Origin of the sequence: Comamonas piscis (genome assembly GCF_014109725.1) — a bacterium.
Lineage (GTDB): Bacteria > Pseudomonadota > Gammaproteobacteria > Burkholderiales > Burkholderiaceae_C > Comamonas > Comamonas piscis.
On record NZ_CP058554.1, the window covers coordinates 679,193 to 735,234 of the forward strand.

Sequence of the window (56,042 nt, forward strand, 5' to 3'; positions counted from 1 at the left end):
CGCATACGCTTGATCGATGGCAGGAAGGATCTGCCGATTCACTTCATACTGGAGCATCCAGGGATGCCTGTTGCAGATGAGCAAAGTCTGTCAACACCGTCGTTCGCAGAAAACAAGTCGCACACCGCCCCTTCTTGTCGATATTTTCATCCGTCCGGAGCACTACTTCGATATTCTGGACCTGTCCTTCCATTGCCACAGGGTAGGCGAAGGTGTAACGCACCGTGCCATCTTTCATTCGTTCAGAAGTACGCGATGAGAAGCCTGCATTTTCGAAAGCGGTGCTCACCATTCTGCTGAAATTCTCAACAGGCATCCCTTTATAAGCAGCTATGGCGAAAGCCTCTGACGCTGTGCTCGGGTGAAGCAGGATCGGCGCGGCGACATCTTTTGCTGATGCATTTCCTATCAGAATTACCCCCAGTAAAAGGGAATGCATCAGTTTTCTTAAATACTCTATTTGCATTATTTATAATTGACCTGTATGGAACAGAAAAGAGGAACAGCATAACACTGCAATAAAATATTTGCCTAAGGCTGAAGAAGTGTTTGTATGAAGCAAAGACTGCGGATTTACTACACCGAAGCTCAGGAAACGGTGATGTGGGATCGCTGGAAAGCAGGCGATACCTTGCCCGAGATCGTCAAGCTTTTTCACCGGCCGCACACCAAGCATTGGCTGCTGGCGAATCGATTCGCTGCATCTCCAGGCGCTTGAGACGAGCTGCGCCACCATTGGCGTGAGCTGCTGCGCAATGACGGCAGGAGTTGCTACCGAGCGGCTAAGGCCGATGCAGTCTGGGAGTGTGCTCGTCGCCCCAAGGTATGAAAATTGGCACGCAACCCTGCACTGGCTCAGGTCGTAGCGGCTAAATTGCAAGGCCTATGGTCACCCGAACAAATAGCGGGATGGCTCATGCGGAGCTATTCGGACCAAGAGGAGTTGCAGGTGTCCCATGAAGCCATCTACCGCACGCTATTCGTCCAAACACGTGGTGCTTTGAAGAAGGAGCTGCCGGCGCACTTGCGCCGAACCAGAGGCATGCACCGCTCAAGGCGCTGAACCCAGAAAACTCCGATCCATGGCCTATCAGCGAACGCCCAGCGTGCATAGAAGTTCGTGCAGTTCCAGGCCATCGGGAAGGCGACCTGTTGTTCGGTGATGCTTACAGCCAGATTGCGACGCTGGGCGAGCGGCATACGCGCTATGTGATGTTGGTCAAACTCGTGGATAAAGATTCGTACACCGTGGGAGCCGCGTTAGCCCGGCATGCTCGGACATTGCCCAGGCAGCTGTATCTCTCCTTGACTTGGGACCGAGGAAGAGCAATGGCCGGGCACAAGCTGCCCAAAGGCATTGATCTGTCTGCATACTCACAGGACAGCTTGGACGCTATTGCCAGAGAGCTCAATCAACGACCACGCAAAACTCTGGGATATCGAACCCCCGCGGAAATGTTCGATGCGTGTGTTGCGTCGATCGGTTGAATCCACTGCCGATAGCCGCCACCCTACCTTCGAATTAACCAGGCGCAACAGCTCGGGTTGAGCTCAAAGCGCCCCGAGTTCAAACTTCAGTGCGAAAATTCAAAACTTACGGAGAATCGACATCGGTTCTCAATTTGCATGCAGTGATAAATTTGCAAGATCAATGAGAAACTACGGCCATAGAAAACGGTATATAAAAAGAGCCCGGAAAAATCCGGGCTTTTTTGTTGACTATGCCTAGGGATGCTCTGCAAAACCCTCGCCAAGCGGGATGGACGCGGATCGGGATGAGACGCAAGGCGTCTTTTGCAGTCAATAGCCGTAGCTATTGACAAGGAAGACAACGCGGCGGATCGCCCGAGACCGCGTTCAGACCACGGCAGGGAGTTTTGCAGAGGGTCCCTAGGGTCTTTATTTCACGGTTAATGGTCGGACTGTCGCTTGCTTGGTGGCATCCAGTCGCAAAATTATGTCGCTAGTCGCAAACAATACGGCGCCCTACGTCACCCGACACATCACACATCAATATTCCCCGCCCGCAGTGCATTGTTTTCAATGAAGTGGCGGCGTGGTTCCACCTCGTCGCCCATCAGCATCGTGAAGACGCGGTCGGCTTCGATGGCGTCGCCGACCTTGACTTGCAGCAGGCTGCGGACTTCGGGGTCCATCGTGGTTTCCCAGAGCTGGCCGGGGTTCATCTCGCCCAGGCCTTTGTAGCGCTGGCGGGCGGTGGTGCGTTCGGCTTCGCTGATAAGCCACTGCATGGCTTCGCGGAAGTCGCCCACTTTCTCCATCTTGGCTTTTTCGCCTTCACCGCGGGTGACCTTGGCGCCGTCGGCGAGCAGGCCGTGGAAGTGCTGGGCTTCGGCTGCGAGTGCAGCGTAGTCCTGGCCTTCGACAAACTCTTGCGTGAGGATGGAGCTTTTGATGTTGCCGTGGTGGTGGCGGCTGATGCGCAGGATCGGCTTTTCGGTGTGCGGATCGAGCTCACCGCTCACCTCGGCGGGCACGCCGGTGGTGGTCAGCTCGCGCAGCTTGGCTTCCAGCACCGGGGCGCAGACCATGGCGTCGTCCAGCGAATCGAGGCGGATTTGCACGCCATCGGCAATGGCGCGCAGCGCTTCGGCGTCCAGGTAGGACGAGAGGCGGTCGATGACGGTTTCAGCCGCCAAATGCATGCCTGCCAGGCGGCCCAGCTCTTCACCATCGATGGTGCGCGGGTTCGCGCCACCGGTGCTGACGCTGGCGCCTTGCAGGGCTACGCGCAGCAGAAACTGGTTCAGCGCAGGGCCGTCCTTCAGGTACAGCTCTTCCTTGCCGTTCTTGACCTTGTACAGCGGTGGCTGCGCAATATAGATGTGGCCGGCTTCGACCAGGTCAGGCATCTGGCGGTAGAAGAAGGTCAGCAGCAGGGTGCGGATGTGGGCGCCGTCGACGTCCGCATCGGTCATGATGATGATGCGGTGGTAGCGCAGCTTGGCGAGGCTGTAGTCGTCGTTGCTGCTCTTACCAGAATCCTCGCTCACCTTGCCGATGCCGGTGCCCAGCGCGGTGATCAGGGTGACAATTTCGCTGCTGGAGAGCAGCTTTTCGTAGCGGGCTTTTTCCACGTTCAAGATCTTGCCGCGCAGCGGCAGGATGGCCTGGAACTTGCGATCACGGCCTTGCTTGGCCGAGCCCCCTGCGGAGTCACCCTCGACAATGTAGATTTCAGACAACGCCGGGTCTTTTTCCTGGCAATCGGCCAGTTTGCCGGGCAGGCCCATGCCGTCGAGCACGCCTTTGCGGCGGGTCATTTCGCGGGCCTTGCGGGCCGCTTCACGGGCGCGGGCGGCATCCACAATCTTGTTGCAGATGATCTTGGCGTCGTTGGGCTTTTCTTCCAAAAACTCAGAGAGCAGCTTGCCGACGATATCCTCAACTGGGGCGCGCACTTCGCTGGAGACCAGCTTGTCCTTGGTCTGGCTGCTGAACTTGGGCTCCGGCACCTTGACGCTGAGCACCGCGCAGAGGCCTTCGCGCATGTCGTCGCCGGTCACTTCGACCTTGGCCTTCTTGGCCAGGTCATGGTCAGCGATGTACTTGCCGATGACGCGGGTCATCGCAGCGCGCAGGCCGGTCAGGTGGGTGCCACCATCCCGCTGCGGGATGTTGTTGGTGAAGCACAGCACCTGCTCGTTGTAGCCGTCGTTCCACTGCATGGCCACTTCGACACCGATCTCGGTGCCGGGGATGCCGCCATAGGTTTCTGCCGGGCGCGTGCCCTCGGCATGGAACACGGTGGGGTGCAGCACTTTCTTGGTGCCGTTGATGAACTCGACAAAGCCCTGCACGCCGCCGGCGCCGGAGAAGTCGTCTTCCTTGCCGTCACGCTCGTCCTTGAGGCGAATGCGCACGCCGTTGTTCAGGAAGGACAGTTCGCGCAGGCGCTTGGCCAGGATCTCGTAACGGAACTCGTAGTTTTCCTTGAAGATTTCCTGGTCGGGCAGGAAATGTACTTCGGTTCCGCGCTTCTCGGTCGCGCCGACGATGCGCATCGGCGAGACTTCCACGCCGCCGATGACCTCGATCAGGCGGTTTTGCACAAAGCCGCGCGAGAAGTCGATCTGGTGGACCTGGCCTTCGCGGCGCACGATGAGCTTGAGCTTGATAGACAGCGCGTTCACGCAGGACACGCCCACGCCGTGCAGACCGCCCGAGACCTTGTAGCTGTTCTGGTTGAACTTGCCGCCAGCGTGCAGCTCGGTCAGCGCGATTTCTGCGGCCGAGCGCTTGGGCTCGTGCTTGTCATCCATCTTCACGCCGGTGGGAATGCCTCGGCCGTTGTCCACTACCGACAGCGAGCCGTCGGCATGGATGGTGACGAGGATGTCGTCGCAGTAGCCGGCCAGCGCTTCGTCGATGGAGTTGTCCACCACTTCGAACACGAGGTGGTGCAGGCCGGTGCCGTCCGAGGTATCGCCGATGTACATGCCCGGGCGTTTGCGCACAGCCTCCAGGCCTTCCAGGATCTGGATGGCGCCTTCGCCATAGCCGCCGGCATCGGGGCCTGGCGTGCTGGGAGATTGTTCCGGCTGGTTTTCTGCGGTCATGAAGCTGCCTTGGTACTGCACTGGCAGGGCACGGGGCGCCTGCCATGTCTTTGAATCAAATAAATCTCAGTGGCGCGCTGGTCTGCGGCTGCAGCCAGCGTGCGGGTCGAATCGGTGGTTTACATGCGCATGGGCATGACCACATACTTGAAGCTGTCGTTTTCCGGGTTGGTGATCAGGGCCGAGTTGTTGTTGTCGGCAAAGTCGATGGCAACCATGTCCTGGTTCATGTTGGAGAGCACATCGATCAGGTAGGTGACGTTGAAGCCGACTTCAACAGCCGGGCCGCCGTAGTCGATGTCCAGCTCGTCCACGGCCTCTTCCTGCTCGGCGTTGTTGGCCGCAATGCGCAGGGTGCCGGGCTCGATGGTCAGACGCACGCCCTTGAACTTGTCGCTGGTCATGATGGCCGTGCGCTGCATGCTGGCCAGCAGCGGCGCGCGGCCCAAGGTGATGCTGTGGGGGTGGTTGCGCGGGATGACGCGGTTGTAGTCGGGGAATTTGCCCTCGACCAGCTTGGTGACGAACTCCATGCCGGCAAAGGTGAAGCGCGCCTGGTTGCTGGCGAACTGCATCTCGATGACGGGCTGGTTGTCGCCGCTCGCATCCGACAGCAGGCGCTGGAGTTCCAGCACCGTCTTGCGCGGCAGAATCACTTCCTGCTTGGGCACTTCCACATCCAGGGTGGCGCTGGCAAAGGCCAGGCGGTGGCCGTCAGTGGCCACCAGGCTCAAGGTGTTACCTTCGGCCACGAACAGGATGCCGTTCAGGTAGTAACGGATATCCTGCACGGCCATCGCAAAGGACACCTGGCTCATCAAATCCTTGAGCACCTTTTGCGGCACGCTGAACACGGGGCCGAAAGAGGGTGCCTCTTGCACCAGCGGGAAGTCTTCCGCCGGCAGGGTCTGCAAGGTAAAGCGGCTCTTGCCGCCTTTGAGGATCATCTTGGACTGCTGCGTCTCCAGGCTCACGGTCTGGTCGCTGGGCATGGTCTTCAAGATGTCGATCAGCTTGCGGGCGCCCACGGTGGTGGTGAAATCGCCCATGTCACCGCCCAGCTCGGCGGTGGTGCGGATCTGGATTTCCAGATCGCTGGTGGTCAGCTGCAGCGCATTGCCCGTCTTGCGGATCAGCACATTGGCCAAGATGGGCAAAGTGTGGCGCCGCTCGACAATACCGGCGACCGACTGCAGTACTGCGATGACTTTGTCTTGTGTGGCCTTCAGAACAATCATTTCAACCTCTTGTCAAATTGCGGTGTTGTTGTGGACGGCAGTTGTGCACGGAGCCCCCTCTGCACCTGTCCCATTTGCCATTGTGCCTGCGGCATGCAGGCAGTTGGCGAAATCAAATAATTCCATCGACTAGCCCTTGAGCGTCTGTTCCAGCACGTGCAATTGCTGGTTCAACTCGGTCAATTGCTGGCGCTCGCCACCGATTTTGCGCACCGCGTGCAGCACGGTGGTGTGGTCGCGGCCGCCAAACAGCTCGCCGATTTCCGGCAGGCTTTTTTGCGTCAGCTCCTTGGCCAGGTACATCGCAATCTGGCGCGGGCGGGCAATGCTGGCCGGGCGCTTCTTGCTGTACATGTCGGCGACCTTGATCTTGTAGTAGTCGGCGACAGTCTTCTGGATGTTCTCCACGCTGATCTGGCGGTTCTGGATCGACAGCAGATCGCGCAGCGCCTCGCGGGCCAGCTGGATGGAGATTTCCTTCTGGTTGAAGCGCGAGTAAGCGAGGATCTTGCGCAGCGCGCCTTCCAGCTCACGAACATTGGAGCGCACGTTCTTGGCGACGAAGAAGGCGACTTCCTCGGGCATCTCGGTGCCTTCAACGCGCGACTTGTTGATCAAAATCGCGACGCGCATTTCCAGCTCGGGCGGCTCGATAGCGACCGTCAGGCCGGAGTCAAAGCGCGACACCAAACGCTCGTGGATGTTGGCCAGCCCCTTGGGGTAGGTGTCGGACGTCATCACGATGTGGCTCTTTTTGGCCAGCAAGGCTTCAAAGGCGTTGAAGAATTCTTCCTGCGTGCGGTCTTTGTTGGCAAAAAACTGCACATCGTCGATCAGCAGCAGATCGAGCGAGTGGTAGCGCTCCTTGAACTCGTCAAAGGTGCGGCGCTGGTAGGACTTGACCACATCCGAGACGAACTGCTCGGCATGGATGTAGAGAACTTTGGCGTCGGGGTTGTCGGCCAGCAGCTTGTTGCCCACGGCATGGACCAAGTGGGTCTTACCCAGGCCGACGCCGCCATAGATGAACAAGGGGTTGTACAAATGGCCTGGCGATGCGGCCACATGCATGGCGGCAGAGCGGGCCATGCGGTTGGCGGTACCTTCGACCAAAGTATCAAAAGTGAGCACCGGGTTCAGGCGGCTGCGGAAGTTGCCGCTGGCATTGCCGGTATCGCCCGCCTCGGCTTGGCCATTGTTGGTGGGCGCAGTGCCGCCATCGCTGGTCTGAATGTTGTTGCGGTACTGATCGCCTCCCTGGGCGAAAGCTGGGGCAGCGGTGCGGCTGGCGGGCCCGTAGGAAGGGCCCAGGCCCATGCCGGACGAGGTGCCGCTGCCTTGGGATGAAGCGACCACCGGGCCGCCGCTGCGCACGGGCGGGCGCACAATGGTGCGCACGGCCGCGTCGCGCTGGGCAATGGCGAGTTCAATGGCTACGGGCTGGCCGTAGGTTTCTTCCAGCATGGCGGCCAGACGGCCGGTGTATTGCGCACGGATCCAGTCGAGCTTGAAGCGGTTGGCCACATAGAGCGTGACCTTGGACAAGTCATCTGACACGACGGCGGTCAGCGGCTTGATCCAGGTGTTGAACTGTTGCTCGGGCATTTCTTGGGCGAGTTGCTCTACAACTGCGCGCCACAAACCTTGGCCCAGGCTGGCTTCATCCATTGTTATCCCACGGAAATATTCGTCCCCCACGCTGTTGTTGTTGTGGATAAGGGGGAAGGTTGATCGGCTGTCTATTGTAGCTTGTGCAAAAGTTATCCACACAAAGGACTTGTCTGCAAAAAGGCAATCGACGGCTTGCGGCGCCGGATGACAGCCGACTTGGCAAAAAGTCTGCGCATATTACAGAAAAAACCGATGACAAAGCCAAGTAATTGCCAAGGACAGCAAACACTGCGATAATTTGCGGTTTCCCTGCATGTCAGGGCGAATTTTACGCGCGTATCCATCCAAATTGGCTGCAAGGCTTGGGCCTGCTTAGGCCTGTCAGTAGGGGTGGAGCGCACTATTTCACCGGTGTTGCGCTTGAGCAGGTCTTGAGCTTGGTCGCTTCTGTGTTCGTTTTTGGACGCACGCTGCCAACAAACCGGAACCAAGCCTCTCTAGGAATTGCATCATGAAACGTACTTACCAACCTTCCAAAGTCCGCCGCGCCCGTACCCACGGCTTCCTCGTCCGCATGAAGACCAAGGGTGGTCGCGCTGTGATCAACGCACGCCGCGCCAAGGGCCGCAAGCGTCTGGGCCTGTAAGGCTGGCAGGGTAGCAGGCACCTCTCGGGTGCCAGGTACTGCACCAGTGGGTGACACTTATGCATCGTCTTAAGACACGCCCCCAGTTCCAGGCCGCCATGGCAGGCGGAACCATCGCCCGTACGGCGCATTTTGCGCTGCACCGGCTGGTTTTGGCTGCCGAGGCCCCTGGCATTACCGCTGCGCCATCAGAGCCTGGTGACCAACCTTCCAAGGTTGCGTCGCAGGCTCTTTTTGCGTTTGAGGCGACCTGGCTGGGTGCCATGGTGCCCAAGCGCTGGGCGCGCCGGGCCGTGACGCGCAATGCCATCAAGCGGCAGATATTTGCGGTGGCTGCCTTGCATGAGGCGCAGCTACCCGCCGCCGCGCATGTGGTGCGCCTGCGCAGCACGTTCGACCGCAAGCAATTCATCAGCCCCAGCTCCGACGTGCTCAAGCAAGCGGTGCGGGCCGAGCTGATGCAGCTGTTTGCGCGCGCGCACAAAAACAGCCAACCGGCCAAAGCCGAGCGCACCGACGGCGCCAAGGCGCTTAGCGTATGATGCAACGCTTGCTCATGGGCTTGGTGCGCGGCTACCGGCTGCTGCTGAGTCCTTGGCTTGGTTCTGCCTGCCGGTTCGAGCCCACGTGCTCTGCCTATTCATTGCAGGCGCTGGAACAGCATGGTGCTGCCATGGGCAGCTATTTGACAGTGCGCCGCCTGGCGCGTTGCCATCCCTGGTGCGAGGGCGGCCTTGATCCGGTCCCCGCGCATCCCCGCTGGTTCAGTCGTCTGGTGACTCCCGCCGATTCATCCTCTTCCCCCTCTGAGAAGTCTTCATGAACGATATTCGCCGCACCATCTTGTGGGTGATATTTGGTTTCTCCCTGGTCCTGCTCTGGGACAAGTGGCAAATCCACAATGGTCGCAAACCCACATTCTTCCCCACACCTGAGGTGACGGCCCAGGCGCCCGCTGAAACGGTCGGTACCGATACCGGTCTGCCAGCAGCGAGCGCCAACCCGGCAGCTACCGCCAACGCCAGCAATGTGCCCGGCACGGCAGCTGCTGATACAGCAGCCCCCGCTGCTGCCCGCGAAAAGCTGACCGTGGCCTCCGACCTGCTGCGCCTGACCTTTGACAGCGAAGGCGCATCCCTGGTGGGTGCCGAGCTGCTCAAGTACGCCGATCAGGACGACAAGACCAAGGCCATCAAGCTGCTGGACGAAAGCGCCAACCGCGTGTACGTCGCCCAGACCGGCCTGATCGGTGGCAACTTCCCGACCCACAAGACGGCAATGACCCTCAAGCCCGGCCCGCGCGAGCTGGCCGATGGCCAGAACGAGCTGAACGTGGTGTTCGAGTCGCCTGACCTGGGCGGCGTGAAGCTGGTCAAGACCTGGACCCTCAAGCGCGGCGACTACGCCATTGGCTTGAAGCAAGAGGTGGTCAACACCGGCTCTGCCGCCGTCAACCCCCAGCTGTACCTGCAGCTGACGCGTGATGGCAACAAGCCGCCTGGCGAATCCTCGTTCTACTCGACCTTCACCGGCCCTGCTGTCTACACCGAAGCCAAGAAATACCACAAGGTGGATTTCAAGGACATCGAAAACGGCAAGACCGACAGCGTGGACAAGTCGGCTGACAATGGCTATGTGGCCATGGTGCAGCACTACTTTGCCAGCGCTTGGTTGCTGCCCCAAGGCACGCAGCGCGACATTTATGTGCGCAAGGCTGGCTCCAACCTGTACTCGGTCGGCGAGATCACCCACCTGGGCGAGATTGCACCGGGCCAAAGCAAGTCCATCGATGCGCGTCTGTTTGTGGGCCCGCAAATCGAAAAGACCCTGGAATCCATCGCCCCTGGCCTGGAGCTGGTCAAGGACTATGGCTGGGTGACGATTCTGGCCAAGCCGCTGTACTGGCTGCTCGACAAGCTGCACAGCTTTATCGGCAACTGGGGCTGGTCGATTGTGGCCCTGGTGCTGCTGCTGAAGATCGCGTTCTACTGGCTCAATGCCAAGGCCTACTCGTCGATGGCCAAGATGAAGGCGATCAACCCCCGCATCATGGAGATGCGTGAGCGCCTCAAGGACAAGCCTCAGCAGATGCAGCAGGAGATGATGCGCATCTACCGCGAAGAGAAGGTCAACCCCATGGGTGGTTGCTTCCCGATCGTGATCCAGATCCCCGTGTTCATCGCGCTGTACTGGGTGCTGCTGTCGTCGGTGGAAATCCGCAATGCGCCGTGGATCGGTTGGATCCATGACCTGTCGGTGCCCGATCCGTTCTTCATCCTGCCGGTGCTGATGACCCTGTCGTCGCTGCTGCAGACCGCGCTGAACCCCGCGCCACCCGATCCGATGCAAGCCAAGATGATGTGGATCATGCCGCTGATGTTCAGCGTGATGTTCTTCTTCTTCCCCGCTGGTCTGGTGCTGTACTGGCTCACCAACAACGTGCTGTCGATTGCGCAGCAGTGGATCATCAATACCCGCATGGGTGTGCCACCGCAGTTCAATCTGCCGAAATTCAAGTAGCCAGCATTTGTCAATGCAGGGATTGCCTAGGCGGGCATTCCCGGATACACCTCCCAAACGGTCGCATTTGCGACCGTTTTTTCGTTAGCATCATTTGTTTGGAAATGTGTTCAACAAACTAGGGGTTCAGGTATGGCGAAAGTTTCGGTATTTCAACGCAGCGCGCTGGCGCTGGCAGTGTTGGTCTGTGCAGGTGCAGCCCAGGCGGCCACCTTGCGCTGGGCAGGTGCCAATGACATCCTGACCCTGGACCCCCACGCACAGAACCACCAGACCACGCATGCCTTCCTGCAGCAGGTCTATGAGCCGCTGGTGCGTTACGGCAAGGACTTCCAGCTGGAGCCGGCACTGGCTACCAAGTGGACCGAGGTGAGCCCCACCCAGTGGCGCTTCGAGCTGCGCAAGGGCGTCAAATTCCACGACGGCGCGCCCTTCACCGCCGATGACGTGGTCTTCTCGCTGACCCGCATCATGACCCCGCCATCGAACATGATGAGCGCCACCCAGAGCATCAAGGAAGTCAAGAAGGTCGATGACTTCACCGTCGATCTGATCCTCAAGGGCCCCAACCCCATCCTGCTGCGCGAGCTGACCGAGGCGCGCATCATGAACAAGGCCTGGGCTGAGAAGAACAACGCCGTCAAAACCCAGGACTACGCCGGCAAGGAAGAAAGCTACTCCAGCCGCAACACCAATGGCACGGGCTCCTTCGTCGCTGTCAGCTGGCAGCCCGATGTGAAGCTGACCTTGAAGAAGAACGCCGCCTGGTGGGACAAGCCCACCGGCAACGTCGATGAGATCGTCTTCACCCCCATCAAATCGGCCGCCACCCGTACTGCAGCGCTGATCTCGAACCAGGTCGACTTCATGGTCGACCCACCGCCGCAAGACCAGGACCGCATCAAGAAGACCCCCGAGCTGAGCCTGCTCGAAGGCACCGAGAACCGCACCATCTACCTGGGTCTGGATATGTTCCGCGATGAACTGCCAGGTGGTGGAACCCCGGGCAAGAACCCGATGAAGGATGTACGCGTGCGCAAGGCCATGTATATGGCGATTGACACCGACGGCCTGCACAAGCGCACCATGCGCGGCATGTCGATCACGGCGGGCACCATGGTGGCGCCGATGGTGCATGGCTGGAGCAAGGAGCTGGAAACGCGTGCTGCCAAGTACGACGTGGAAGGCGCCAAGAAGCTGCTGGCCGAAGCCGGTTACCCCAATGGCTTCAACCTCAAGCTCGAATGCCCGAACGACCGCTATGTGAACGACGAGGCGATCTGCCAGGCCGTCACCGCGATGTGGACCCGTATCGGCATCAAGACCAGCCTGCAAGCCACGCCGATGGCCCAATACGTCACCCGCGTGATGAACTCCGAGCCCAATGCCTACCTGTTCGGCTGGGGCGTGGCCACCTTTGATGCGCTGTACTCGCTCGATGCACTGATCCACAGCAAGGGTACAGCCGGCGGCGGCGTCTACAACGGCGGCCGCATTGCCGACAAGGAACTGGACGCCAAGATCGACGCGATGAAGACCGAGACCGACACCGCCAAGCGCGATGCCTTGATCAACGATGCGCTGAAGATGACCAAGGACAACTTCTACACCATCCCCGTGCACCACCAGATCTTCCCCTGGGCCATGCGCAAGGGCATCGAGACGGTGTACCGCGCCGATGCACGTCCGATCCCCGCCTGGACCACGATCAAGTAAGCCCACGCCGCACACACTCCACCACCTCAAAGCCTGCGCAAGCAGGCTTTTTTCATGGCAGGTGCCGGCAGCCACGGCTTGGCCCAATAGCCTGCGGCGCCTGCCGCTGGCCCTGCCGCCCGATAATGTCGAGCTTGCCCACTCGCGCCAGAGACCTGCCCATGCTTGCCCGCCACCACGATCCGATTGTTGCCATTGCCACTGCCCCTGGGCGCGGAGCGGTGGGCATTGTGCGGGTATCGGGCAAGGCGATTGCGCCGCTGGTCGAGCGCCTCTGCGGCAAGGCGCTCAAGCCGCGCGAGGCCAGCTACCTGCCCTTCAAGGCGGCAGACGGGCAGGCGATTGACCAGGGGCTGGCGCTGTACTTTCCCGCGCCGCACAGCTACACCGGCGAGGACGTGCTGGAGCTGCAGGCCCACGGCGGCCCCGTGGTGCTGCAGCTGCTGCTGGCCCGCTGCCTGGAGGCCGCGCACACCGAGGCCGACAGCGGCAAGCCACTGCTGCCCGGCCTGCGCCTGGCCGAACCGGGGGAGTTCACCGAGCGCGCTTTTCTGAACGACAAGATCGACCTGGCCCAGGCCGAGGCGATTGCCGATTTGATCGACGCCAGCACCGAGGCGGCGGCGCGCAGTGCCAGCCGCTCGCTGACGGGTGTGTTCTCGCAAGAGGTCCACCGCCTGCGCGATGCGCTGGTACACCTGCGCATGCTGGTCGAGGCCACCCTGGATTTCCCCGAAGAGGAGATCGACTTTCTGCAAAAGGCCGATGCCTATGGCCAGCTGGACCAACTGCGCGCCACCGTGCAAGCCGTCATGCAGCGCACCCGCCAGGGCGCCTTGCTGCGCGAGGGCATCAAGGTGGTGATTGCCGGCCAGCCCAATGCCGGCAAAAGCTCCTTGCTCAACGCGTTGGCTGGCGCGGAGCTGGCCATCGTCACCCCCATCGCCGGCACCACCCGCGACAAGGTCACGCAAACCATCCAGATTGAAGGCGTGCCCCTGCATGTGATCGACACCGCCGGCCTGCGCGAGAGCAGCGATGAGGTGGAGCGCATCGGCATTGCCCGCGCCTGGGAAGAAATCGCCGCCGCCGATGCCGTGCTGTTTTTGCACGACCTGACCCGCATGGCCGAGCCCGACTATGCCGAGGCCGACCGCCAGATCGCTGCCACCTTGCTGCAGCAACTGCCAGCCAATGTGCCCGTGCTGCAGGTCTGGAACAAGGCCGATGCGCTGACTCCCGACGAGGCCCGCCGCCAAAGCGCCGAGGCCGCCACGCAGTTCAGTACCGCTGCTGCCGCCCCTGCAGGCGACCAGGCTCCGTTGGTACTGTCCGCCAAAACCGGCGATGGCCTCGACAGCCTGCGCCAACAGCTCCTCCGCATCGCCGGCTGGCAGCCCGCCGCCGAAGGCACCTACATCGCCCGCGCCCGCCATGTGCAGGCACTGCAACAGGTCGAAGAGCACCTGGACATCGCCCACGCCCAACTGCATGTGGACAGCCCCGCCCTCGACCTGCTGGCCGAAGAGCTGCGCCTGGCCCAGCATGCATTGAATGCGATCACGGGCGAGTTCACATCGGATGATTTGCTGGGGGTGATTTTTTCGAGCTTTTGCATTGGGAAGTGATGCGCGGTTCTGGCGCGTGCGCAGCGTCAACGAGCATCTAGAGACTCTTTAAGTCCGTTTAGAACTGTCCGGAAATTCCGGATAGTTCAGCATAAGCACCCGCGCACGACGTTTTCGGTACTGCGAAAGTTCTGGCAGACGGCCAATGGCTCATGTGTAAGAACCGCTGTCGTTCATAGGGGTAGTTGCCGAGGCAACACCAACACCGCCTCCAACCCGCCCCCAGCCGCCTCGCGCAACAACAGCTCCCCACCATGGGCCTGTGCCACTGTCTGCGCAATCGACAGCCCCAGCCCCACCCCGCCGGAATCGGCATTGCGGGAGTGCTCCATGCGGTAGAAGGGCTCCAGCACCCGTTCCCTTTGCGCGGCGGGGATGCCCGGGCCGTGGTCGCGCACGTGGATGCGCAGTTGTTGGCCATCGTCTTCGATGTGGAGCTGCGCATCGCCGGCATAGCGCAGCGCGTTTTCCACCAGGTTGTGCAGGCCCCGGCGCAGGCTTTGGGCGTAGCCGGTGTAGGGCTGCAGCGCCTGGCCGCTGACGGGGACCGGCAGGCCACTGGACTCGTGCATGTCTTGTGCCACGCCATGCACCAGCGCATTGATGTCCATGGTCTGGCGCGGGCCGCTGGCGTGGGCGCCGGTGAGCATGTCGAGGGTGGAGGCGACCATGTGCTCCATCTCTTCCAGGTCCTTGCGGAACTTGGCGCGCAGTGCATCGGGCTCGAGCATTTCAGCGCGCAGGCGCAGCCGGGTGATGGGGGAGCGCAGGTCATGCGATACGGCGGCCAGGAAGCGGGTGCGCTCGGCCAGGCCTTCGTTGATTTTTTGCTGCATGGCGTTAAAGGCCTGCGCTGCCTGCTGCACTTCGCGCGGGCCCCGCGCATCCATCGGCGGGCTTTGCAGGTTGCGGCCCAGGGCCTCGGCGGCGGCGGCCAGGCGCTGCAGGGGGCGCATGGCCAGGCGCACCGCAATCAGTGCCACCGCCACGATCACCAGGCTGCGCAGCAGGTAGACGCGCAGCACATAGTCGGCCAGTGCCTGCAGCGGCTGCACCGGCTGGCCAATTTCGCCCTCCTGCGCATCGATCTGCAGCCAGGGGCCGTCCTGCAGTTGCAGCAAGAGGCGGACATGGGCTTCGGGCTTGTCGGCCAGCAGCACCGGACTGCGGTGGCCTCCGCCGTGCGCTCGCCCAGCAACGCCAACTGCTGCAATTGCAGCGGCACAGGATGGCCCAGGCGCTCGCTGATGACCTGGTCCATCAAGGCCTGGGCTTCGGGGTAGGGCGAGGTCTGGGTGGCATCGGGTGCATCGACCCACTGCAGCTGGTAGCGGCTGCCTTGCCACTGCGCCAGCAGCGCGGCACGCTGCTCGGGCGGGCTGGCTTGCAGTAAGGCCAGCGTATCGGCGCTGCGTGCCGCCACCAGGCGCAAGGGCACATCCAGCAGCTGGCTGCGGCGCATCTCCCACCAGATGGTGCCGGTCATCGCCTGGGCGGCCAGCATGCCGATGACCAGGATGGCGGCGATGCGGCCAGACAAGGTTTGCGGCCACAGCCGCACCAGCCACGACAACCATGACAGCCAGTTGGGAAGCCAGCGGCCGGTGCGATGCGTGGCAGGGGTGTCGGGGGCGGTGTTCACGCCAGCGTCTCGACCTCGCAGGCGAGCACATAGCCGGCATTGCGCACGGTGCGCAGCAGCTGGGCTTGGCGCGGCTGGGGCTCCAGGTGCTGGCGCAGGCGGCTGATGCAGACATCGACGGCGCGGTCCAGCGCCTGGCGCTCGCGGCCAAAGGTGTATTCGGCCAGGTAGTCGCGGCTCAGGGTGCGCTGCGGGTTTTGCGCCAGCGCGCAGAGCACGCGGTAGTCCGACTGGGCCAGACTGATCAGCAGGCCATCGGGGTTATGCAGGCTGCGGCTTTGCATGTTCAAGGTCCAACCGGCAAAGCGCAGGGTGGCCAGGTGCTCGGGCTCGTGCATCGATGCCGGCACCTGGCGTGTGCGGCGCAGCACGCCAGTGATGCGGGCCAGCAACTCGCGCGGGTCAAAGGGCTTGGGCAGGTAGTCGTCGGCACCCATCTCCAGCCCCAGAATGCGGTCCATCAGCGCGCCGCGTGCCGTCAGCATCACCACAGCGATAGGGGTGCGCTCGCGCAGACTGCGGCACAGCGCCAGGCCATCGACGCCGGGCAGCATCAGGTCCAGCACCACCAGGTCGGCGCTGTGGCGCGCCAGCCAGTCCCACATGCCCTGGCCATCGGCCACGGCTGCCGCCTGCATGCCCTGGGCGCGCAGGTAGTCGCAGAGCAGCTCGCGGATCTCCGGGTCGTCATCGACCACCAGGATGCGGGCCTTGCCGGGCAGGCTGGCGGGGGGCGGGGAGGGCACGGTTTTCTCGGGATAAGTAATGGATTGTGTTGGAGCGGGGCGGGAAAACATGGCATTGCAAATCAGCCTGGCAGTGGCGGCTAGGCCGCTGCGGGGCTGATTAGAGTGGCGGCTCATTCATCAATAAGAACGATTTTCATTCTAGTTTGTTGTGACCATGACCGCATTGAAGCTCTCCCCGGCACCGCAAGGTGCAGGCGCATCCGTTCGCCGCATCCCGGCTCTTTTACGCTCCGCTGTACAAGCGGGTTTGCAGCTGCGCGCGCTGGGCTTGGCGCTGGGGATGTGCTTGGCCACGGATCTGGCCATGGCGGCCCCGGCACAATCTGCAGCGGATGCCGCAGCCGTGCAGCGCAGCACGGTGGTGGATATCGTCGGCCGCACGGTGCAGATCCCCGCCAAGGTGGACCATATCCTGCTGGGCGAGGGCCGCTTTCTGTATGCGCTGGCGCTGATGGAAGGTGCTGAGCCCTTGAAGCGCATTGTGGGCTGGCAAGGCGAGTTGGCCTTTGCCGACCCGAATGGCTGGGCGGCTTACCAGCAGCGTTTTCCGCAGATCACGCAGATTCCGCTGATCGGACGAACTTCGGAGGAAAGTGTCAGCGCTGAAAAATCGGTGTCGACCCAGCCCGACATCGCGATTTTCGGCCTGGGCGGCCATGGCCCTGGCCGCCAAAGTGGCTTGGTCAAGGCGCTGGAGAAGGCCGGCGTGCCAGTGGTGTTCATCGACTTTCGTGCCCAGCCGGTGCGCAACACCGCCAAGAGCATCCGCATCCTGGGCCAGGCGGTGCATCGCGAGGCGCAGGCCAATGCCTATGCCGATTTCTACGAGGCGCATCTGCTGCGGGTGCAGTCGCGGGTCAAGGACATCCCTGCAGAACAGCGCCCGCTGGTGTTTGCCGAGTTGCTGGCGGGTGTCTGGGATGGCTGCTGCCACACGGCCGGCAAGGGCAATGTGGGTGAGTTCATTGACGCGGCTGGTGGCATCAACATCGCGGCAGGCAAGATCCCCGGCGCGATTGGCGACCTGAACCAGGAGGCGCTGATCGCCCAGGACCCGGCCGTCTACATCGCCACCGGCAGCCGGCCCCAGGGCAGCCGCCCCATGGTGCGGGCGGGCGAGGGGGTGAGCGCCGCGCAACTGGGCAGCAGCCTGCGCGAGCTGACCCAGCGCCCGGGTTTTGAGATGCTGAGCGCCGTGCGCTCGGGCCGCGCCCATGGCCTGTGGCACAACTTCTACGATGCGCCCACCAATATCCTGGCGATCGAGGCCATGGCCAAGTGGTTCTACCCCGAGCGCTTTGCCGATGTGGACCCGCAGGCGACGATGGCCGAGATCAACCAGCGCTTCTTACCGGCGCTGCCGATGCAAGGTGCGTACTGGGGAGATATCGCCCCCTTGAAGGCCAAGCCATGAGCATGGCCCTGCCGCCACTGGCCGCCACTGCGGCTGCGCTGGGCGTGGATGGAGGGCAGGCAGGCCTGCACGCCCAGGCCTACCGCCGCTTGACCGGTTGGCGCCTGCTGGTGTTGGCGCTGCTGGCGGGCGCGATTGTGGCGGCCCTGCTGTTGGACTTCACCACCGGCCCATCGGGCCTGGCGCTGTCGCAGCTGCTGCAGACCTTGTACACGCCCGATGCCGCGCCGCCAGCGCTGCGTGTGATTGTCTGGGACATCCGCCTGCCCTATGCCTTGATGGCAGTGGCCGTCGGCCTGGCGCTGGGCCTGGCGGGCGCCGAGATGCAGACCGTGCTGGCCAACCCACTGGCCAGCCCTTTTACCTTGGGCCTGTCGTCGGCCGCCGCCTTTGGCGCAGCGCTGGCGATTGTGCTGGACTGGAGCCTGCCGGGCGTACCCGCATCCTGGGCGGTGCCCGCCAATGCTTTTGTGTTTGCAATGGCCTCGGCCTTGCTGCTCGATTTGGTGGCCCGCTGGGGTGGCATGAGCGCCACCGGCGTGGTGCTGTTTGGCATTGCGCTGGTGTTCAGCTTCAATGCGCTGGTGTCCTTGCTGCAGTTTGTGGCCACGGCCGAGGCCTTGCAGGGCCTGGTGTTCTGGACCATGGGCAGCCTCTCGCGCGCAACCTGGCCCAAGCTGGGTGCGCTGGCCTTGGCCTTGGCGGTGGTGCTGCCGCTGTCGATGCGCAATGCCTGGCGGCTGACCGCGCTGCGCCTGGGTGAGGACCGCGCGGCCAGCTTTGGCGTGGATGTGCGGCGCCTGCGCCTAGGCGCGCTGCTGCGCATCAGCCTGCTGGCGGCCTTGTCGGTAGCCTTTGTCGGCAGCATCGGCTTTATTGGCCTGGTCGCGCCCCATATTGCGCGCCGGCTGGTGGGCGATGACCACCGCTTTTACCTGCCCGCCTCGGCATTGGTGGGCGCGCTGGTGCTGTCGCTGGCCTCGGTGGCCTCCAAGGCGCTGGTGCCGGGCGTCATCGTGCCGGTGGGCATCGTCACCTCGCTCGTGGGCATTCCCTTCTTTCTGGCCATTGTGCTGCGCACGCGGGGGCGGGCATGAGCGGCGGCGGTTTGCAGATCAGCGGACTGCATGTGGCCTATGGCCGGCGGGTGGTGATTCCCTCCTTGTCGGTGGCCGATCTGCAGCCGGGCACCGTCACCGTCGTGCTAGGCCCCAATGGCAGCGGCAAATCAACTTTTTTGCGGGCGCTGGCGGGGCTGACCCGTGCCAGCGGCCAGGTGCGCTTGCAAGGCCAGTCGCTGGACCAGGCCAGCCTGGCCGAGCGCGCCCGGCGCGTGGTCTACCAGCCCCAGGCCTTGCCGGCGGCAGTGCATCTGCGCGTGATCGAATCGCTGATGGCGGCGCGCAAGGCCTCGCCCCACAGCCTGCATAAGGGCGCTGAACCGGCCCAGGATGCAGTCATGCAGTGCGCTGCTTTGCTGCAGCAACTGGGCATTGACCACCTGGCGATGCGCCACCTCGATGAACTCTCCGGCGGCCAGGTGCAGTTGGCCGGGCTGGCGCAGGCGCTGATCCGCCAACCGCAGGTGCTGATGCTCGACGAGCCGCTGTCGGCGCTGGATCTGAACCACCAGTTCCATGTGATGGAACTGGTCGGTGCGCAGACCCGGCGCAGCGGCATGGTCACGCTGGTGGTGCTGCATGACCTGGGCCTGGCGCTGCGCCATGCCGACCGCGTGCTGGTGCTGCAGAACGGCGAGCTGCAGGCCGATGGCCCGCCGCGCGACGCCATCCAGCCCGAGCTGCTTGCGCGCGTCTATGGCGTGCAGGCCCGTGTCGAGCCCTGCTCGCGCGGCATTCCGCAGGTGATGGTGGATGGCCTGCTTGCGTAAAGGCGCATGCACCGTCTCAGCGCCGATTCCCTCTTTCTCAACGACCCAAGCGACCAACCATGAAGATCTCTCTGCACCACCTCGCCCTTTGCGCTGCCACCCTGGGCGCCAGCAGCGCCGCCTTCGCGCAGCCCGCCGCGCCCGCATCGGCGCCGGTCTGTGAAGCCCATGTACAAGGCCAGCCCGGCAAAAAGTTTGACCTGACCGAGCTGCGCGTGAGCAAGCGCTGCGCGCAGTTCACGGTGCATCTGCTGCACACCGGCAAAAAGCCTTGGCAGGAAGCGGGCCACAACTGGGTGCTAACGCGCAGCCAGGACACCGAGGCCGTGATCCGCGAAGGCCAGCGTTCCGGCCCCGAGCGCGCCTGGCTCAGCCGTGGCGATGCCCGCGTGCTGGCTGCCACCCAGATGCTGTCGGGTGGTGAGCATGCCTCGGTGAGCTTCCCGGTCGAGCGCCTGAGCAAGGGTGAGGACTACACCTATTTCTGCTCCTTCCCCACCCATGCCGAGCCTATGCGCGGCAAGCTGGTCGTCATCGATTAAACCGATGAACCAGCGGCCCAGCCTCAGCTGGGCATGCGGTAGGCCAGCACCTTGAGCGCCCGGTCCGGCGAGACATCGGCAAAGATCGCCGGGTTGGCCACCTGCTCGATAAATTCCAGCTCCGGCACCAGCTCGGCCATCTGGTCTTGCAAAAAGGCCAGCGGCAGCTCGGGGGCGTTCAGGCAGAGCAGCGCAAAGCCGCCAGGCGCCAGCAGATCGGGCAGGCGCTTGATCAGGCGCGCGTAATCCTTGGTGGCGACAAAGCTGCCCTTTTGGTAGCTGGGCGGGTCCATGATCACCAGTTGGTAGGGCCCGGTGCGGGTGATCTTGCCCCAGCTGCTGAAAATGTCATGGCCCCAGAACTGGCCGCCCGCCAGCTGGTTGAGCCGGTGGTTCTGCTGGCCACTGGCCAGTGCGGCCTTGCTCATGTCGATATTGATCACCTGGCCGGCGCCCGCCTGCAGCGCCGCCACCGAGAAGGCGCAGGTGTAGGCGAACATATTGAGCACGGTACAGCGCTCGGGGTCCGGCTGGCGCGCGATGAACTGGCGCACCCAGCGCCGGCCTTCGGCCATGTCCAGAAACAGGCCGTGGTTTTGCCCGCGCAGCACATGCACCTGGTAGCGGGCATCGTCCTCTTGCACGGTATGGGGCTCGGGCAGGCTACCCTGCACCAGGCGGGTTTCGGCGGCGCCCAGCGCCCGGCACTGGTAGACCCAGGTCAGCGGCTCGCCCGGATACAACTGCTGCCAGCGCTGTTGCAGCGCATCCCCCACGCTTTGCAGGGCTTCATCGGCCAGCGGCGCAAAGCTGGTCAGCACGACGGCTGGCGGGTACAGATCGAGCGACAGATGCTCGCAACCCGGAAACAGGCCGCCTCGGCCATGAAAAAGGCGTTGTGCCTGCTGGCTCGCCGGCATGGTGGCGATGGCCTCTAGTAATGCGTGCATGGAATCAAAAAATACGTCTAAGGGAGGAGAAGGGGCGGCGTGCTTGCGCGGAAATGGTGGGCTGGGCGATACTTCTTACAAATTTTTGCCCGGCTGCCCGGCCATTGTGCAGCCACTCGGTTAGATTTCTTGGATTAGGAATTTCGATAGATCACTGGTGGATCCACCATCAGGATTGCGGAGGAGGATTTCATGTTCAATAGCGCGAACGACATCAAGGCCCTGGTGGCCGCCATCAACAACTGCCAGGACGAAGAAAGCATGATCAACCCACTGACGGCAGCGCAGTGGGAGATTCTGGCCCCCTACCTGACGCCGACCCAGCTGGCGGCATCCCAGGTGCTGTTTCAGCAAGGTACGCAGGAGCGCACCTTGTTTTTTGTCGAAAGTGGCAGCCTGAGCGTGCATTTCGAGGATGAAAAGCAGCGCATTCGCCTGGCCATCGTGGGCGCGGGTTCCATTGTCGGCGAAGGCGCGTTCTTCTCGCACCAGCCGCGCAATGCCACCGTACAGGCGGTGGCCGGTTGCCGCCTCTGGGGGCTGTCGAGCATCCGCTTTACCGAATTGTGTAACCGCCAGCCCACCGTGGCCGTGGCACTGGCCATGGCAGCTGGGTCGGTGCTGGCCAAGCGCCTGGGCAACCGCAAACGCCGCGTCGCCGCAACATAAATGCTTGGCATGGGTCAAATCGCACGCGCTTTTCTGACCAGGGTATGCAATACTCCTTCCTACAATTACAAACGCCTGTTGCGCGATGAAACGGGTGACCGTTGGTGAGTCGCTGACAAGGACCAGCAAACCGAGGGTTTGCGGTTGACCCCAAGCGTCCAGCCGCAGGCGCTACCCGCGTACGACGAGACTTGACAAAGTATCAAGCATCGCGCCTGCGGGTCAATTCTGATCAGGGTAGGGAGTGGCATGTCTATATTTGCCAAATGGTTCAGTCGACCAGAAAAAAAATCGGCCTTTGCGCCCCTGGGGCCGCAAACCATGTTTGCCGAGCCGCTGGGCATGGGTCAACACGATATGCTGGCCGCCCAGAGCCCCTTGGTGGCCGCCAAGCCCCTGGCTGCGGCACCCCAGCACGACAGCGCTGCACCGCGCCCCGGTGAGCGCTCGGCGCGCCGGGAGATGGTGTATTCGGCGGTGCGCGAGTCCATGGTGCGCTCGGGCATTCTGTCGGCAGGCTACAAGTTCAAGGTGCTGGCACTGGACAAGCGGGCCACGCAGTTCATCGTGATGGTCGACCTGGCCCAGCAGCACTGCGCCTCGCCCGACAAACTCACCCAGATCGAGTCCTTGATTGCCTATTCGGCCAAAACCCGTTTTGAGATCGTGATCACCTCGGTGTATTGGCGCCTCAATGCCCAGCTGGGTGCTGCCAGCAGCAAGTCGCCGAGCATCGGTACTGCAGGCACTGCCGCACCACAAGCCACCGTGCTGCCGGTCCCACTGGGTATGGATCCGGTCGATGAAGCGGAGATCGCCGCGTTCAAGAAAGCCTTGCTGGAAGCGGCCATGAACCCGGTGCCCGCGCTGGATGGTGCAACCGCCAGCCACCGCAGCGCGACCAGCACGGCGCCCCGGCCGACGCCGATTGTTCCGCCTGCACGCAGTGCCGCTCAGCAGGCCGAGATGGCCCGCGAGGCCGCACGGCGTGGCGGCGCGCCTGCACCCACGGCCGACACCAGCTTTGGTGGGCTGAGCAATACCCAGTACGGCGATCTGCACTGAGCGCATGGCGAGCGCACCGGGCTTTCCAGCCCCTGCGCAGCCACTCTAGTGACCGGAAAAATCCACCAGCGTAAAAAGCGGCAGCCCTGCATCGGTCAGCCGCTTGGAGCCGCCCAGCTCGGGCAGGTCCACAATGGCGGCGCCCTCCATCACCTGGGCGCCCAGCTTTTCCAGCAGATTCTTGCCGGCCATCATCGTGCCACCGGTGGCAATCAGGTCATCGACCAGCAGCACCTTGTCGCCGGGCTTGACGGCATCGGCATGCAGCTCCACGGTCGCGCTGCCGTATTCCAGCTCATAGGTTTCTTCCACCGTGGTAAAGGGCAGCTTGCCCTTTTTGCGGATCGGCACAAAGCCGACCTTGAGCTGGTAGGCAATGACGGCGCCGAGGATAAAGCCGCGTGCATCTAGACCTGCCACCACATCGGGGCGCATGTCGCGCGACATGTAGCGGTGCACAAAGGCATCGATCAGCACATGGAAGACCTGCGGGTTTTGCAGCAGCGGGGTGATGTCCCGGAACTGCACGCCCGGCGCTGGCCAGTCGGGAACGGTGCGGATGTGGTGACGCAAAAAAGCGTTGACGTCTGGAGCGTGCATGGTGGAGGCCGTAGGGGGGAAGACCGCCATGGTAGTGCAAGTGCCCCGGTTGCGGCCGTAGGGGCTGGCCTTGTTAACAATGACCTGTCGCCGCCGGGGCGCTGGCGCTCCGATAAAATCAGCCTCCATGAGCATCCTACAGCCCAAGCGCCCCGTTGAAGCGGCGCAGATTCTGCGCCTGGCGGCGTCCACCTTTGCGATCGAGGCCGAGGCCATTGCAGCACTGGCGCAGCGCCTGGACGACAACTTTGTCCAGGTGGTGCAGCGCATGCTAACCATTCCGGGCCGCGTGGTGGTCACCGGCATGGGCAAGAGCGGGCATGTGGGGCGCAAGATTGCCGCCACCCTGGCATCGACCGGTACGCCGGCGTTTTTTGTACACCCGGGCGAGGCCAGCCATGGCGACCTGGGCATGGTGACGGGCCAGGATCTGGTGCTGGCCATCTCCAACAGCGGCGAGAGCGGCGAGATCGCCGTGCTGCTACCGGTGCTCAAGCGCCTGGGCGTGCCCGTGGTGGCGATGACAGGCAACCTGCAGTCCTCCATGGCCCGCCATGCCGATTGGGTGCTGAACACCCAGGTAGACAAAGAGGCCTGCCCGCTGAACCTGGCGCCCACCGCCAGCACCACCGCGCAGATGGCGATGGGTGATGCACTGGCTGTCGCGCTGCTGGATGCGCGCGGCTTCAAGGCCGAGGATTTTGCCCGCTCCCACCCCGGTGGCGCGCTGGGCCGGCGCCTGCTCACCCACGTATCGGATGTGATGCGCACCGGCGATGAGCTGCCCACCGTGCTGCCAAGCGCCAGCTTTAGCGACCTGATGCGCGAGATGAGCGCCAAGGGCATGGGCGCCGCCGCCATCGTCGATGCGAATGGCCTGCTGCAGGGCGTGTTCACCGATGGCGATCTGCGTCGCCGCATTGAGGCCGGCGCTGATTTGCGCGGCAGGACCGCTGCCCAAGTGATGCACAGCACACCACGCCAGATTGCGGCTGACGCACTGGCCGCCGATGCCGCCGCGATGATGGAGGCCCACCGCATCACCAGCGTGCTGGTGACCGATACCGACCAGCACCTAGTGGGCATTGTGCATGTGGGTGATCTGATGCGCGCCAAGGTGATCTGATGGCCAGCACGATCCATCTGCCCCCGATCACTCCCGCCCAGCAGTGGCCGGCCGAGCTGCTGCTGCGCGCCCAGGCGATCAAGATTGTATTTTTCGATGTGGACGGCGTGCTCACCGATGGCGGCCTCTACATCAGCGAGCAGGGCGAGACGCTCAAGCGCTTCCATACGCTCGACGGCCATGGCCTCAAGATGCTGCGCGAAGCGGGCATTGTGCCGGCGGTGATCACCGGCCGCGATTCGGCACCGCTGCGCCACCGCCTGGCGGCGCTGGGCATTGAGCATGTGCGCTATGGCACGGAAGACAAACTGCCCGCCGCCCAGGCCATGCTGCAGGCGCTGGGCCTGGACTGGCACCAGGCCGCAGCCATTGGCGATGACTGGCCGGATCTGCCGGTGCTGCGCCGCTGCCAGCTGGCCTGCGCCCCCGCCAACGCCCACCCCGAAGTGCTGGGCGTGGCACACTGGGTGACTACGCGCCACGGCGGCGCGGGCGCGGCGCGCGAGCTTTGCGATGCCGTGCTGGCCGCCAGCGGCGCCTATGTCAATCTGCTCGATCGGTACGGACAATGAAATCACGCCTGCGACGCCTCATGGACCTGTCGTCCATCTACCTGCCGGTGATCCTGATGGGCCTGCTGACCCTGGGCACCTGGTGGCTGGTGCGCAATGCGCCCAAGCCACAGATCGCACGCGAGGCGGTGGTGCCCGGCCATGAGGTGGATTACTACATGAAAGACTTTTCGGTGCGCAGCTTTGATGGCACCGGGGTGCTGACCAGCGAGATCCTGGGCAGCAAGATGCGCCACTACATGGACACCGATACCTTGGAGATCGACACGGCCACGATGCGCTCGATGCGGCTGGACGGATCGACCACGGTGGCCACGGCCGACCGGGCGCTGTCCAACGCCGATGGCTCAGAAGTACAGCTGTTTGGCAATGCCAAGGTGGTGCGCAACAGCAACAAGCCGGATGTGCCGCAGATGGAGTTCCGGGGCGAGTTTCTGCACGCCTTCGTGAACGAGGAACGGGTCAGCTCCAACAAACCTGTCGAGATCATCCGAGGCAAGGACCGCTTCACGGCCGATTCCATGGTCTTCAACAACATCACCCAGGTCGCAGAGCTCAAGGGCCGGGTGAAGGGCGTGCTCCAGCCCGCACGCTGAACGCCGCATGTCCACCTCTTTGAGTGATACACCGCTGGTGCTCATCACCGGCGCCTCCAGCGGCATCGGCCAGGCGTTGGCCTGGCGCTACTACCAGGCGGGTTACCGCCTGGCTTTGGTGGCCCGCCGCGACGCGGTGATGCAGGCATGGGCGCAGGCCCAGGGCATGGACGCCAGCCGCTATGCCATCTACGGCGCCGATGTGGCCGACCAGGACCAGATCATTGACGCTTGCACGCAATGCCTGCAGCAGCAGGGCCTGCCCGATGTGGTGGTGGCCAATGCCGGGGTGAGCTATGGCATTGACACGGCGGAGCGTGAGGATCTGGAGGTGCTGGCCCAGACCTATTCCACCAATGTCATCGGCATGGCCGCCACCTTCCACGCCTTTGTGCGGCCCATGCAGGCGCGCGGCAGCGGCAAGCTGGTGGGTATTGCCAGCGTGGCCGGCATACGCGGCCTGCCCGGCCATGGCGCCTACTGCGCCAGCAAGGCAGCGGTCATCAGCTACTGTGAAAGCCTGCGGGTGGAGCTGCAGCGCAGCGGCGTGCAGGTAGTCACCATCTGCCCGGGCTTTGTGGCCACGCCGCTCACCAGCCATAACCGCTATGGCATGCCCTTTCTGATGCAGCCCGAGGCCTTTGCCGACAAAGCCTATGCGGTGATTGCCAAGGCACGCAGCTATGCCGTCATCCCCTGGCAAATGGGCTGGGTGGCCAGGCTGTTGCGCTGCCTGCCCAATGCGCTCTATGATCGCGCACTGGCCAACCGACCGCGCAAGCACCGCCACCGCGAGCGGGTGCAAGAGTTGCCGCCGGGCCAGGATTGAAGTAAGTCTGATCCATGCATGAAAAAAGCCCCTTGCGGGGCTTTGTCGTTGTTGCCAGGCACACCGCTAGTGTGTGCCGGCAGGCATCAATAGTCGTCGTTGTTGTCGTAGCCTTGATTGCCACCACGGTTGCGCGAGCCATTGCCGTAAGGGCTGCGGAAGCCGCCATCGCGCTCACCGCCACGGTCGCCGCCGCCGCCACCAAAGCCACGGTCGTTACCGCCACGGCCTCCGCCACCGCCGCCATCGCGACCACCACGGTCACCATAACCGCCGCCGCCGCCAGGGTTGCCACCGCCGCCGCCGTAGCCACCACGGTCGCCACCGCCACCGCCGTATCCACCACCGCCGCCGCCATAGCCGCCACCGCCACCACCACCGTAGCCACCACCGCCGCCACGGTTACCGCCGCCGAAGCCGCCGCCACCGCCACGGGGGCCACCAAAGCCACCGCCGCCGCCACGTGGGCCGCCAAAGCCGCCGCCGGGAGGACGTGGTTCCATGGGGCGCGCTTCATTCACGACCAGATTACGGCCACCCAGAGGCTGACCGTTCAAGCCGTTGACTGCCGCGAGGGCCTCGTCATCACTGCCCATTTCCACAAAACCGAAACCCTTGGAGCGACCCGTGTCGCGTTCCATCATCACCTTGGCGCTGGTTACGCTGCCAAACTGACCAAAGGCCTGTTCCAGATCGATGTCGCGAACCTGGTATGGCAAATTACCGACGTAAAGCTTGTTGCCCATTTGAGGGACTCCTGATAACTCTTAAATAATGCGACGGTGAGCGGTAGGACACAAGGCGTCAGCCAACTGCTGCTTCTGTGCATCACAACGAGACCGTTCACGCAGCGCAATAGCCCAATGAAGTAGTACTCCATCCATTATTTTCTGGGATAAAAATGGCGAATGGCATAGTTATCCTCCCTAGGTGTGGCGCAGAAGCTGCATCTAGACGCAAAAAAGGCCTCGAAGAGGCCTTTTTATCGGGCGAACCCGTCATCTAACAGTCAAAACCCGCAAGGGGTTCTGGATGCGATGCTATTAGTAGCTGCCGCCACCGTAGCCGCCACGGCCACCGCCGCCGCCGAAGCCGCCGCGATCACCACCGCCGCCGCCGAAGCCGCCACGGCCGCCACCGCCGCCGCCGAAGCCGCCGCGATCACCGCCGCCGAAGCCGCCGCTACGTGGAGGACGTGCTTCCATTGGACGTGCTTCGTTCACGACCAGGTTACGGCCGCCGAAACCTTGGCCATTCACGCCTTCGATAGCAGCTTGTGCTTCAGCGTCCGAACCCATTTCCACAAAGCCGAAGCCCTTGGAACGGCCGGTGTCACGTTCCATCATGACCTTGGCGCTGGAGACGGAACCGAACTGGCTGAAAGTGCTTTCCAGATCGCTGTCACGGAAAGAGTAGGGCAGGTTGCCCACGTAAAGTTTGTTGCCCATTTGAGGACTCCGAAAAAAGTAAAAAAAGCGATGGAGCCTGATGCAATCAACAAACCTGTGACAACTTCCAAGACGGATCACCGCACGCTCAAGTGTACCCGGAGGCACACAAAGCTTCACCATTATGAGCGAATCGCCTTACGCTGTGTTGACAGAACCCGCAAGCAAACCCTGGTATTTCCCCTGAGGCGTATCTTTGTTGCGGCGCAGCATCATATTTGGGCGTATGATGCGCCAGTCTTTGGGGAGTAGCCTGCCGGGCGCGCAATGCGCCGCGGAGTGTGCGTCAACAAACTTGGGCCCTAGCGGCCTATGGCGTACACAGCACCTTGTGATGATGAGGGCGCTGGGCGAGACCATTGACCACGTTGCGATCCAATGCCGGAGTCGCGATGCGGTCAATGCTGTCTTGCTATATCCGGCTGCAATAACGATCCCCATCATGGAAGCCTTTCTCCTCTCAACCGCTGTTGTCGCCCTTGCAGAAATGGGCGACAAGACACAGTTGCTCTCGCTCGTCCTCGCTGCCAAATACCGCAAACCCTGGCCCATTGTCTTGGGCATCTTTGTCTCCACCCTCGTCAACCATGCGCTGGCGGGCGCCGTTGGTGCCTGGGTCACCACCGTGCTCGGCCCCGATGTGCTGCGCTGGATTCTGGGTGTGTCCTTTATCTTGATGGCCGGCTGGATGCTGATCCCCGACAAGATCGATGAAGACGAGGCCGGCAAGAGCAGCGGCCGCTGGGGCGTGTTCGGCACCACCCTGGTGCTGTTCTTCCTGGCCGAGATGGGCGACAAAACCCAGCTGGCCACCGTGGGCCTGGCTGCCAAATACCCCGCCTCTTATTACTGGGTAGTCGCCGGCACCACCATCGGCATGATGCTGGCCAACGCCCCCGTGGTCTGGTTTGGCGACAAGATCACCAAGAAGCTGCCGATCCGCTGGATCCACCGGGTCTGCGCGGTGATCTTCCTGGTGCTGGGGGTTGCTGCACTGTTCACGACGATGGATTGATACCGATAGCGCTACGGTACAAAAACAAATGCAAAAAGGGCTGGGGGTCTTGCGATCTCCAGCCCTTTCTTTATGGGGCGCCGCCCCATCCCCAGCTTTAATCCAAAGTCATCAAGCTGGCATTGCCCCCAGCCGCTGCCGTGTTGATGCTGATGGCATGCTCGGCCAGCAGGCGGAACAGCGGCAGGCTGCCGTCTGGGGCCTGGGCGGTCATCGGCACGATGGCGCCCGCACGGTCGACGAGGCTGTTGCCAGCAGCTTGCCAGCCGCTGGCCGCGTCGATGACCAGGGCATCAAAGGCTTCGGTCTGCAAGAAGGCCTGGCCGCTGTGGCTGGACAGTTGCACTGAAGCACGCACGGAGGCGGGCAGCTGGGCGAGCAGGCTGGTGTGGGCGCTGCCTGCGGGCCAGACGGCGGTGGCGCCCACGGCTAGCACGGCAGCCAGCTGCGCCAGCAGCAGGGTGTTGCTGCTGGCCACACAGGCCACACGCTCGCGGCCGCTCAGCACATACAGGTTGCGCTCGCCGGTGGGGCCGGGCAGCTCGGCCGCAAAGCCGTTGCCGGTATGGGCGGCATAGCGCTGGCACAGGGCTGCCAGGTCGCCTTGGCCTTGCTGGCTGGCCCAGCTTTGCAGGGCATCCAAAGCGGGGGCGGGTGCAGCATCGGCCTGCTCCAGGCCATGGGCGTTGCTGCGCTGGCCGGAAGCGGGTGCAGGGGCTTGGCTGCCTGCCATGCGGGGCAGGTGGGCCAGCGCATCCACCGTGGCCGTGGCGGGCATGCGGCTCAGCAGGCGCAGCATGTACAGCGGGCCACCGGCCTTGGGGCCCGTGCCCGACAGGCCTTCGCCACCAAAGGGCTGCACGCCGACGACGGCGCCGACGATGTTGCGGTTCACATAGATATTGCCGGCATGCGCGGTGTTGACCACCTGGTGGATGGTTTCATCAATGCGGGTGTGCAGGCCCAGGGTGAGCGCGTAGCCGGTGGCATTGATGTCGGCCAGCAGCTGGGGCAGGTTCTCGCGGCGGTAGCGCAGCACATGCAGCACCGGGCCGAAGACCTCGCGCTTCAGCTCGGACAGCTGGCGAATGGCGATCACCGTGGGCGGCACAAAGGTGCCTGGCGCGCTGGCGCCGCCATTTTGCCAGACCTGGTGGCCGGCAGCCTGCATGCGGGCAATGTGCTGGTCGATAACGCCCTTGGCCTCGGCATCGATGACGGGGCCGACATCGGTCTTGAGCTGGCAGGGGTTGCTAACATTAAGCTCCTGCATCGCGCCGCGCAGCATGTGCAGCAGGCGGTCGGCGGCTTCCTCTTGCACGCAGAGCACGCGCAGCGCCGAGCAGCGCTGGCCGGCGGAGTCAAAGGCTGAGGACAGCACATCCACCACCACCTGCTCGGCCAGCGCGGACGAATCCACGATCATCGCGTTCTGGCCACCGGTCTCGGCCACCAGGGTGACGGGCTGGCCTTGGGCATCGAGGCGCTGGGCCAGGGTTTTTTGCAGAATGCGGGCCACCTCGGTCGAGCCGGTGAACATGACGGCTTGCACCCGGCTGTCAGCCACCAGGCGGGCGCCGACGGTCTCACCGGTGCCCGGCAGCAGCTGCAGCACATCGCGCGGCACGCCGGCCTGCCACAGCGCCTGCACGGCAGCGGCGGCGATCAGCGGGGTTTGCTCGGCCGGCTTGGCCAACACGGTGTTGCCCGCAGCCAGTGCAGCGGCAATCTGGCCGCTGAAGATGGCCAGCGGGAAGTTCCAGGGGCTGATGCAAACCACCGGGCCCAGTGCCTGGTAGTCCGCCTCGCCCCAGCTGCGCACCTGGGCAGCGTAAAAGCGCAGAAAGTCGACCGCCTCGCGCACTTCGGCAATGGCGTTGGAGCAGGTCTTTCCGGCCTCGCGCACCAGCACGCCCATCAAGGTGGGCATATGGGCTTCGAGCAAGTCGCCAGCCTTAGCAAGGCAGTCGGCGCGTTCGGCGGCCGGGGTGGCCTGCCAGCGGGCAGCGGCGGCTTGGGCCGCAGCCAGCGCAAACTCCACCTGCTCGGTCGATGCGAGGGTGACGGTACCCACCTGGTCGCGGTGGTCGGCGGGGTTGAGCACGGGCTCGCTCGGCTGGGTGGATGCGGGGGCGCCATCGGCCAGCATCGGCTGGGCATGCCAGGCCATTTGCGCGCTGGCCTGCAGGTCTTGCTGCAGCGCGCGCAGGCGGTCGTCGTTCGACAGATCCAGCCCGGCCGAATTGCTGCGGCTTGCGCCATACAGCGCGCGCGGTTGGGCAATATGCGGGTTGGGCAGGCCCAGCTGGCCTTCGCTTTGCGCCCATTGCTGGACGGTGGTGACAGGGTTCTCCACCAGTTTGGCCAGGGGGATGTCCTGGTCGGCGATGCGGTTCACAAAGCTGGTGTTGGCGCCGTTCTCCAGCAGGCGACGCACCAGGTAGGCCAGCAGGGTTTCATGCGTGCCCACGGGCGCATAGATGCGGCAGGGGCGGCCCAGCTTTTCGCTGGCGTTGCGGCCCACTACCTGCTCATACAGCGGCTCGCCCATGCCGTGCAGGCACTGGAACTCGTACTGGCCGGGCTGGTAGGTTGCCGGGTCAGCCAGGTGGTAGATGGTGGCCAGCGTGTGGGCGTTGTGGGTGGCGAACTGCGGGTACACCGCATCGGGCGCGGCCAGCAGCTGGCGGGCGCAGGCCACATAGGACACATCGGTATAGGCCTTGCGGGTGTAGACGGGATAGCCGTCGAGGCCATCGACCTGGGCGCGCTTGATCTCGCTGTCCCAGTAAGCGCCTTTGACCAGGCGCACCATCAGCCGGTGCTGGCTGCGGCGGGCCAGATCGATGATGTAGGCCAGCACATGGGGGCAGCGCTTTTGGTAGGCCTGCACCACAAAGCCAATGCCGGCAAAGCCTGCCAGTTCGGGCGCAAAGCAGAGCTTTTCCAGCAGGTCCAGTGACAGCTCCAGGCGGTCGGCTTCTTCGGCATCGATATTGAGGCCGATGTTGTAGCCCTTGGCCAGCACGGCCAGTTGCAGCACCACCGGATACAGCTCGGCCATCACGCGGTCGTACTGCGCGCGGCTGTAGCGCGGGTGCAGGGCCGACAGCTTGATCGAGATGCCCGGGCCTTCATACACGCCCCGGCCATTGCTGGCCTTGCCAATCGCATGGATGGCGTTTTCGTAATCGCGCAGGTAGCGCTGGGCGTCATCGCTGGTCATCGCCGCTTCGCCCAGCATGTCGTAGGAGTAGCGGAAGCCCTTGGCCTCCAGGCGCTCGGCATTGTGCAGCGCCTCGCCAATCGTCTCGCCGGTGACGAACTGCTCGCCCATCATGCGCATGGCCATGTCCACACCCTTGCGGATCAGCGGCTCGCCACCGCGCCCGATCAGGCGGGTCAGCGACTGGCCCAGCGAGCCCTCGCTGTGCGTGGCTACCAGCTTGCCGGTCAGCACCAGGCCCCAGGCGGCGGCGTTGACGAACATCGATGGGCTCTTGCCCACATGGGCCTTCCACTGGCCGTGGGCAACCTTGTCGCGGATCAGCACATCGCGGGTGGCCGTGTCGGGGATGCGCAGCAGCGCTTCGGCCAGGCACATCAAGGCTATGCCTTCTTGCGAGGACAGCGCAAACTCCTGCAGCAGGCCTTGCACCAGGCCGGCACGGCCGCTGTCGGCCTTGCGCTCGCGCAGTGCGCGGGCCAACTGCAGTGCCAAGGCATCGCCTGCCTGGCTGATGGCAGCCGGTGGTGTGGCCTGCGGAAGCAGGGCGGCTACAGCTTCGGTCTCTGGCTGGCGGTAGGCGGCGGTGATGGCCGCTCGCAAGGCCGTGGCCGGCTGCAGTGCCGATACCAGCTCATTAAAAACAGGAGCAATTGCGCCAGATCGGCTGCCGTCTGCGGCTGAAAATGGCGAGGTAGTGGAGGGCTGGTTGTCAACAACGGCGTTGGCAGTCATGGCGGGCTCGTGTTCCGAGTAGATAGTGAATGCCGCCAGTGTGATCGGTTGTGGTTTGAATTTCTCTCCATAATGTGTGCCATTCGTAGTGAAAAATTCTGCCCATGACCGCCATTATTGCCCCGCCGGAAGACCTGGACCGCATCGATCTGCGCATTCTGGCCGTGCTGCAGCGCGATGGCCGCATCTCCAACCTGAAGCTGGCCGAGGCGGTGTCGCTGTCGGCCACAGCGGTGCTGGCCCGCGTGCAGCGCCTCACCAAGGAGGGCTATATCACCGGCTACGAGGCGCGGCTCAACCCGCAAAAGCTGGGCGCGGCGATGCTGGTCTTTATCGAGGTGCTGCTCGACCGCACCACGCCCAATGTGTTTGACGAGTTCAAGGCGGCTGTGCAGGTGCGGCCCGAGATCATGGAGTGCCATATGGTCGCTGGCGGCTTTGACTACTTGGTCAAGATCCGCGTGGCCGACATGAACCATTACCGCCACTTTGCCGGTGAGGTGTTGTGGCAGCTGCCCGGCGTGCGCGAGACCCGCACCTATGCGGTGATGGAAGAGGTCAAAAGCTCCAACCGGCTGTACCTGGGCGGCAGTTGAGGCTCGGCGTTCTGCGCTGATTTGCAGTACACTGATATTTCACGGCGCCGATTTGCTTCAGCTTGCGGGCGCTTTATAAATTCAGCTAAAGACTCGGTAGGCGACTGCATTCCATCGACCCGGCCTCGTTTTTAGCGTTGCCGGGTTTTTTATGTCATTCGTTGCAACACCCCAGTCCATGCATTTCCCGGAGGCGCTCCCTCTGCAAAGCGGCGCCTCCATCCGCGACTATGACCTGGCCTACGAGACCTACGGCCAGCTCAACGCCGACCGCTCCAACGCCATCCTCGTCTGCCACGCGCTCAATGCCTCGCACCATGTGGCCGGCTATTACGAAGGCCAGGCCAAGAGCGAGGGCTGGTGGGACAACATGATCGGCCCGGGCAAGCCGGTCGATACCAACCAGTTCTTTGTCATTGGCGTCAACAACCTGGGCTCCTGCTTTGGCTCGACCGGGCCCATGCACATGAACCCGGACGGCGGACATGTCTATGGCGCTGATTTCCCAGTGGTGACGGTGGAAGACTGGGTCGATGCCCAGGCGCTGCTGCTGGACCGGCTCGGCATCACCCAACTGGCCGCCGTACTGGGCGGCAGCCTGGGCGGCATGCAGGCGCTGTCCTGGACCTTGCAGTACCCCGACCGCATGCGCCACGCCGTGGTGGTGGCCAGCGCGCCCTGTCTGTCGGCCGAGAACATTGCCTTCAACGAGGTGGCGCGCCGCGCCATCGTGACCGACCCGGACTTCCATGGCGGGCACTTCTACCGCGAGGGTGTGATCCCCAAGCGCGGCTTGCGCATTGCTCGCATGATCGGCCACATCACCTACCTGAGCGACGATGTGATGAACCAGAAGTTCGGCCGCCAGCTGCGCGAAGGCCTGGACCTGAAATACAGCACCCAGGATGTGGAGTTCCAGATCGAAAGCTATCTGCGCTACCAGGGTGACAAGTTCAGCGACTACTTCGACGCCAACACCTATTTGCTGATCACCCGCGCGCTGGACTACTTTGACCCGGCCAAGCCCTTTGGTGGTGACCTGACCCAGGCGCTGGCGGGCGCCAAGGCGCGCTTCATGCTGGTGAGCTTCAGCACCGACTGGCGCTTTTCGCCGGCGCGCAGCCGCGAGATCGTCAAGGCCTTGCTCGACAACCGCCGCACCGTCAGCTACGCCGAGATCGATGCGCCCCACGGGCATGACGCGTTTTTGCTCGACGATGCCCGCTACATGGGTGTGATGCGTTCCTATTTTGACAACATGGCCCGCGAGTTGACCGCCGGCCAGACCAGCGCCCAGGAGGCGGTATGACCGAAGCTTCTTCCACCTTCCAGGCCATTGCCAACCTGGTGCCCGAGGGCGCCCGCGTGCTCGACCTGGGTTGCGGCGATGGCAGCCTGCTGGCCTACTTGCAGCGCGAGCGCCAGTGCAGCGGCTACGGCATCGAGTTTGACGACAGCAATGTGCTGGCCTGCGTGCGCCGGGGCGTGAACGTGCTGCAGCTGAATCTGGAAGACGGCCTGGCCATCTTCGAGGACAACAGCTTTGATGTGGTGCTGCAGATCGACACCTTGCAGCATCTGCGCAATGCCGAGGTGATGCTGCGCGAGACGGCGCGCATTGGCAAGCAGGGCGTGGTCGCCTTCCCCAACTTTGCCCACTGGCCCAACCGCCTGTCCATCCTGCAAGGCCGCATGCCGGTGACCAAGCGCCTGCCCTACCAGTGGTATGACACGCCCAATATCCGCGTTGGTACCTACAAGGATTTTGAGGTGCTGGCGCTCAAGAACAAGCTGCGTATTCTGGACAGCTTTGGCCTGCAGGGTGGCGAGGTGCGGCGCTGGCTGCCCAATGCCCGCGCGGGCACGGCGGTGTTCCACTTCGAGCACGCCTGAGGCTTGGGTGTGGATTTGCCCGGCGGGGCCCTGTGCTGGATGACGGCAGCAGGGCTTTGCCCCAGGCGATAGCCGGCTGGCGGCTGCGCTGGTACGCTTGGGGTTGCGGCTGCCCTTTTCGTGGCAGCACCACCAGGAGATTCACCCATGAACGCCCGCCTAGACGCCGCCCATCTGCAAGCCGATGCCGCCCTGAGCCACATCAGCGACCAATGGGACCGCGATATTCTTCGCCAGCTGACCGACTACATTGCCATCCCCGCCAAGTCGCCGGGCTTTGATGGCAACTGGGAGCAGCATGGTTTTATCGACACGGTGGTGCGCAATGCCGCGACCTGGATCGAGGCGCAGAAGGTCGAGGGGCTGACTCTGGAAGTGGTGCGTGTGCCGGGCCGCACGCCGGTGCTGTTCTTTGAGGTGCCCGCCACCCAGGCGCAGAGCACGCAGACCGTGCTGATGTACGGCCATTTGGACAAACAACCCGAGTTCTCGGGCTGGCGCAATGACCTGGGCCCCTGGACCCCCAAATACGAAGACGGCAAGCTCTATGGCCGGGGCGGCGCCGATGACGGCTATGCCACCTACGCCAGCGTGGCGGCCATCCAAGAGCTCAAACGCCAGAATGTGCCGCACCCACGCATCGTCGGCCTGATCGAGACCTGCGAGGAAAGCGGTTCGGGCGATCTGCCGGTCTATATCGACATGCTCAAGCCCCGCCTGGGCGATGTGGGCCTGGTCATTTGCCTCGATAGCGGCGCTGGCAACTACGACCAGTTGTGGCTGACCACCAGCCTGCGCGGCATGGTCGCAGGGACCTTGAAGGTCGAGATCCTCACCGAGGGTGTGCACTCGGGCGATGCCTCGGGCGTCGTGCCCTCGTCGTTCCGCATCATGCGCCAGGTGCTGGACCGCCTGGAAGACAGCAAGAGCGGCCGCCTGCTGCCAGAGAGCTTCCACTGCGCGGTACCGGCAGAGCGCCTGGCCCAGGCGCAGGCGACGGCCGGCATTCTGGGCGACGAGCTGTACAAGCGCTTCCCCTGGGCGCATTTTGATTGCAATGGCTCCAGCCTGTTTGCGCTGCCCACCACCACCGACCCTACGCAAGCGCTGCTCAAGCGCACCTGGGAGCCGACCTTGTCCGTCACCGGCGCCGAGGGCCTGCCCGCGCTGCAGGATGCCGGCAATGTGCTGCGCCCCTACACCGCCTTCAAATTGAGCCTGCGCCTGCCCCCGCTGGTGGATGCGGCGCAGTGCATGCAAGAGCTCAAGACCTTGCTGGAAGACAATGCGCCCTACCAGGCCAAGGTGACCTGGGAAGGTGCCAATGGCGCCAACGGCTGGAATGCACCCAACACCAGCGACTGGTTCCTGAACGCGCTCAACCAATCGAGCCGCTCGCACTTTGGTGCCGACTGCGGCTTTATCGGCCAGGGTGGCTCCATCCCGCTGATGGGCATGCTCAGTGCCGGCTTCCCCAAGGCGCAGATGATGGTTTGCGGCGTGCTGGGCCCCAAGAGCAATGCGCACGGGCCCAATGAGTTCCTGCATGTGCCCTATGCCAAGAAGCTGACCGCTGCTGTGGCGCAGGTGATTGCCAGCATGCCGACTACCGCAGCCTGAGCAGGCTAGGCCCCCGGCAGCCGCCGCGTGCAGATGCGCACGCGGCGGCTGCCTTTTCTTTTTGACGATAACGATAACGCGCCCGCCATGACCGAGCCCAGCACCCCCACGATCTTGTTTGACGGCACGGAACCCCTGGGTGCCAGCGCCGACCTGCAGGACAACGGCAAGCCCTTTTTCTTTCAGCTGCCCAATGGCCAGAAGGCCTTTGTGATCCGCTGGCAGGGCCAGCTGCATGGCTGGATCAACGAGTGCCAACACGCCAGCGTGGCGATGGATTTTGATGGCGACATTCTGGAGAGCGGCCGCCAGTTCATCCTCTGCCCCTACCACGGCGCCATCTACCAGCCCGACACTGGCAAATGCGTTGGCGGCCCCTGCCGGGGCTCCAGCCTGGATGCGGTGGCGGTGGAAGAGCGCGATGGCGCCGTGTGGCTGAAGCAGGGCTGAGCGCTTGCCGGTTCGCCATGCCCAAGCGTGCGCCCCAGACATCGCTTTGGCGCGATACTGGCGGGCTTGAAAAATAAGCGGCCACTTCTGCCAGGCCGTTTGCGCAGCGCCCCGCCATGAAATCCCCCATCCGAATCGTTGATGTTGACCGCCTGGAGACCTGGACCAAGTACAAGGCCGGGCTCTGCGACAGCTGCGCCGCCAATTGCTGCACCATGCCGCTGGAGGTGCAGCTGCCCGACCTGGTGCGCCTGGGCCTGGTCGATGCCTTCGAGGTGGACAACATAGCGCACAAGCTGATCGCCAAGCGCCTGCTCAAGGCCCGGCTGATCGACCATTACAACCCCAAGCACAATATCTTCACGATGGCGCGTCGCGCCGGTGGCGATTGCCAGTTTCTCGACCCGGTGGCCCGGCGCTGCACTGTGTATGACAAACGGCCGGAGACCTGCCGTCTGCATCCCAAAAAAGGGCCTAAACCGGGGTTTTGTGCTTACGGGCACAAAGATTTGCAATAAATATTGCAAATGATTTTCGAGGTGGCGGAGGCTGAATCGGCAGCTCCGTGCAAATACCGCTTCTGGAGCAGTGACATAGTCCTCTAGAATGTTTTGCGCACCTGCAGCAGGTGTTTCCTTGGTCTGTGTTCCTGCATGGCTGAGGCATTTTCTCTGCCATAAAGCCGATGCACAAATCAAAAATCTTCTGGACGCTGGGACTGCTGGCCATGCTGGCGGCTGTATGCACTATTTACGGCCTGGGGCTGCATAACAGCCTGGTGTTTGACGATGGGCGGCTCTCGGATGGCACCATTTTTGGTCGCTATGGCAGCCTGCTTGAACCCAAGGTACGCATGCTGTCCTATGGCAGCTTTGTCTGGATCCAGTCTTTGGCCGGAGACAGTATCGCGCTGCAGCGTGCGTTTAATATATTGTTACATATAGCCAACTGCTATGCCATTTGGCTTTTGGTGACAGAGTTATTCAAACACACTGAGTTTTCTGAAGAGGCGCGCGCGGAGCCGGGTTTTGATACGAATATCCGCATCTCCATTTTTGCCGCTGTCTCGTTGTTTGCGGTGCATCCGGTGGGCGTTTATGCCGTGGGTTATCTTGTCCAGCGCAGCATGCTGATGATGACCCTGTTTTCGGCGCTGGCCTGCTGGGCGTATATCCGGGCTTTGTCGGGTGCGGGGCTGCAGTGGGCGGCGCTGGCCGTGGTTTTCCTGCTTTGCGCGCTGATGAGCAAAGAGCATGCGGTGGTACTGCCGGCGCTGGCCTTGCCGCTCTATGTGTTTGTCAAACGGCCTACGTGGAAAAGGCTGCTGACCATTGCTGCAGCGATTGTGCTGCTCATCGGCGTGTTTACCGCGCTGCTGTGGACGCAGCTGGGCGCCTTTGTCGGCGCGGTTGCCACCGATGACACCTCCTGGGCCTATGTGCGCCAGCTGGAGCAACTCCACCCCGGTATCAGCTCGTCGATCTATCCGCTGAGCCTGCTCAACCAGGGCAAGCTGTTCTTTGAATACGGCCTGCTGTGGTTCCTGCCCAATGTGCAATGGATGGCGCTGGACCTGCGCCCGGTCTTCCCGCTGGGCTTTGGCAGCCTGCCCCATCTGCTGGGTGGCTTGGGCTATCTGGCGCTGGTGATCGGCAGCGCAGTTTTGCTGCTGCGCCGGCGCGATGCCTGGGGCCTCGTTGGCCTGGTGCTGCTGTGCACGGCGCTGCTGTTCAGCACCGAGTTTGTCACCAGCTGGCTGCAAGACCCCTTTGTGCTCTACCGCAGCTATATCTGGGCGATGCTGTTGCCCGCCCTGCTGGCGCTGGTGCTGCTGCTGTTCCCGCGCAAGCTGATGGTGGCGATCGCCTGCGCGGCCGGCCTGGTGCTGACGGGCCTGGCCGCAGAGCGCAGCCTGAGCCTGAAGACGCCCTACACCGCCTGGAGCGATGCGGCCCAGAAGGTGGATGCGCAAGCCCCGTTCAATGCCTTTGGCCGCTGGCGCCCCTTTATCAACCGGGGCGCCTACCTGTTGGAGAACCTGAGCTATGAACAGGCACTGCAGGACTTTGAAACAGCCATTGCGCTGCAGGAGCCACAGGGCTCGGCCCAGTTCAACCGGGGCATGGCGTTGGAGCTGCTCAAGCGCTACCCCGAGGCCTTGGCCGCATTCGACAGCGCCCAAAAGCAGGGCTTTGACAATGCCGCACTGGCCTACCACCAGGCCACGGCCTACAAGCTGATGCAGCAGATGGAACCCGCCTTCCAGAGCTATGCCAAGGCATTGAAGCTGCAGCCCGAAGAAGCGCTGGTATCCAAGATCCTGCTGGAGCAGGCCGAGGTCGCCATCCCTGCGGGCCACTACGACGTCGCCATTGCCAACTACCAGCGGCTGCTGAAAAAGGCCCCGGACAACACCCGCCTGGAGGTGGGCCTGGGCATTGCGCTGATCGGCAAGCAGGACTTTGCGCAGGCCTTGCAGATCTTTGATGCCTCGCTGGCGCGCCGGCCCAATCCGCCCGCTTACTACGGCAAGGCCCTGGTGTACCGTGCCAAGGGCGACCGGGCCCAGGCCATCCACAACCTGCAGCGCGCCAGTGCGATGGACCCGGCCAACCCGGTCTACCGGCAACTGCTGCAGCAACTGCAGCGCGGGCAATAAGATGCTGCGCGAATGGCTGGGCCGGCCCAAGGCGCCTTCACTGCAAGCCCGGGTGGCTGCTGCGCCGCTGCGCGTGCTGCATGTGGGCAAGTTCTACCCGCCGTACCGGGGCGGCATGGAGTCGTTTCTGGCCGATCTGATCGAGCAACAGCGCGCCAGCGGTATCGACGCCTATGCCGTGGTGCATGGCGATCCGCTGCCCGATGACCCGCCCTGGCTGATCCGCGTGCCGGTGCAGATCACCTTGGTGTTCGCGCCGATTGCGCTGGGTTTTCCGCTGGCGCTGCACCGCGCCATCCGCGCTTTCCAACCCGATGTGCTGCATTTGCACATGCCTAACAATGCCGCGTTCTGGGCCTTGTTGATGCCGGCCGCGCGCCGGGTGGCCTGGGTGACGCACTGGCACTCGGATGTGCTGATCTCCAAATGGGACAGCCTGCTGCAGCTTTGCTACCAGGTCTACAAACCGTTTGAGACCAAGCTGCTGCGACAAAGCGCAGCCATTCTGGCCACCTCTCCCCCCTATATGGCTGCCAGCATTCCGCTGCAGCGCTGGTTGTTCAAGACCTTGGCCATTCCGCTGGGCTTGAAGCCGCTGGACCAGTCGGCCCTGGTGCAGGCCCAGACCGAGGGCCCGCAGCTGCAGCTGTGGGGCGATGCGCGGCTGCGTGTGCTGTCGGTCGGCCGGCTGACTTACTACAAAGGCTTTGACACCCTTATTTCGGCGGTCGCAGGCTTTGCCGATGTGCAGCTGCTCATTGCCGGCGAAGGCGAGCAGCGCAAGGATCTGGAGGCACTGATCGCCCGGGAGCGCAGCCAGCAGGGCTGCGCCAACGTCCAACTGCTCGGCCAGGTGAGCGAGGCGCAAAAGCATGCGCTATTCAACAGCTGCGACATCTTTGCGCTGGCCTCGCGCGAGCGCACCGAGGCCTTTGGCCTGGTGCTGATCGAGGCCATGCAGCATGGCAAGCCCTGCATTGCTTCCGACCTGGACGGCTCGGGCATGTCCTGGGTGGTGGGGCAGTCGGGCAGCGGCCAGTGCTATGCGCCTGACCAGGTGCAGGCCTGGAAAGAGGCGATCCGCCAGGCGCTGGCCGCCAAGGCCCAGCTGGCCGAGCGCGGCCTGGCCGCGCAGCAGGCGGCCGATGCCTATTTCAGCATCAGCCAGTGTGAGCGGCGCATTGCCGAGGTCTATGACAGCATCCAGCCTGCGACCGAGTCGCTGCCGATAGCGCCCCAGGCCAATACCCCGGCCAGGCCCTTGCAGGTGGCCGTGCTGCAGCAGCCTGCCCAATGGCCGCAACTGCAGCAGTGGCAGGCAGATCACCCGGAGAGCCTGCTGCTCTGCGTCGATGCCAGTGGCCAGCGCGATCCCGATCCGCAGGCCCAGCGCGGTCTGGCCCAGGTATCGCTCCGGGACCTGGACTGGCCCGATGTGATTGCGCTGATCCAGCGGCTGGCGGAGGAGCAGACGCTGAGCGCTTTGTCGATCTGTTCTGCGGCTGATCTGCTGGGGCAGAAGGGGCTGGAGGTACCTGTGCTGCAACCACAGGGCCGGTGGCAGCGCTGGCTGGCACGGCGCGGCATCCGCCACCTGCAGCTGGGGCGGGCGGCGCTGGTGCTGCAAGGCGATGAGCTGGCCGCCTGGGCCCGCGCACAGCATGCCAGCTGGGGCAGGCATCTGTTCATGCGCAGCGCAGCGCAGCCCTGAGACCCGATCAGCAGCCCAGCAGCAGCGGGGGCCGTACCACACAGACCAAGCTGGCCGCCGTGCCTGCTGCCAGCAGGGCGTTACGGCGCAGGCCTGGCCAGTGGCGGCTCAGCTGCTCCACACCGATGGCGGCGGGAACAGCGGCAAAAAAGATGCCGTAGTTGAGCACGCGCAAGAACCAGTTGGTATGCAGCAGCCACCAGGAGACGGTGACGGATAGCAGGCCCAGCAGCGCAAAGCCCAGCAGCGCCCAGACGAGAAAACGGGTCATCACCGGGTCGATGCGGCTGGGGTGCAGGCCCATCAACCAACGCCCCGCTCCGATGAGGAAAAACGCCGCGAACATCAGATTGCCCGATTGGAAAACCGCAAAGCGCAGCCAGGAGCCTTCATAGGGGTCCCAGGCTTCGGGCGGCAGCAGATAGGCCTGCACGGCCAGGACGGCGATGGCAGCGCTGCCCAGCGCCCAGGCCGTGCTGCGCCGGTGGCGCAGCAGCAAAGCGGCGATGGCCGCCGGCCACTGAAAGGCCTGGCGCCAGAAGCCTTGCGTGGCCCAGAGCAGCAGCAGCCCCAGCAGCGCAGCCAGCGACAGCACCGTCACCGAGTCGGCCAGCCCCAGCGGCCAGTGCTGCAGATGGGCCTGGGCCAGGTCCTGCAGCATCGCGGCATAGGGGCCATCGGGCCAGCCGTAGACGGCGAGGCTCGCCGCGAGCGACAGGACCACCAGCAGGTGGCGGCGGCTCCAGCGGCGCTGCGTGATGCTGTCCGCTGCGACCAGAAAGCAGCAGAGAAAGACCAGCACCGCATGGCTCAGGATATGGGTGAAGGCCACACAGGGCAAGGCCACAAAGAAGGCCAGGCCACCGCGCTGCTGCAGCCAGCGCCAGACCGAGATGCTGCCCAGAAACACCGCCAGCTGCCCCCATTGCTGCGGGCGCGCCTCCAGCAAAGGCGCCCAGAAATAGCTCGACAGCGCCAAGGTGGCAAACAGCGGCAGCAGCCGGGTGAGGCCCAGCCGGGCATAGCCCCAGCCCAGGCCGCAGACCACGACAAACACGCCGGCCACACCCAGCCAGGGCATCACCTGGGCGGGGCTGAAGGCCGTGTACCAGGCGGTCTGGCGCAGCAGGTCGACAAAGGCCGGGCCGGACACCGGCCAGTCCACCCCCCGATCCAGCTGGCGGGCGATTTGGATCCAGGCGGATTCGTCATTGGCGCAGATGGGGTAGTCCAGCAAGATGCGCAGCGCGCAGGCCAGTAGTGCTGACCAGCCGCCCCAGGCAAGGAGCGCCGCTACGCGCGGGCGCAATGGCGGCCAGGGGTCAAGCGCCTGTGGGCTGGCCCAGGGCGGCGGGGAGGGGATAGGCAGGGGGCATCTCCAGCAATTTCTATAAGCTCATAAATCCATTCTTGCAAAGACCGGTCGTTGCCGTTGCATCAATTCGTACAGCGCCTGGGCCAGCAAGGACAGGCTGGGCTCGCGCCTGCGCACCATGTAGATCTGGCGGTCCATACCGGGCAGATGCAGCGGCCGGGTGACCAGGCCTGGCTGTACAAAGTGAAACAAAGTCAAGGCCGGCACCACGCTGATACCCATGCCCGCCTTGACCAGGCCCATCACGGTGGCGAGCTGCTCCACCTCCACCAGGGTCTGCATGCTCTGGGGAAAGAAGGCGGCATCCAGGTACTGGCGCACGCTGCTGTGCCGGGCCAGGTGCACAAAGGGCCAGGCCGCCAGGTCGGCCAGCTGCACCTCGTCCAGCGCGGCCAGCGGGTGGTCGGCCGGGCAGACCAGGTGAAAGCTATCGCTGCAAAAGGGCTCTGCCCGCAGGTCGGGCGTATCGGCGCGGATGGCGGCCAGCGCAAAGTCGGCATCGCCATTGGCCACCGCCGCAATGCAGGGCTCGGACAGCACATCGAACACCTGCAGCTGCACACCCGGGTGCTGCCCCGCAAACTGGCGCAGCACCGGCGGCAGCCAGCCCGCAGCCAGCGACGGCAATAAGGCCACGCTCACCCGGCCCTGGGCCAGCTGGGCGGTATCGCGCATGGCTTTCTCGCAGGCCGCAAATTCGGCCGCGATGCGCTGGGCGGACAGCAGAAACTGCTCGCCCTCGGGCGTCAGCAGCACATGCCGGGTGCTGCGCTCGAACAGGCGCAGGCCCACGGTCGTCTCCAAACTGCGGATCAGCGCGCTGAAAGCCGGTTGCGACAGGTGGCAGAGGCTGGCTGCGCGGGTGAAGTTCTTCTGGCTGGCCAGCGCCAGAAAGGCCTGGATATCGCGGGCGGAGAGATTCATTTGTATTGCGGATTAATTAATCTCAATTATCGATTTCACAACATAGAGCCTATTTTCTATAGTGGTCTGCAGGAGATGCTATGCAGACAGACAAGACACCGCCCGCACCGATGCTGATTGGCTGCGCGGCTGGTTTTTCAGGGGACCGGGTGGATGCGGCAGGGCCGGTGGTGCAGGCACTGGTGGCTTTGCAGCAGCCGGCGTTTTTGATATTTGAAACCCTGGCCGAGCGGACGCTGGCGCTGGCCCAGCTGGCCCGGCGCGATGACCCCGAGGCCGGCTACGAGCCCCTGTTGCTGGAGCTGCTGCGCCCGGTGCTGGCCGATTGTTTGGCCCACCGTATCCGCATCGTCAGCAATTTTGGTGCCGCCAACCCGCAGGGCGCCGCCCGCGCCATTGCCGCACTGGCCCGCAGCCTGGGCCTGCGCGCGCCCCGCATTGCCGTGGTGCAGGGCGATGACCTGAGCGGCCCGGCCCACCGGCCCATGCTGGCGCAGGCCTTAGGGGACCAGATGCCCGACCAGCCCCTCGTCAGCGCCAATGCCTATATTGGCGCGCGGCCGATTGCCGAGGCCTTGCAGGCGGGCGCCGATATCGTGGTCTGCGGCCGCGTGGCCGACCCCTCACTGGTGCTGGGCCCGGCGATGGCGCATTTTGGCTGGGCCTGGGACGACTGGGACCGCCTGGCCCGAGCGACGATGGCCGGCCACTTGCTGGAATGCGGCACCCAGGTCAGCGGCGGCTATTTTGCCGACCCCGGCTACAAGGAGGTGCCAGGCATGGACCAGCTGGGCTACCCGATTGCCGAGATCGACGACAGCGGCAACTGCAGCATCTTCAAGCCCGAGGGCACCGGCGGCTGCATCACGCCAGCCACCGTCAAAGAACAGCTGCTCTACGAGATACACGACCCCCGCTGCTACCTGACCCCCGATGTGGTGGCCGACATCAGCCAGGCCCAGGTGCTGGCCGAGGGCGAGAACCGCGTGCGGCTGGAGGGCGTTATCGGTCATCCGCGCCCGGCCAGCCTCAAGGTCAACACCTGCTATGCCTCGGGCTGGTTTGCCGAGGCGGAGATCTCTTACGCCGGGCCGCGCGCGGCCGAGCGTGCGCGGCTGGCGGCGCAGACCGTTGCCCAGCGGCTGCAGGGCATTGCGCCGATCCGCACCGACCTGATTGGCGTCACCAGCGTCTGGGGCAATGATGCCAGCGATTGGCTGGCGGGCGCCGACCTGTCTACCGCATCGCCAGATGTGCGCCTGCGCATGGCCTGGCAGCATGCCGACAAGGCCACTGCTGCCCGCCTGCCGCGCGAGGTGAATGCGCTGTACTGCTGCGGGCCGGCAGGGGGCGGAGGCGTGCGCAGCCATATGCGCCAGCGCCTGGGCATGGTCTCTTGCCTGGTGCCCCAGCCGTTGATTGCGACCGGCTTTGTCTGGGCTGCGCAAGAGGAGGCCACCGCATGAACGACCACATCACCGTCCCGCTCTACCGCCTGGCCCATGGGCGCACCGGCGACAAGGGCAACCGCTCCAACATCAGCGTGATCGCCTGGCACCCCGCGCTCTGGGATGCCATCTGTGCACAAGTCACCGAGGCCGCCGTTGCCGCACTGTTTGCCGACCGCCAGCCCCGCCAGGTGCAGCGCTATCTGCTGCCCCAGCTGCAGGCGATGAACCTGGTGCTCGACGAGGTGCTGGACGGCGGCGTCAACGACGCACTGAACCTCGACAGCCATGGCAAGACCCTGTGCTTTCGCGTGCTGAAAATGCCGATCGTGCTGCCGGCGCATTTGCAGGCCCATCTGGTCGGGCTGGACGATGCTGCCCTGCCAGCCACCACTGAATAAGAAACCAACCGGAGACAAAAGATGAAATTTTCCACCCGCCGCCACCTGCTGGCCTGTGCCACGGCCCTGGCCATCAGCCCGCTGGCCTTTGCGCAAGCGAGCTTCCCATCCAAGCCCATCACCTTTGTCGTGCCCTTTGCGGCCGGCAGCGCCACCGACCAGCTGGCGCGGGCGCTGGGCCAGGCGGTGACCGAGCAGACGCACCAGCCGGTCATCGTCGAGAACAAGGCCGGTGCCAGCGGCATGATTGCGGCACAAGCGGTGGCCAAGGCCCCGGCCGATGGCTACACGGTGCTGATCACCACCAACACCACGCATGCGGCCAATATCCACCTGTACCGCAAGCTGTCGTATGACCCGGTCAAGGATTTCACGCCCATCACCGGCCTGGGCAAGGGTGGCCAGGTGCTGGTGGTGCCGGCCAATGCGCCTTACCAGTCGGTGGGCGATCTGCTGGCCTATGCCAAGGCCAACCCGGGCAAGCTCAGCTTTGGCAGCGGCAGCTCGTCCAGCCGGGTCGCTGGCGAGATGCTCAAGCAGCTGGCCAATGTGGATATCTTGCATGTCCCCTACAAAAGCAACCCCTTGGCCATCACCGACCTGCTGGGCGGCCAGATCAACCTGATGATCACCGACGTCTCTACTGGTGTGCCACAGATCAAGGCCGGCAAGCTGCGCGCGCTGGGCTATTCCACGCAAAAGCGCAGCGCCCAGCTGCCCGATGTGCCGACCATTGCCGAGGCCGGTGTGAAGGGCTATGACATGGGCTACTGGTTTGCCGCCTATGCGCCGGCCAATGTGCCCGCTGCCGTCAGCGCCAAGCTCAACCAGCTGCTGGGCCAGGCGGTGGGCAGCGCGGCTGCCAAGTCCTTCTTCGAGATGTCGGGTTCTGAGCCCTGGACCACCAGCCAATCTGAGCTGGCGCAGTTTCAGGCCACCGAGACCACGAAGTGGGGCCAGGTGATCAAGGCGGCAGGGATCACGCCGGAGTAAGCAAGCCCACCAGCGCTGACTGCCCAAACGCCTTTTAAAGGATCCAGCGTTTGGGCAGCATGCGTTTGATTTCTGCCTTGGCCAAGTCGATGAAGGGCTTGAGCACCAGGGTGGATTCATGGCGGTTGGAAACCACCATCGAGTACTCGCAGGGGACGGCGGGCTCGAACAGCACAAACTTTACATCGGGCCCGTGGTAGCTGCAGGCGGTCAGCGGGTCGATGATCGCCAGCCCGGCGCCGGCCTCGACCAGCTTGATGGCGGCGTACGAGATCTGGGTCTCGATGTTCACGCGGCGCTGCACGCGGTTGACCAAAAACAGGCTGTCGAGCTTGGTGCGGGTCTCCATCATGGTGGGCAGCGACACCAAAGGCTCATCGACAAAGTCAACGGGCGACAGGCTGCTTCTGCGCGCCAGTGGGTGGCCGGCGGGCACGGCGACGACCAGCTTGCCGATCACCAAGGTCTCCAGCCCCTTGAAGCGGGTGTGGTCGGGCGAGAGCATCACAAAGCCGATATCGCAGCGCTCGGCCTGCACCATGTCCAGCGCGGCCGGCGAGGCCTGCATGTGCAAGGTGACCAGGGTCTCAGGGAACTGGGCGCTGAACTTGGCAATGGCGCTGGGCAGGAACGAGGTCGCCATCGCGGGCGCGGCCGTCACCTCCAGCCGCTGCAGACGCCGAAAGCGCACATTCTCGGAGATGTTGCGGATGCGCTCGATGCCCATCAAGGCCTGGTGTACGTCTTCCAGCAACAAGGTCGCTGCCGACGTGGGCTGCAGCCGGCTTTTGACCCGCTCGAACAGCGGCATGCCGATGCGCGCTTCGAATTCGGCAATCAGCCGGGTCACCACCGGCTGGGTCACCTCCAGCGACTGGGCCGCTGCCGTGACCGAGCGGCGCAGCATCAGCGCGCGAAACGCCTCCAGATGGCGCAGTGTGATCTTCTTATCCATGTTGTAAAGACATGAGTTGATGGCCTAATGCAATCGAATAGTCTACAAAATTACTAATTTCACAGTTATTTCAATGGCTTATCGATTGAGAAATTTCCATCCCATAAAGGCATTGAAGCAGGCATTCACCAATTCTATTTTGCGCTCAGATGCCTATCATTGGGAACCAGACAGATTCAATTTCACTTTAGCCCCACCCACTTTCTGGAGGTAATTTCGATGACCGCATCCCGTCTGGCTCTCTCCCTGGCTGCAGCCTTTGCTGCCACCGCTGGCATCGCCCATGCTGAAGACATTTATGTCGGTGGCTATGGCGGCTCGACCGAGACCGCTTTCAAGCAAAAGATCATTCCGGCCTATGAGAAGCTGACGGGCAACAAGGTCATCTATGTGCCGGGCAACTCCACCGACACCTTGGCCAAGCTCCAGGCAGAAAAGAACAACCCGCAATACGACGTCGCGCTGATGGACGACGGCCCCATGGAGCAGGCCGTGCAGTTTGGCTTCTGCGGCGATATCGAGGCCGCACCGGTCTACAACGACCTCTACCCGATGGCCAAGTCGGCGGGCAACAAGTCGCTGAACCTGGGCGTCATTGCCACCGGTCTGTTCTATAACGAAGAAGCCTTCAAGAAGGCCGGCTGGGCCGCTCCCACCTCGTGGAACGACCTCAAGGACAAGAAGTTCAAGAGCAAGACCGTGATCCCGCCGATCAACAACGGCTACGGTCTGCAGACCTTGCTGATGTTTGCCGAGATGAACGGCGGCGGTGCCAACAACATCGACCCTGGCTTCCAGGCGCTGATCAAGGATGTGGGCCCGAACGTGCTGGCCTGGGAACCCTCGCCCGGCAAGATGACCGAGCTGTTCCAGAACGGCGATGCCGTCATCGGCGTCTGGGGCAGCGGCCGCGTCAAGGCACTGGCCGATACCGGTTTCCCGGTGAAGTTTGTCTACCCCAAGGAAGGTGCGTTTGCGCTGTTCACCTCCGTTTGCCCAGTTGCCAAAAAGCAGCCTAAGGCTGGCGCGCAGAAGTTTGTGCAGTTCCTCTACACCCCCGAGTCGCAAACCGCGCTGGCCGAGACCCAGGCATGGGGCCCCATGAACAGCAAGGTCAAGCTCGACGAGAAGGTCGCCAAGCAAGTGCCTTATGGCCCGGAACAGATCGCCCAGTTGAAGACCGTGGATTACAAGATCGTCAACGTCAAGCGCTCGGAGTGGACCAACCGCTGGAACCGTACGGTAGAACGTTAATCCGCCAGCAGCCCTACACAGGCCTGCCGCGCCGCCCCACGTGGGCTGCAGGCCCCGGAGTTTCACATGAGTTTTCTACGTATCGAGGGCCTCGCCAAGAGGTTCGGGGATTTTGTTGCCGTCAAGGACTTCAACCTGGAAGTCCATCGCGGTGAGTTCGTGTCCTTGCTCGGCCCTTCGGGCTGCGGCAAGACAACCACCTTGCAGATGATTGCCGGCTTTCTGGACCCGAGCCAAGGCCGCATCGTGCTGGACGGCAAGGACATCACCCAGCTGCGCCCCGAGCAGCGCGGTATGGGGGTGGTGTTCCAGAGCTATGCGCTCTTCCCCCACATGACGGTGGAGCAGAACATTTCCTTTGGCCTGGAGATGCGCAAGCTCAGCCGCGACGTGGTGCAAAAGCGCATCCAGGATGCCATCGCCCTGGTTCGCCTGCATGGCCTCGGTGCCCGTTACCCGCGTGAACTCTCCGGCGGCCAGCGCCAGCGCGTGGCCATTGCCCGTGCATTGGCGATCCAGCCCGAGGTGCTGCTGCTCGATGAACCCATGTCCAACCTGGACGCCAAGCTGCGCCAGGAAATGCACGTCGAGATGCGCGCCATCCAGCGCCAGCTGGGCATCACCACCATCTTGGTGACGCACGACCAGGTGGAAGCGATGACGATGAGCGACCGCATTGCGGTGATGCACAACGGCCAGATCGCCCAGGTCGATTCGCCCCAGCAGATCTACGACAAGCCGACCTGCGACTTTGCCTCGGTGTTCCTGGGCAAGACCAACCGCTTCGAAGGCCAGGCCCAAAGCCGTGAGTCCGTGAAGATTGGCGACATGGTGCTCGGCGCGCCCAGCCCGGTGGACAGCGGCCCGGTGGTGGTCTACCTGCGTCCCGAGCGCATTGCAGTAGGTGCGGCGGGCGACGGCGGCCTGCCCGGCACCATCAAGACCTTGCTGTTCCTGGGCAGCCAGTGGGTGGTGAATGTCAGCACCGCGCTGGGCGACATCCACATCAGCCTGCCCAATGCACGCCGCGCTGCGCTGCATGAGGGCGCCGAGGTGAGCCTGAACTGGGCCCCCGACGATGTGCGCGTGCTGACCCAGCAGGAGGCCAGCCGTGGATAGCAAGAACCGCTGGAAACCCTGGCTCATGTCGGGCCCCGGGCTGCTGGTCTTTGTGACCATGCTGCTGGCGCCTTTGGCACTGACCGCCATCCTGTCGCTGAATGTCTTCAATGGCATGGAAGGCATCCAGAACGTCTATTCGCTGAAGAACTACCTGGAGATTTTCAGCGACAGCTACTACCTGGAAATTTTTGGCCGCACCGCGCTGATGTCGGCCATCGTCACCGTGCTCTGCGTGGTGCTGGGCGTGCCCGAGACGATCATCATCTCCCGCATGCGCGGCCGCTGGCGCGGTGTGTTTCTGCTGATCATCCTGGCGCCGCTGCTGATCTCGGTGGTGGTGCGTACCCTGGGCTGGTCCATTCTGATGGGCAACAACGGCCTTATCAACAAGGGGCTGATGCTGTTCAACATCATCGACGAGCCGCTGCGCCTGGCCTTCACGATGACCGGCGTGACCATCGCCATGGTGCATGTGATGGTGCCCTTCATGGTGATCTCCGTCTGGGCCTCGCTGCAAAAGCTCGATCCCCAGGTTGAGAACGCCGGCCTGTCGTTGGGTGCCAGCCAGCGCACCGTGTTCCGCCGTGTGGTGCTGCCCCAGCTGCTGCCGGGCATTCTCTCGGGCAGCATCATCGTGTTTGCGCTGTCGGCATCGGCCTTTGCCACACCGGCACTGCTGGGTGGGCGCCGCTTGAAGGTGGTGGCCACCGCCGCCTATGACGAGTTCCTCAACACCCTGAACTGGCCGCTCGGCGCTGCCATTGCCGTGGTACTGCTGGTGGCCAACATCATCATCATCGTGGGCTGCAATCGCTGGATAGAGCGCCGCTTCAAATCCGTCTTCGAGGGTTGAGCCATGCAAAAAAACAGTCCTCTCGCGCTGGTCTATCACGCGCTGTTCATCACCTTCATCCTGGCGCCGCTGGCCGTGGTGGTGGCGGTGGCCTTTACCGACAAAGGCTTTATCTCCTTCCCCACCGATGGCCTGTCGCTGCGCTGGTTCCGCGCCATTCTGGACGCCACCGAGATCAAGTCGGCCTTCTGGTTCTCGGCCAAGCTGGGCCTGGCTGCTGCGTCGATTGCGATTGCGCTGGCGGTGCCGGCCGCGCTGGCCATCACCCGCTACCGCTTTGCCGGCCGCGAGGTGCTGATGGCCTTCTTCATGTCGCCGCTGATGATTCCCCACGTCGTGCTGGGCGCTGCCTTCCTACGCTTTTTCAACATCGCCGGGCTGTCGGGTTCGTTCTTCTGGTTGATGTTCACCCACGTGATCTGCATCATGCCCTATGCCTTGCGCATGGTGCTGTCGGCCGCTACCGGCATGAACCGCGAGATCGAGCATGCCGGCCTGTCGCTGGGCGCCTCACGCGGCACCGTCTTTATGCGCATCACCGTGCCCATGCTGATGGCCGGTATCGCTGGCGGCTGGATGCTGTCCTTTATCCAGAGCTTTGATGAGCTGACGATGACGGTTTTTGTGGCCACCCCTGGCACGATGACCCTGCCGGTCGCCATGTACAACCACATCGCCCAGACCATCGACCCACTGGTGACCTCGGTCTCCACCGTGTTGATCGTCGGCACCCTGGTGCTGATGGTCATCCTGGACAAGCTGGTCGGCCTGGAGAAGGTTTTGATTGGCAAAGGTTGAGAGAGAAAAAAAATGAATAACAACACACATAGCAGCGATGTCATCGTGATTGGGGGAGGCTTGGTCGGCAGTTCCGTGGCTTACGGGCTGCTGCGCCAGGGCCTGTCGGTCACGATCCTCGATGGTGCGGACGACACCATCCGCCCCTCACGCGGCAACTTCGGCCTGGTCTGGGTGCAGGGCAAGGGCTATGGCATGGCGGACTACGCCCGCTGGAGCTTTGGCTCCGCCCGCCAGTGGCCTGCGCTGCGCGATGAGCTGCAGGCGCAGACCGGCATCGATGTCGAGCTGATGCAGCCCGGCGGCCTGCACATCTGCCTGAGCGAAGAAGAACTGGCCCAGCGCGTGGCCAAGCTGCAGTGGCTGGAGACCGAAGTGGGCGACCCCGCCTACCGCGCAACCGTGCTGAGCCGCGACGAGGCCGCCGAGTACCTGCCAGGCCTGGGCCCCGAGGTGGTGGGCGCCACCCATTCGATGATGGACGGCCACTGCAACCCCTTGAAGCTGCTGCGCGCGCTCTACAGCGCCAATATCGCCAAAGGCGCCAGCATCCACAACCGCATGCAGGTCGATGCGATCCGCAAGGAAGGCGGCATCTTCCACGTCAGCGCCGGCGGGCGTGCCTGGCAGGCGCCGCGCATCGTGATTGCCGCCGGCCATGCCACGCAACAGCTGTCGGCCATGGTTGGCATGTTTGTGCCGGTGCGGCCCAACAAGGGCCAGGTGTTCATCACCGAGCGGGTGCAGCCGTTTTTGCCGCACCCCACCAACTATGTGCGCCAGACCGATGAGGGCACGGTGCAGATCGGCGACTCGATGCAGGAGCTGGGCTTTGACGACATGGTGCGCGTGCCGGAGAACGCCAAGATTGCGGCGCGTGCCGTCAAGTGCTTCCCGCTGCTGGCCAACGCCCGCGTGGTGCGCACCTGGGCGGCGCTGCGGGTGATGTCGCCCGATGGCTTTCCGATGTACCAGGAGTCCGAGAGCCATCCCGGCGCCTTTGCGGTGACCTGCCACAGCGGCGTCACCCTGGCGGCCCAGCACGTCTATTGCATAGCCCCCTGGGTGGCTAACGGCCTGCGCCCAGCCGCTATCGATGCATTCCCGGCGACCCGATTTACGCCAGAAACGGAAGTGAAACCTTATGGCATCTAAAGCCCTTTTCAAATACCTCCCTGGCCACAGCGCCGGGGCCTCGGCCATGGTGTCGGTGCTGGTCAATGGCGCCGTGGTGCCCATGTCGTCCGCCAGCAGCCTGGCGGCCGGCCTGTTGGCCGCCGGCATTACTGCGGTGCGTGTCTCCCCCGTGGGCCAGGGCGCGCGCGCGCCTTACTGCATGATGGGCGTGTGCTTTGAGTGCATGGTCGACGTCAATGGCCGGCCCAACCAGCAGGCCTGCCTGATCACCCCGAAAGACGGCATGGAAGTGACCACCATGCAAGCGGCGCCCAGCCTGCTGGACGCGCAGGAGGCCAAGCATGTCTAATCCCGCCATCCCTTTGAACGATGCGCCCAGCCAGGTGCGTGACCTGGTCGTCATTGGCGCAGGCCCGGCCGGTATGGCCGCAGCCCTGGCGGCCAAGCGGCGCGGCCTGGATGTGCTGCTGCTCGACGAGCAACCCAAGGTGGGCGGCCAGATCTACCGCAGCATCACCGAGACCGATGCCCAGCGCGAGCGCATCCTCGGCGCGGACTATGTCTACGGCAAATCGCTGGCCGAGCAGATCCGCGCCAGCGGCCTCGCCCACTGGGCGGGTGCCTCGGTCTGGCAGATCGACCCCGACAAGACCGTGCATGTGCTGCGCAACGACCGCACCACCCGCATTGAGACCAAGTCGCTGGTGATTGCCACCGGCGCGATGGAGCGGCCCTTCCCCGTGCCGGGCTGGACCCTCCCCGGTGTGATGACCGCCGGCGCCGGCCAGATCCTGCTGAAGAACGCCGCCGTCGTGCCCCAGGTGCCGGTGGTGCTGGCGGGCTGCGGCCCCTTGCTCTATTTGCTGGCGGCGCAGTACCTGCGTGCGGGCGTTGAGATCCGCGCCGTGCTCGACACCTCTGCCGGCACCGACTGGCGTCTGGCGATCAGCCATGCCACGTCCTTGCTGGCCGGTTGGGGCTATGTGCGCAAGGGCCTGGGCCTGCTGCGCGAGATCAAGTCGGCTGGCATTCCCTTCTTCAAGGATGTGGGCGGCTTGCGCATCGATGGCGAAGACGCGGTGCGGCAGGTCAGCTTTAGCAGTGCGGGCCGCGCCCAGCAGATCGACTGTGAACTGGTGATGCTGCACCAGGGCGTGGTGCCCAATACCCAGGTGTCCTGGTCCTTGCGGGCCGAGCACCAGTGGGACGATGAACAGCTGTGCTGGGTGCCTGTGCTGGATAGCTGGGGCCAGACCAGCTTGCCGGGCATCTATATCGCTGGTGACGGCGCCGGCATTGGCGGTGCGCTGGTGGCCGAGATGCAGGGTGCGCTGGCCGGCATCGGCGTGGCCAACAGCCTGGGTTTTGGCGCGAGCGAAGACGGTGCGCAGCAGCGCGCCCAGATCGCGCAGCACCTGCGTATCCGTCCCTTCCTGAACCAGCAGTACCGGCCCAAGGACGAGTTCCGTATTCCGGCCGATGACGTAGTGGTGTGTCGTTGCGAAGAGGTGACCGCAGGCGCCATCCGTGAGCAGGTGCAGCTGGGCTGCGTGGGCCCGAACCAGACCAAGTCCTTCAGCCGCTGTGGCATGGGCCCCTGCCAGGGCCGCCAATGCGGTTTGACGGTGACCGAGATCATCGCCAAGGAGGCCAAGCTGCCGCCGCAGGACGTCGGCTACTACCGCATCCGTCCGCCGCTCAAATCGCTGTCGCTGGCCCAGTTGGCCGCAGGCGTGTGACATGGCCGGCATAGCCAGCCCGGCATCGGGCAGCAGCGATGTGCTGGTGATCGGGGGCGGCCTGCAAGGCCTCTCCAGCGCCTTCCAGCTGGCCAAGGCAGGCCTCAGCGTTCGCCTGCTGGAGGCCGAGTACTGCGGCCGCCATGCCTCCGGCGTCAATGCCGGTGGCGTGCGCACCTTGGGCCGGCATGTGGCCGAGATTCCGCTGGCCCTCGCCGCGCGTGAGCAGCTCTGGCATGGCCTGGCCGACATCATCGGCAGCGATGGTGGCTTTGTGCCCTCGGGCCACCTGCAGGTAGCTGAGAGCGAGGCCGATGAAATAAAGGCCAAGGCGCGTGTGGCCATGCTCAACGGCCTGGGCTTCTTCCATGAGCAATGGGTGGACCAGCAGCAGGTGCGCGAGCTGGTGCCCAGCATCTCGCCCCATGTGGTGGGCGGCATCTGGGCCGACCGCGATGGCTACGCGCTGCCCTACAAGGTGGCCACGGCCTACCGGCTGGCGGCAGAAAAACTGGGCGTGCAGATCGTCGAGCAGGCGCCTGTGCTGCGGGTGGACCACCAGAGCGGCATGTGGCAGGCCAGCACCGCGCAGGGCGTGTTCCATGCGCCCTGGCTGGTCAACACTGCGGGCGCCTGGGCAGCCGATTTTGCCGCGCAGGTGGGCGACACGGTGCCGATGGTGGCGGGGGGCCTGATGCTGATGGTGACCCAGCGTGTGGCGCCGTTTGTCAAACCCGTGCTGGGGGCGATGGGCCGGCCGCTGTCGTTCAAGCAGTTTGACAATGGCACGGTGGTGATTGGTGGCGGCCTGCGCTGCGAGGCCGATGCTAGCCAGCGCCATGCAATGGTCGACCTCAACCGCATGCCCAAGAGCGCGCAGACGGTGATCGACCTGTTTCCGCATCTGCGCGATGTGAGCATTGCGCGGGCCTGGACGGGTATCGAGGGCTTTATGCCCGATGAGATTCCTGTCATCAGCCCGAGCGCCCGTGCTGATAACCTCGTGCATGCCTTTGGCTTCTCTGCCCATGGCTTTGAGCTCAGTCCGATTACCGGCTGCATTGTGGCCGAGCTGGTGACCCAGGGCACCAGCAGCTTGCCGATTT

Annotated in this window: 51 protein-coding genes, 2 pseudogenes and 1 riboswitch (2 of these 54 running past the window's edge); of the genes and pseudogenes, 37 read left to right on the top strand and 16 right to left on the bottom strand. The window is 63.7% G+C overall.

Going from position 1 to position 56,042, the window contains the following annotated elements:
* Positions 1 to 57: the 5' portion of a hypothetical protein gene (locus HS961_RS03100; RefSeq protein ID WP_182326327.1), read on the bottom strand. The gene continues 540 nt to the left of window position 1, outside the view; only the first 57 of its 597 coding nucleotides appear in the window; the start codon lies at positions 55 to 57; its stop codon lies off the left edge, out of view.
* Positions 44 to 439: a hypothetical protein gene (locus tag HS961_RS03105; RefSeq protein WP_182326328.1), complete on the bottom strand. Its 396-nt coding sequence runs from the start codon at positions 437 to 439 to the stop codon at positions 44 to 46. The genes HS961_RS03100 and HS961_RS03105 overlap by 14 nt, the downstream gene beginning before the upstream one ends.
* A gap of 114 nt (positions 440 to 553) precedes the next feature.
* Here HS961_RS03105 and HS961_RS03110 point away from each other — a divergent pair.
* Positions 554 to 1,488, top strand: a pseudogene (locus HS961_RS03110) (IS30 family transposase).
* Between the two features lie 515 nt (positions 1,489 to 2,003).
* Here the strand turns inward: HS961_RS03110 and gyrB are convergent.
* The 3 genes from gyrB to dnaA form a co-directional block, all read right to left on the bottom strand.
* Positions 2,004 to 4,580: a DNA topoisomerase (ATP-hydrolyzing) subunit B gene (gyrB, locus tag HS961_RS03115; RefSeq protein WP_182326329.1), complete on the bottom strand. Its 2,577-nt coding sequence runs from the start codon at positions 4,578 to 4,580 to the stop codon at positions 2,004 to 2,006.
* Positions 4,581 to 4,699: 119 nt separating this feature from the next.
* Positions 4,700 to 5,818 carry a DNA polymerase III subunit beta gene (dnaN, locus tag HS961_RS03120; RefSeq protein ID WP_182326330.1) on the bottom strand — a complete coding sequence of 373 codons (1,119 nt, stop codon included), beginning with the start codon at positions 5,816 to 5,818 and terminating at the stop codon, positions 4,700 to 4,702.
* Positions 5,819 to 5,947: 129 nt separating this feature from the next.
* Entirely contained in the window at positions 5,948 to 7,486 is a 1,539-nt protein-coding gene (gene dnaA / locus HS961_RS03125; protein ID WP_182326331.1) for a chromosomal replication initiator protein DnaA, read from the bottom strand.
* Between the two features lie 454 nt (positions 7,487 to 7,940).
* On the opposite strand from dnaA, the gene rpmH reads away from it, so the two are divergent.
* From rpmH to mnmE, 6 genes are all read left to right on the top strand, one after another.
* Entirely contained in the window at positions 7,941 to 8,075 is a 135-nt protein-coding gene (rpmH, locus tag HS961_RS03130; protein ID WP_084635723.1) for a 50S ribosomal protein L34, read from the top strand.
* 59 nt (positions 8,076 to 8,134) lie between these two features.
* Complete coding sequence (locus HS961_RS03135; RefSeq protein ID WP_182326332.1) at positions 8,135 to 8,617, top strand: ribonuclease P protein component; 483 nt, start codon at positions 8,135 to 8,137, stop codon at positions 8,615 to 8,617.
* On the top strand, positions 8,614 to 8,898 hold the full coding sequence (gene yidD / locus HS961_RS03140; protein WP_182326333.1) for a membrane protein insertion efficiency factor YidD: 285 nt from the start codon (positions 8,614 to 8,616) through the stop codon (positions 8,896 to 8,898). Before HS961_RS03135 ends, yidD begins: the two co-directional genes overlap by 4 nt.
* Positions 8,895 to 10,595, top strand: a complete 1,701-nt coding sequence (gene yidC, locus HS961_RS03145; RefSeq protein ID WP_182326334.1) for a membrane protein insertase YidC — start codon at positions 8,895 to 8,897, stop codon at positions 10,593 to 10,595. Before yidD ends, yidC begins: the two co-directional genes overlap by 4 nt.
* A 132-nt stretch (positions 10,596 to 10,727) precedes the next feature.
* A complete protein-coding gene (locus HS961_RS03150; protein ID WP_182326335.1) occupies positions 10,728 to 12,311 on the top strand; it encodes an ABC transporter substrate-binding protein in 1,584 nt (527 codons plus the stop codon).
* Between the two features lie 161 nt (positions 12,312 to 12,472).
* Entirely contained in the window at positions 12,473 to 13,939 is a 1,467-nt protein-coding gene (gene mnmE / locus HS961_RS03155) for a tRNA uridine-5-carboxymethylaminomethyl(34) synthesis GTPase MnmE (protein ID WP_182326336.1), read from the top strand.
* 173 nt (positions 13,940 to 14,112) lie between these two features.
* On the opposite strand, the gene HS961_RS23565 is transcribed toward mnmE, so the two are convergent.
* From HS961_RS23565 to HS961_RS03165, 3 genes are read right to left on the bottom strand one after another with little or no spacing between them, the layout of a single operon-like run.
* Positions 14,113 to 14,895 carry an ATP-binding protein gene (locus HS961_RS23565; protein ID WP_238347905.1) on the bottom strand — a complete coding sequence of 261 codons (783 nt, stop codon included), beginning with the start codon at positions 14,893 to 14,895 and terminating at the stop codon, positions 14,113 to 14,115.
* A 35-nt stretch (positions 14,896 to 14,930) separates the two neighbouring features.
* Complete coding sequence (locus HS961_RS23570; protein ID WP_238347765.1) at positions 14,931 to 15,581, bottom strand: hypothetical protein; 651 nt, start codon at positions 15,579 to 15,581, stop codon at positions 14,931 to 14,933.
* Entirely contained in the window at positions 15,578 to 16,327 is a 750-nt protein-coding gene (locus tag HS961_RS03165) for a response regulator (protein ID WP_238347766.1), read from the bottom strand. The genes HS961_RS23570 and HS961_RS03165 overlap by 4 nt, the downstream gene beginning before the upstream one ends.
* 283 nt (positions 16,328 to 16,610) lie before the next feature.
* Here HS961_RS03165 and HS961_RS03170 point away from each other — a divergent pair, with 283 nt between their 5' ends.
* From HS961_RS03170 to azu, 4 genes are read left to right on the top strand one after another with little or no spacing between them, the layout of a single operon-like run.
* Positions 16,611 to 17,744, top strand: a complete 1,134-nt coding sequence (locus HS961_RS03170) for an ABC transporter substrate-binding protein (RefSeq protein WP_182328099.1) — start codon at positions 16,611 to 16,613, stop codon at positions 17,742 to 17,744.
* A gap of 2 nt (positions 17,745 to 17,746) precedes the next feature.
* Positions 17,747 to 18,841, top strand: coding sequence for a FecCD family ABC transporter permease (locus HS961_RS03175; RefSeq protein WP_412101650.1), 1,095 nt, complete (start codon positions 17,747 to 17,749; stop codon positions 18,839 to 18,841).
* Positions 18,838 to 19,635, top strand: a complete 798-nt coding sequence (locus HS961_RS03180) for an ABC transporter ATP-binding protein (protein WP_182326339.1) — start codon at positions 18,838 to 18,840, stop codon at positions 19,633 to 19,635. The genes HS961_RS03175 and HS961_RS03180 overlap by 4 nt, the downstream gene beginning before the upstream one ends.
* A gap of 59 nt (positions 19,636 to 19,694) precedes the next feature.
* Positions 19,695 to 20,177: an azurin gene (gene azu, locus HS961_RS03185; protein WP_182326340.1), complete on the top strand. Its 483-nt coding sequence runs from the start codon at positions 19,695 to 19,697 to the stop codon at positions 20,175 to 20,177.
* A gap of 23 nt (positions 20,178 to 20,200) precedes the next feature.
* Here the strand turns inward: azu and HS961_RS03190 are convergent, their stop codons facing one another.
* A complete protein-coding gene (locus HS961_RS03190) occupies positions 20,201 to 21,127 on the bottom strand; it encodes a class I SAM-dependent methyltransferase (RefSeq protein WP_182326341.1) in 927 nt (308 codons plus the stop codon).
* 192 nt (positions 21,128 to 21,319) lie between these two features.
* On the opposite strand from HS961_RS03190, the gene HS961_RS03195 reads away from it, so the two are divergent.
* Together HS961_RS03195 and HS961_RS03200 are read left to right on the top strand one after the other, a co-directional pair.
* Positions 21,320 to 21,796, top strand: a complete 477-nt coding sequence (locus tag HS961_RS03195) for a Crp/Fnr family transcriptional regulator (protein ID WP_182326342.1) — start codon at positions 21,320 to 21,322, stop codon at positions 21,794 to 21,796.
* Positions 21,797 to 22,045: 249 nt separating this feature from the next.
* Positions 22,046 to 22,861 carry a hypothetical protein gene (locus tag HS961_RS03200; protein WP_182326343.1) on the top strand — a complete coding sequence of 272 codons (816 nt, stop codon included), beginning with the start codon at positions 22,046 to 22,048 and terminating at the stop codon, positions 22,859 to 22,861.
* Between the two features lie 45 nt (positions 22,862 to 22,906).
* Here the strand turns inward: HS961_RS03200 and HS961_RS03205 are convergent, their stop codons facing one another.
* Positions 22,907 to 23,461, bottom strand: a complete 555-nt coding sequence (locus HS961_RS03205; RefSeq protein ID WP_182326344.1) for an adenine phosphoribosyltransferase — start codon at positions 23,459 to 23,461, stop codon at positions 22,907 to 22,909.
* Positions 23,462 to 23,588: 127 nt separating this feature from the next.
* Between HS961_RS03205 and HS961_RS03210 the strand changes: the two genes are divergently transcribed.
* Genes HS961_RS03210 through HS961_RS03225 form a run of 4 tightly spaced genes read left to right on the top strand, consistent with a single transcriptional unit; the run spans position 23,589 to position 26,584 of the window.
* Positions 23,589 to 24,587, top strand: coding sequence for a KpsF/GutQ family sugar-phosphate isomerase (locus HS961_RS03210; protein WP_182326345.1), 999 nt, complete (start codon positions 23,589 to 23,591; stop codon positions 24,585 to 24,587).
* Positions 24,587 to 25,159 carry a KdsC family phosphatase gene (locus HS961_RS03215; protein ID WP_182326346.1) on the top strand — a complete coding sequence of 191 codons (573 nt, stop codon included), beginning with the start codon at positions 24,587 to 24,589 and terminating at the stop codon, positions 25,157 to 25,159. The genes HS961_RS03210 and HS961_RS03215 overlap by 1 nt, the downstream gene beginning before the upstream one ends.
* A complete protein-coding gene (gene lptC / locus HS961_RS03220) occupies positions 25,156 to 25,755 on the top strand; it encodes an LPS export ABC transporter periplasmic protein LptC (RefSeq protein WP_182326347.1) in 600 nt (199 codons plus the stop codon). The genes HS961_RS03215 and lptC overlap by 4 nt, the downstream gene beginning before the upstream one ends.
* A 7-nt stretch (positions 25,756 to 25,762) precedes the next feature.
* Positions 25,763 to 26,584 (top strand): SDR family oxidoreductase, encoded by an 822-nt coding sequence (locus HS961_RS03225; RefSeq protein ID WP_182326348.1) that lies wholly within the window; start codon positions 25,763 to 25,765, stop codon positions 26,582 to 26,584.
* Between the two features lie 191 nt (positions 26,585 to 26,775).
* On the opposite strand, the pseudogene HS961_RS03230 reads toward HS961_RS03225, so the two are convergent.
* Together HS961_RS03230 and HS961_RS03235 are read right to left on the bottom strand one after the other, a co-directional pair.
* Positions 26,776 to 27,330: pseudogene (locus HS961_RS03230) on the bottom strand (RNA recognition motif domain-containing protein); the annotation flags it as partial.
* Positions 27,331 to 27,627: 297 nt separating this feature from the next.
* Positions 27,628 to 28,032 carry an RNA recognition motif domain-containing protein gene (locus HS961_RS03235; RefSeq protein ID WP_182326350.1) on the bottom strand — a complete coding sequence of 135 codons (405 nt, stop codon included), beginning with the start codon at positions 28,030 to 28,032 and terminating at the stop codon, positions 27,628 to 27,630.
* A gap of 231 nt (positions 28,033 to 28,263) precedes the next feature.
* A riboswitch (yybP-ykoY riboswitch) is annotated at positions 28,264 to 28,380 on the top strand.
* Positions 28,381 to 28,474: 94 nt separating this feature from the next.
* Between HS961_RS03235 and HS961_RS03240 the strand changes: the two genes are divergently transcribed.
* A complete protein-coding gene (locus HS961_RS03240; RefSeq protein WP_182326351.1) occupies positions 28,475 to 29,047 on the top strand; it encodes a TMEM165/GDT1 family protein in 573 nt (190 codons plus the stop codon).
* A gap of 97 nt (positions 29,048 to 29,144) precedes the next feature.
* On the opposite strand, the gene putA is transcribed toward HS961_RS03240, so the two are convergent.
* Complete coding sequence (putA, locus tag HS961_RS03245) at positions 29,145 to 33,008, bottom strand: trifunctional transcriptional regulator/proline dehydrogenase/L-glutamate gamma-semialdehyde dehydrogenase (RefSeq protein ID WP_182326352.1); 3,864 nt, start codon at positions 33,006 to 33,008, stop codon at positions 29,145 to 29,147.
* Between the two features lie 104 nt (positions 33,009 to 33,112).
* On the opposite strand from putA, the gene HS961_RS03250 reads away from it, so the two are divergent.
* The 8 genes from HS961_RS03250 (at position 33,113) to HS961_RS03285 (ending at position 41,937) form a co-directional block, all read left to right on the top strand.
* Entirely contained in the window at positions 33,113 to 33,604 is a 492-nt protein-coding gene (locus HS961_RS03250) for an Lrp/AsnC ligand binding domain-containing protein (RefSeq protein ID WP_182326353.1), read from the top strand.
* A gap of 151 nt (positions 33,605 to 33,755) precedes the next feature.
* Positions 33,756 to 34,913 (top strand): homoserine O-succinyltransferase MetX, encoded by a 1,158-nt coding sequence (gene metX / locus HS961_RS03255; protein WP_182326354.1) that lies wholly within the window; start codon positions 33,756 to 33,758, stop codon positions 34,911 to 34,913.
* Positions 34,910 to 35,497 carry a methionine biosynthesis protein MetW gene (gene metW, locus HS961_RS03260; RefSeq protein ID WP_182326355.1) on the top strand — a complete coding sequence of 196 codons (588 nt, stop codon included), beginning with the start codon at positions 34,910 to 34,912 and terminating at the stop codon, positions 35,495 to 35,497. Before metX ends, metW begins: the two co-directional genes overlap by 4 nt.
* A gap of 147 nt (positions 35,498 to 35,644) precedes the next feature.
* Entirely contained in the window at positions 35,645 to 37,117 is a 1,473-nt protein-coding gene (locus HS961_RS03265; protein WP_182326356.1) for a M20 family metallopeptidase, read from the top strand.
* 87 nt (positions 37,118 to 37,204) lie between these two features.
* A complete protein-coding gene (locus HS961_RS03270; RefSeq protein WP_182326357.1) occupies positions 37,205 to 37,567 on the top strand; it encodes a Rieske (2Fe-2S) protein in 363 nt (120 codons plus the stop codon).
* A 116-nt stretch (positions 37,568 to 37,683) separates the two neighbouring features.
* Positions 37,684 to 38,085, top strand: coding sequence for a YkgJ family cysteine cluster protein (locus tag HS961_RS03275; RefSeq protein WP_182326358.1), 402 nt, complete (start codon positions 37,684 to 37,686; stop codon positions 38,083 to 38,085).
* A 167-nt stretch (positions 38,086 to 38,252) separates the two neighbouring features.
* Positions 38,253 to 40,226, top strand: coding sequence for a tetratricopeptide repeat protein (locus tag HS961_RS03280; protein ID WP_182326359.1), 1,974 nt, complete (start codon positions 38,253 to 38,255; stop codon positions 40,224 to 40,226).
* 1 nt (position 40,227) lies between these two features.
* On the top strand, positions 40,228 to 41,937 hold the full coding sequence (locus tag HS961_RS03285) for a glycosyltransferase (protein WP_182326360.1): 1,710 nt from the start codon (positions 40,228 to 40,230) through the stop codon (positions 41,935 to 41,937).
* Positions 41,938 to 41,944: 7 nt separating this feature from the next.
* On the opposite strand, the gene HS961_RS03290 is transcribed toward HS961_RS03285, so the two are convergent.
* Both HS961_RS03290 and HS961_RS03295 read right to left on the bottom strand, forming a co-directional pair.
* A complete protein-coding gene (locus HS961_RS03290; protein ID WP_182326361.1) occupies positions 41,945 to 43,246 on the bottom strand; it encodes a hypothetical protein in 1,302 nt (433 codons plus the stop codon).
* 87 nt (positions 43,247 to 43,333) lie between these two features.
* A complete protein-coding gene (locus HS961_RS03295) occupies positions 43,334 to 44,236 on the bottom strand; it encodes a LysR family transcriptional regulator (RefSeq protein WP_182326362.1) in 903 nt (300 codons plus the stop codon).
* A gap of 80 nt (positions 44,237 to 44,316) precedes the next feature.
* Between HS961_RS03295 and HS961_RS03300 the strand changes: the two genes are divergently transcribed.
* The 3 genes from HS961_RS03300 to HS961_RS03310 are packed head-to-tail and all read left to right on the top strand — an operon-like array spanning position 44,317 to position 47,078.
* Positions 44,317 to 45,702: an acyclic terpene utilization AtuA family protein gene (locus HS961_RS03300; protein ID WP_238347770.1), complete on the top strand. Its 1,386-nt coding sequence runs from the start codon at positions 44,317 to 44,319 to the stop codon at positions 45,700 to 45,702.
* Positions 45,699 to 46,085: a hypothetical protein gene (locus HS961_RS03305; RefSeq protein WP_182326363.1), complete on the top strand. Its 387-nt coding sequence runs from the start codon at positions 45,699 to 45,701 to the stop codon at positions 46,083 to 46,085. Before HS961_RS03300 ends, HS961_RS03305 begins: the two co-directional genes overlap by 4 nt.
* A 21-nt stretch (positions 46,086 to 46,106) precedes the next feature.
* Complete coding sequence (locus HS961_RS03310; protein WP_182326364.1) at positions 46,107 to 47,078, top strand: Bug family tripartite tricarboxylate transporter substrate binding protein; 972 nt, start codon at positions 46,107 to 46,109, stop codon at positions 47,076 to 47,078.
* 34 nt (positions 47,079 to 47,112) lie between these two features.
* Here the strand turns inward: HS961_RS03310 and HS961_RS03315 are convergent, their stop codons facing one another.
* Positions 47,113 to 48,033 carry a LysR substrate-binding domain-containing protein gene (locus tag HS961_RS03315; protein WP_182326365.1) on the bottom strand — a complete coding sequence of 307 codons (921 nt, stop codon included), beginning with the start codon at positions 48,031 to 48,033 and terminating at the stop codon, positions 47,113 to 47,115.
* Between the two features lie 219 nt (positions 48,034 to 48,252).
* Between HS961_RS03315 and HS961_RS03320 the strand changes: the two genes are divergently transcribed.
* The 8 genes from HS961_RS03320 to HS961_RS03355 form a co-directional block, all read left to right on the top strand.
* The gene (locus tag HS961_RS03320; protein WP_182326366.1) at positions 48,253 to 49,287 is read left to right on the top strand and encodes an ABC transporter substrate-binding protein; all 1,035 of its coding nucleotides are present in this window, start codon (positions 48,253 to 48,255) and stop codon (positions 49,285 to 49,287) included.
* A gap of 66 nt (positions 49,288 to 49,353) precedes the next feature.
* Complete coding sequence (locus HS961_RS03325; RefSeq protein ID WP_182326367.1) at positions 49,354 to 50,406, top strand: ABC transporter ATP-binding protein; 1,053 nt, start codon at positions 49,354 to 49,356, stop codon at positions 50,404 to 50,406.
* A 25-nt stretch (positions 50,407 to 50,431) separates the two neighbouring features.
* The gene (locus HS961_RS03330) at positions 50,432 to 51,262 is read left to right on the top strand and encodes an ABC transporter permease (protein WP_182328101.1); all 831 of its coding nucleotides are present in this window, start codon (positions 50,432 to 50,434) and stop codon (positions 51,260 to 51,262) included.
* 3 nt (positions 51,263 to 51,265) lie between these two features.
* The gene (locus HS961_RS03335; RefSeq protein ID WP_182326368.1) at positions 51,266 to 52,060 is read left to right on the top strand and encodes an ABC transporter permease; all 795 of its coding nucleotides are present in this window, start codon (positions 51,266 to 51,268) and stop codon (positions 52,058 to 52,060) included.
* Positions 52,061 to 52,072: 12 nt separating this feature from the next.
* Positions 52,073 to 53,215 carry an NAD(P)/FAD-dependent oxidoreductase gene (locus tag HS961_RS03340; RefSeq protein WP_182326369.1) on the top strand — a complete coding sequence of 381 codons (1,143 nt, stop codon included), beginning with the start codon at positions 52,073 to 52,075 and terminating at the stop codon, positions 53,213 to 53,215.
* Positions 53,205 to 53,546: a (2Fe-2S)-binding protein gene (locus tag HS961_RS03345; protein WP_238347771.1), complete on the top strand. Its 342-nt coding sequence runs from the start codon at positions 53,205 to 53,207 to the stop codon at positions 53,544 to 53,546. Before HS961_RS03340 ends, HS961_RS03345 begins: the two co-directional genes overlap by 11 nt.
* Positions 53,539 to 54,936 (top strand): NAD(P)/FAD-dependent oxidoreductase, encoded by a 1,398-nt coding sequence (locus HS961_RS03350; protein WP_182326370.1) that lies wholly within the window; start codon positions 53,539 to 53,541, stop codon positions 54,934 to 54,936. The genes HS961_RS03345 and HS961_RS03350 overlap by 8 nt, the downstream gene beginning before the upstream one ends.
* 1 nt (position 54,937) lies before the next feature.
* Positions 54,938 to 56,042 carry the 5' portion of an NAD(P)/FAD-dependent oxidoreductase gene (locus tag HS961_RS03355; protein ID WP_182326371.1) on the top strand. Its footprint extends 35 nt past the window's final position, so 1,105 of the gene's 1,140 nt are visible here — the first part of the coding sequence; it begins with the start codon at positions 54,938 to 54,940; the stop codon falls past the right edge of the window.

Excerpts from the sequence above, each read along its gene's own strand:
- HS961_RS03105 (WP_182326328.1), bottom strand. The coding sequence starts at position 439 with ATGCATTCCCTTTTACTGGGGGTAATTCTGATAGGAAATGCATCAGCA.
- gyrB (WP_182326329.1), bottom strand. The coding sequence starts at position 4,580 with ATGACCGCAGAAAACCAGCCGGAACAATCTCCCAGCACGCCAGGCCCC.
- dnaN (WP_182326330.1), bottom strand. The coding sequence starts at position 5,818 with ATGATTGTTCTGAAGGCCACACAAGACAAAGTCATCGCAGTACTGCAG.
- dnaA (WP_182326331.1), bottom strand. The coding sequence starts at position 7,486 with ATGGATGAAGCCAGCCTGGGCCAAGGTTTGTGGCGCGCAGTTGTAGAG.
- rpmH (WP_084635723.1), top strand. The coding sequence starts at position 7,941 with ATGAAACGTACTTACCAACCTTCCAAAGTCCGCCGCGCCCGTACCCAC.
- HS961_RS03135 (WP_182326332.1), top strand. The coding sequence starts at position 8,135 with ATGCATCGTCTTAAGACACGCCCCCAGTTCCAGGCCGCCATGGCAGGC.
- yidD (WP_182326333.1), top strand. The coding sequence starts at position 8,614 with ATGATGCAACGCTTGCTCATGGGCTTGGTGCGCGGCTACCGGCTGCTG.
- yidC (WP_182326334.1), top strand. The coding sequence starts at position 8,895 with ATGAACGATATTCGCCGCACCATCTTGTGGGTGATATTTGGTTTCTCC.
- HS961_RS03150 (WP_182326335.1), top strand. The coding sequence starts at position 10,728 with ATGGCGAAAGTTTCGGTATTTCAACGCAGCGCGCTGGCGCTGGCAGTG.
- mnmE (WP_182326336.1), top strand. The coding sequence starts at position 12,473 with ATGCTTGCCCGCCACCACGATCCGATTGTTGCCATTGCCACTGCCCCT.
- HS961_RS23565 (WP_238347905.1), bottom strand. The coding sequence starts at position 14,895 with ATGCGCCCCCTGCAGCGCCTGGCCGCCGCCGCCGAGGCCCTGGGCCGC.
- HS961_RS03170 (WP_182328099.1), top strand. The coding sequence starts at position 16,611 with ATGTGCTTGGCCACGGATCTGGCCATGGCGGCCCCGGCACAATCTGCA.
- HS961_RS03175 (WP_412101650.1), top strand. The coding sequence starts at position 17,747 with ATGGCCCTGCCGCCACTGGCCGCCACTGCGGCTGCGCTGGGCGTGGAT.
- HS961_RS03180 (WP_182326339.1), top strand. The coding sequence starts at position 18,838 with ATGAGCGGCGGCGGTTTGCAGATCAGCGGACTGCATGTGGCCTATGGC.
- azu (WP_182326340.1), top strand. The coding sequence starts at position 19,695 with ATGAAGATCTCTCTGCACCACCTCGCCCTTTGCGCTGCCACCCTGGGC.
- HS961_RS03190 (WP_182326341.1), bottom strand. The coding sequence starts at position 21,127 with ATGCACGCATTACTAGAGGCCATCGCCACCATGCCGGCGAGCCAGCAG.
- HS961_RS03195 (WP_182326342.1), top strand. The coding sequence starts at position 21,320 with ATGTTCAATAGCGCGAACGACATCAAGGCCCTGGTGGCCGCCATCAAC.
- HS961_RS03200 (WP_182326343.1), top strand. The coding sequence starts at position 22,046 with ATGTCTATATTTGCCAAATGGTTCAGTCGACCAGAAAAAAAATCGGCC.
- HS961_RS03205 (WP_182326344.1), bottom strand. The coding sequence starts at position 23,461 with ATGCACGCTCCAGACGTCAACGCTTTTTTGCGTCACCACATCCGCACC.
- HS961_RS03210 (WP_182326345.1), top strand. The coding sequence starts at position 23,589 with ATGAGCATCCTACAGCCCAAGCGCCCCGTTGAAGCGGCGCAGATTCTG.
- HS961_RS03215 (WP_182326346.1), top strand. The coding sequence starts at position 24,587 with ATGGCCAGCACGATCCATCTGCCCCCGATCACTCCCGCCCAGCAGTGG.
- lptC (WP_182326347.1), top strand. The coding sequence starts at position 25,156 with ATGAAATCACGCCTGCGACGCCTCATGGACCTGTCGTCCATCTACCTG.
- HS961_RS03225 (WP_182326348.1), top strand. The coding sequence starts at position 25,763 with ATGTCCACCTCTTTGAGTGATACACCGCTGGTGCTCATCACCGGCGCC.
- HS961_RS03235 (WP_182326350.1), bottom strand. The coding sequence starts at position 28,032 with ATGGGCAACAAACTTTACGTGGGCAACCTGCCCTACTCTTTCCGTGAC.
- HS961_RS03240 (WP_182326351.1), top strand. The coding sequence starts at position 28,475 with ATGGAAGCCTTTCTCCTCTCAACCGCTGTTGTCGCCCTTGCAGAAATG.
- putA (WP_182326352.1), bottom strand. The coding sequence starts at position 33,008 with ATGACTGCCAACGCCGTTGTTGACAACCAGCCCTCCACTACCTCGCCA.
- HS961_RS03250 (WP_182326353.1), top strand. The coding sequence starts at position 33,113 with ATGACCGCCATTATTGCCCCGCCGGAAGACCTGGACCGCATCGATCTG.
- metX (WP_182326354.1), top strand. The coding sequence starts at position 33,756 with ATGTCATTCGTTGCAACACCCCAGTCCATGCATTTCCCGGAGGCGCTC.
- metW (WP_182326355.1), top strand. The coding sequence starts at position 34,910 with ATGACCGAAGCTTCTTCCACCTTCCAGGCCATTGCCAACCTGGTGCCC.
- HS961_RS03265 (WP_182326356.1), top strand. The coding sequence starts at position 35,645 with ATGAACGCCCGCCTAGACGCCGCCCATCTGCAAGCCGATGCCGCCCTG.
- HS961_RS03270 (WP_182326357.1), top strand. The coding sequence starts at position 37,205 with ATGACCGAGCCCAGCACCCCCACGATCTTGTTTGACGGCACGGAACCC.
- HS961_RS03275 (WP_182326358.1), top strand. The coding sequence starts at position 37,684 with ATGAAATCCCCCATCCGAATCGTTGATGTTGACCGCCTGGAGACCTGG.
- HS961_RS03280 (WP_182326359.1), top strand. The coding sequence starts at position 38,253 with ATGCACAAATCAAAAATCTTCTGGACGCTGGGACTGCTGGCCATGCTG.
- HS961_RS03285 (WP_182326360.1), top strand. The coding sequence starts at position 40,228 with ATGCTGCGCGAATGGCTGGGCCGGCCCAAGGCGCCTTCACTGCAAGCC.
- HS961_RS03295 (WP_182326362.1), bottom strand. The coding sequence starts at position 44,236 with ATGAATCTCTCCGCCCGCGATATCCAGGCCTTTCTGGCGCTGGCCAGC.
- HS961_RS03300 (WP_238347770.1), top strand. The coding sequence starts at position 44,317 with ATGCAGACAGACAAGACACCGCCCGCACCGATGCTGATTGGCTGCGCG.
- HS961_RS03305 (WP_182326363.1), top strand. The coding sequence starts at position 45,699 with ATGAACGACCACATCACCGTCCCGCTCTACCGCCTGGCCCATGGGCGC.
- HS961_RS03310 (WP_182326364.1), top strand. The coding sequence starts at position 46,107 with ATGAAATTTTCCACCCGCCGCCACCTGCTGGCCTGTGCCACGGCCCTG.
- HS961_RS03315 (WP_182326365.1), bottom strand. The coding sequence starts at position 48,033 with ATGGATAAGAAGATCACACTGCGCCATCTGGAGGCGTTTCGCGCGCTG.
- HS961_RS03320 (WP_182326366.1), top strand. The coding sequence starts at position 48,253 with ATGACCGCATCCCGTCTGGCTCTCTCCCTGGCTGCAGCCTTTGCTGCC.
- HS961_RS03325 (WP_182326367.1), top strand. The coding sequence starts at position 49,354 with ATGAGTTTTCTACGTATCGAGGGCCTCGCCAAGAGGTTCGGGGATTTT.
- HS961_RS03330 (WP_182328101.1), top strand. The coding sequence starts at position 50,432 with ATGTCGGGCCCCGGGCTGCTGGTCTTTGTGACCATGCTGCTGGCGCCT.
- HS961_RS03335 (WP_182326368.1), top strand. The coding sequence starts at position 51,266 with ATGCAAAAAAACAGTCCTCTCGCGCTGGTCTATCACGCGCTGTTCATC.
- HS961_RS03340 (WP_182326369.1), top strand. The coding sequence starts at position 52,073 with ATGAATAACAACACACATAGCAGCGATGTCATCGTGATTGGGGGAGGC.
- HS961_RS03345 (WP_238347771.1), top strand. The coding sequence starts at position 53,205 with ATGGCATCTAAAGCCCTTTTCAAATACCTCCCTGGCCACAGCGCCGGG.
- HS961_RS03350 (WP_182326370.1), top strand. The coding sequence starts at position 53,539 with ATGTCTAATCCCGCCATCCCTTTGAACGATGCGCCCAGCCAGGTGCGT.